A 57,230-nucleotide genomic window follows, 5' to 3' on the forward strand; every position below is an offset into this window, starting at 1 on the left:
TCCAGCGAACCGAGGTTGGTCCCGGCTGAGGCGGAAACGGTACCGATTTTATGCTGACCCGCCGGCGTTGACTGGACTTCGACAGCGGCAAAGCTGGCGAATGAGAGTGAGCTAAGAACCGCGGCGATGGCAAGTGTTTTAACGTTTTTCATGATTGTTATACCTGTGCAGATGAATGTTATTGTAGGGGCGAACGCATTTAATTAACGATCGATAGGGAAATGATAGTGTGATCCACATCACACGTCAAACGATTTTTATAACGACCGTTTAACTATTTATAAACAGCATAAAATTCATACATATATGAATTATTTATTTTTAGACCGACATCGCTGGCAGCACGTAAGGTTTATTTTTATAATGGCCTTTCAACAAACCAACATAGGTACAGCGGCACCATGACAACTGACGTTCAAAGTTGCACGAAAAAAAGCCGTGGCCGACCTAAAGTGTTCGACAGGGAAGCGGCGCTGGATAAGGCCATGACACTCTTCTGGCAGCACGGCTATGAAGCCACCTCTCTCGCCGATTTAGTGGAAGCAACGGGCGCCAAAGCGCCTACGCTCTACGCAGAATTTGTGAATAAAGAGGGGTTGTTTCGCGCGGTGCTGGATCGCTATATCTCCCGCTTTGCCGCCAAACACGAAGCGCTTCTTTTTGACGAGGAAAAAAGCGTCGATCGGGCGTTACGCGATTATTTCACCGCCGTCGCGACCTGCTTCACCAGTAAAGAGACGCCGGCAGGCTGTTTTATGATCAATACCTCCGCGGCGCTGGCGGCGGCGTCAACCGACATCGCCAATACCGTTAAGTCGCGGCACGCGATGCAGGAACAGACCCTTACGCAGTTTCTGCAACAGCGTCAGCTGCGCGGCGAACTCCCGGCAGAGGGCGATGTGCGTCAGTTGGCCCAGTTCCTTAACTGCATATTACAAGGCATGTCGATCGGCGCGCGCGAAGGCGCCGATTTCACTAAAATCATGCAAATCGCCGAGACCACGCTGCGCCTGTGGCCCCAGGTTCTTCAGCGCTAAGGCCTCGTTCACCGGTGGGCTCCCACCGGTTCCCTCCCCCTTAATCCCTACATAACGTCATGTTTTCAGTGATTTATTTTGTGCATTTCACGAGAATGATATTGATAACAATAATCAATACGGGCAAAATTCAGCTTTAAACATTTCTGTTTATTTCACCGTGTAACAACCGGTACGCCCGTATCGGAAAACTAAAACAACGATATCGTAAGCCCTTAATAATTCGAGTTGCAGGACAAGGCACGTGTGCCTTGAACTGCGCTAGCGCTGGCCCCTTAGGGGCGAGTAACGCGCCTGCGACTTGGAGAATGACGGGTATAAACTCATAAAAGGAATGAGCATGAACAAGCGTCTCTGGGTACTAAACCCACTGCTGCTGGCAACCGCCCTGCCCGCCTGGGCGGCTGATGACAACATGATCGTCAGCGCTAACCGAACGCACCGTACCGTCGCAGAAATGGCCCAGACCACCTGGGTTATTGAAGGCCAGGAAATTGAACAGCAGGTTCAGGGCGGTAAAGAATTCAAAGACGTGCTGGCGCAGCTGATCCCCGGCATCGACGTCAGCAGCCAGGGACGCACCAACTACGGCATGAATATGCGCGGCCGCGCGATCGTCGTCCTGATCGACGGCGTTCGCCTTAACTCCTCCCGTACCGACAGCCGCCAGTTAGACTCTATCGATCCGTTTAACATTGAACACATCGAGGTGATCTCCGGCGCAACATCCCTGTACGGCGGCGGCAGTACCGGCGGCCTGATTAATATCGTCACCAAAAAGGGCCAACAGGAGCGCCAGGTCGATCTGGAGCTGGGGGGTAAATCCGGTTTTGCCAACAGCAACGACCATGATGAACGCGTGGCGGCCGCGGTAAGCGGCGGCACAGACCACGCATCCGGTCGTTTATCGATCGCTTATCAGCGTTTTGGCGGCTGGTATGACGGTAACCACGATGCGCTGCTCCTGGATAATACCCAAACCGGGCTTCAGCATTCCGATCGTCTGGATGTGATGGGAACGGGAACCATTGAGATTGACGAGAACCGCCAGCTGCAGCTGGTGACGCAGTACTATAAAAGCCAGGGCGACGATTACGGCCTGTACCTGGGGAAAAATATGTCGGCGGTGACCGGCGATGGCAAAGCTTTTACCACCGACGGTCTGAACTCCGACCGCGTCCCCGGTACCGAACGCCACCTGATTAGCCTGCAGTACTCCGATGCCGATTTCCTCGGGCAGAACCTGGTCAGTCAGGTCTATTATCGCGATGAATCCCTGACCTTTTATCCTTTCCCGACGCTCAGCAAAGGCCAGGTCAGCAGCTTCTCGTCTTCAAAGCAGGATACCGATCAGTACGGCGCGAAAATCACCCTGAATAGCCAGCCGCTGGACGGCTGGGACCTGACCTGGGGAGTCGACGCCGACCATGAAACCTTCAACGCCAATCAGATGTTCTTCGATTTGGGCCAGTCGATGTCTTCCGGCGGCCTGAACAATCAGGCCATCTTCACCACCGGCCGTTACCCGGGCTACAGCATCACCAACCTGGCGCCGTTCCTGCAGTCCAGCTATGACCTGAACGATATCTTCACTATCAGCGGCGGCGTGCGTTATCAGTGGACGGAAAACCGGGTCGATGATTTTGTCGGTTATGCCCAGCAGCAGGATGTCGCCAGCGGCAAGGTTAGCTCGGCGGATGCCATTCCGGGCGGAAAAACCGATTACGATAACTTCCTGTTTAATGCCGGGATTGTGGCGCATCTCACCGACCGTCAGCAGACCTGGTTTAACTTCTCACAGGGCGTTGAGCTGCCGGATCCGGGCAAATACTACGGCATCGGTAAATACGGCGCGGCGGTCAACGGCCATCTTCCGCTTCTCTCAAGCGTCAACGTTGGCGATTCGCCGCTGCAGGGGATTAAAGTTAACTCCTACGAACTGGGCTGGCGCTACACCGGCGATAATTTGCGTACCCAGCTGGCGGCTTACTACTCGACCTCCGATAAAACCATCGTCGTTAACCGTACCGATATGACCATCGATGTGCAGTCCGATAAGCGCCGTATTTATGGCGTAGAGGGCGCGGTGGATTACTACTTCCCGAACAGCGACTGGAGCGCCGGGGCTAACTTTAACGTTTTGAAATCACAGGTGAAGAGCGATGGCAGCTGGCAGAAGTGGGACGTCACTCTCGCCTCGCCGTCAAAGGCCACCGCCTGGGTTGGCTGGGCGCCGGAACCGTGGTCGCTGCGGGTGCAGAGCCAGCAGGTGTTTGATATAAGCGATGCCAGCGGCAATAAGCTCGATGGCTACAATACCGTCGACTTTATCGGCAGCTACGCGCTCCCTGTCGGCAAGCTGACCTTCAGCATCGAGAACCTGCTCAATGAAGATTACGTCACCGTATGGGGCCAGCGCGCGCCGCTGCTTTACAGCCCGACCTACGGCAGCAGTTCTCTATACGAGTACAAAGGTCGCGGCCGTACCTTCGGCCTGAACTACGCTCTGAGCTTCTGATAAAAAAAGCCCCTCGGCCAGAGAGCCTGAGGGGCTAATAAAGATAAACATCTTTTTTAGGCTTTGTTAGTCAGAATCAGCTGGCCATTGCTGTCCAGCGGGATTTGCGTACCGGGGTCGCGATCCATACGGATTTTGCCCTGCTGATCGCCGATTTTGTAAGTGACGTCATAGCCGAGCATTTTCTCTGATTTGTCGTACACCGTTTTACAGCGCTGCTGCGTCGTGGTGTAGGTATCCCCTTCCTGCATAGAGCCCTGAATCTGGTTACCGGCATAGCCGCCGCCCAGCGCGCCCACGACGGTGGCAACGTCGCGGCCGCGTCCGCCGCCGAACTGATGACCAATAACCCCACCGGCCACCGCGCCTAAGACGGAACCGGCGATGCGGTTTTCATCCTGCACAGGTCGACGATGGGTTACGGTGACGTTACGGCACTCCTGACGCGGGGTTTTGACGCTCTCTTTTATCGGCGTACTGGACACTACCTGGGCATACTGCGGGCCGCGGTCTAACACGTTAAGACCGGCAACGGCTGCGACGCCCAGCGCGGCAGCCACGCCAATTCCTATACCCGCCAACATTGATTTATTCACGGGACTTCCTCCTTCGTTGCTATTGCCTGTAATTTTGCAACCCAGCCATCAGGCTTGCAAATAAGAAAGCGGATGAAAAGTGCGTGAACGTACGGCAAATCAATGGGATTCGGAGGAATCTGAGAGGGTTTTCCGGGAAGGGCAGGAGGATATTCTGTCAATTGTTCTCATCATTCGACAGGAAAACGGGCGGTCAAAACCTTCTGGCTTTACCGCCCATAGACATTAATGCAGCTTCAGGCGCGGACGAATAATGCGGTTGATACGTCCAACCAGCATCATCAGGCCGGTTTTAAAGTAACCGTGCAGCGCAATCTGGTGCATGCGATACAGAGAGATATAGACGAAACGCGCAATACGCCCTTCGATCATCATTGAACCGCGCATCAGGTTGCCCATCAGGCTGCCAACGGTGGAATAGTTAGAGAGCGACACCAGCGAGCCGTGATCTTTATAGGTATAAGCTTTCAGCGGTTTACCTTTCATCTGCGCCACAATATTGTACAGAGCGCAGGTCGCCATCTGGTGCGCGGCCTGAGCGCGCGGCGGGACAAAACCGCCTTCCGGGCGGGCGCAGGACGCGCAGTCGCCGATAGCGTAGATATCCGCGTCGCGAGTCGTTTGCAGGGTCGGCTCAACCACCAGCTGGTTGATACGGTTGGTTTCCAGACCGCCAATCTCTTTCATAAAGTCCGGCGCTTTAATCCCCGCCGCCCAGACCATCAGGTCAGCGTGGATAAATTCGCCTTCTTTCGTATGCAGGCCGTTAGCATCGGCGCTGGTGACCATGGTTTTGGTCAGTACGCGAACGCCAAGCTTGGTCAGCTCGCTGTGCGCGGCGCCGGAAATGCGCGGCGGCAGCGCGGGCAGAATGCGCTCACCGGCTTCAACCAACGTGACGTTCAGGGCTTCATTGGTCAGCCCTTTATAGCCGTAGCTGTGCAGCTGCTTCACCGCGTTATGCAGTTCGGCCGACAGCTCGACACCGGTCGCGCCACCGCCAACGATAGCGATATTCACCTTGCCGTTCGCCCCGAGATTCGCCGAATACTTGAGGAACAGGTCCAGCATTTCCTGGTGGAAACGACGCGCCTGATGCGGATTGTCGAGGAAAATGCAGTTCTCTTTCACGCCTGGCGTGTTGAAGTCGTTCGAGGTACTTCCCAGCGCCATCACCAGCGTGTCGTAAGGCAGCTTACGCTCGGGCACCAGCAGCTCGCCCTTCTCGTTATGCAGCTCGGCAAGGGTGATCGTTTTGGTTTCGCGGTTAATATCCACCACCGACCCCAGCTGGAACTGGAAGTCGTGGTTACGGGCGTGAGCAAGGTAGCTCAGCGCGTCTACACCTTCATCAAGTGAACCGGTCGCCACTTCATGCAGCAGCGGTTTCCACAGGTGGCTGTGGTTACGATCGACCAGCGTAATTTTGGCCTTTTTATTACGGCCCAGCTTTTTCCCCAACTGGGTAGCCAGCTCCAGCCCACCGGCACCACCACCCACAATCACTATTTTTTTCAATGGTGTAGTCACGCGACCCCCTAAAATTATTAACCAATTGTTAATTAAAAGTTATACATATAACCTTTAATTAACAACAGGTTACGGCAGTGAAACCATTCAGCGGGATCGAGAATAACATGAACGGTGCATTGGTCATACCAAAATTGATATGCATCAAGTTTTACTGCATATTTTTTGAGCGTGAAATCGCAAAATCGATAAAAAAAGCCCGCGATGTTGGCACATCGCGGGCCGGGAGGAGATCAGCCGAGGGTTTTAAAGGCCTTTATTCGCTGCAGATGCGGGGAGATGTTTTTAAATTTGTGGGTCTGCTCTTCATCCCAGATTATCTCATAGTAATGGTGCAGCAGCTCCGCCGAACGCTGGCTATTCAGCGCTTCGTCCTGGCGTGACAGCACCACCAGGCAACGGTCGCGGTTTTTTTCGCGGAAATTGTTAACGCACTTGGTAGCGATATCCGCATACTCTTCCGGCCGATCAATCCTCCCTTCCATGTTTTCATTGGGAAACAGGTTTGGATTAAAAATGGCCTGGCGGATATCGCAAAGAAAGCCAATTCGCTCCGCCCAGAAACCGCCGAGACCCACGCCGCAAATCAGCGGCCGATCGTCGGCGCTCAGCTGCAGCATCTTATCGACCTCTTTTAATAAGTGCTGCATATCATGTTTGGGATGCCGCGTGCTGTAGCTAATCAACCGAACATCGGGGTCAATAAACTGAAGCTGAAGCACCTTCTCATGGTTACCGGGGCTGTTTGAGTCAAAACCATGTAAATAGATAATCATCGCATCCTCACCAGACAACAACGCCTTTCAGGTTTATTACGCGGATTTCGCCTCTTGCCAGCGCGCGTGAAGCTGCTCAAGCTGCGCGCTGATCGTCTTCCAGCGGGCGGAATCCCTTAACGCCTGACGGCTAAAGGAACCTTTATGATACAATTTCGTAACACGCTCTGCTTTGATCGGCGACAGGTTATCCAGCACGCTGACCGCACCCTTACGATTATTGCAGACGAGGATCATATCGCAACCCGCATCCAGCGATGCCTGGCCGCGCTCGGCGTAGCTGCCCATAATCGCCGCCCCTTCCATCGAGAGATCGTCAGAGAAGATGACCCCATCGAAGCCCAGCTCGCCGCGCAGGACCGTTTTTAACCAATGCGCGGAGCCGCTGGCCGGGCGCGGGTCGACGTCGCTGTAGATAACGTGGGCGGGCATAATGGCGTCCAGCCGCTGCTCGCCGATCAGCGTACGGAAGATGGACATATCTCTGGCGCGAATTTCCGCTTCCGCGCGCGGATCGCGCGGCGTCTCTTTATGGGAATCGGCCGTCACCGCTCCGTGTCCCGGAAAGTGCTTACCGGTGGTTTTCATGCCCGCAGCGTGCATGCCGTCAATAAAATGACGAGCTATCGCCAGGGCTTTGTCAGGATCGTCGTGATAAGAACGCTCGCCAATAGCGGCGCTGATATGCCCAACGTCCAGCACCGGCGCAAAGCTGATATCAATATCCATGGCGATCATTTCGCTGGCCATCAGCCAGCCGGCCTCTGCGGCCAGCTTACCGCCCTCCTCCATGCCGAGCAGCGCAGCGAAGGACTGCGCTGCGGGAAGACGGGTAAAACCCTCACGGAAACGCTGCACGCGCCCGCCTTCCTGGTCTACCGCCACCACCAGATGGTTGCGCGAAGCCTCGCGGATCTGGCGAACCAACTCGCGCAGCTGCGCCGGATCGTGATAGTTGCGGGTAAACAAGATCAGCCCGCCAACCAAAGGATGCGCCAGAATCTCACGCTCTTCCGCATCCAGTTCAAAACCTTCGACATCCAACATTACCGGACCCACACCCACCTCTCTTATCCTTTTACTTTTTGTCTAACTGGCGCCATATCTCATCCGCCAGCGCAATAAACTGCCGGTCGCCGGTTTGCTGCCAGCGCCGCTCGTACCAGCCCGCCATCAGCAGCCGCACCCACGGACGCCAGCGCTGAATTTGCCGCCAGAGCTGATGCTCATCGATGCTCGCCTGTCTCGCGTATTCTGCGGCTAGCCGACGATGCGCGGCGGGATCGATCCACACCGCCGCCAGCTCCAGCGCGATATCGCCATCGCCCGCATATTCCCAGTCAATCAGCCGCAGCCCCGCCTCGCCGTGAACGATGTTGCCCGCATGGACATCCATATGTAACGGGGCGAGGCGCAGCGGCCGAGGCTCGCCGCGACGCAGCAGGCGTTTATGCCAGCGCAGCCACCTTGGCGTACGCCGCGCGGGGCTGCACTGTTGCCAGTACAGCTCAAGCAGCGGCCGCAGCGCGATACGCCAGCCAAAGCGCGGCTGCCGGTGCAGATGATACAGTAACCCTGCGAGCGCCGGACACTCCGGTAACGCGTTGACCACGTCGCCAGCGCAGTATTCCACCACCATCCAGGCGGGAGAATAAAAAACCGGCGCGGGCGCTAAGGAATCGGGAAGGCGTGACAGGACATGATACTGACGGCGAAAATCGCAGGCTGGCGCATGCGGATCGTGCGGCTGGCGCAGCACCCGCCTTTGCAGACCATCGCTGAGAATGCAGCTGCCGCCGCTCAGCCCGTTTTGGGACAGCGCGGCGACAGGCCTATAGCGCGGGAAAAAGCGCGACAGCACCTCGTCGCGCGTAAGCTTATTGTTGCTGAACTGCACCTTTACCTGACCAGATAATTTCGCCGGTCTGTACCAGCATCAGCTGCATTTTCAGCTCAGGTGAATTGACGTTGCCGGTCGCGTTGGAATAGAGCACATATTGTGCGCCAACGGTACGCGCAATGCCCATCGCTTTGCTGCGGCTGCCAAGGCTATCCTGCGGCGACAGGCCGAGCTGCTGTTTGGCTACGCCCAGCTGCTGCTGAGAGACCAGGGTGAATTTTCCGTTGCCTTCCAGCGCGTTGCGCAGCGCCGTGGTGGCCTCACCGGCATTCAGGGTGCCGTTGGTGCGGTTATTGACGCTGTCGACCAGCAAAATACTCCCCGCATTCACGCCGCTGGCCTGCAGCATCTGCCCGATCATCGGCTGCACCGCGGAACTCCAGTCAAAGTGACGTACGCGCGGCGCGGGCTGAGCTGGCTGCTCGCCGTGTTCAATCGGCCCCGGCTGCGTAGGGATCGCGGGAATAGTCGGCACAGTCGGCTGCGGCTGAACCGGCTGCTGCGGCTTCGGCTGCGCTTCCTCAACGGGAGCGGGTTCCTGACGTTGCCCCACGCATCCGGCAAGGAATATCGCCAGTGCGGTAACTAATGCATAGCGACATAGTTTAATCATTACGATTACCTCTTACAGATAAAGATAAAGTCGGGCTTTGTGCGCCCCCAGAATATTGGCGCTGCCATACAGCGTAACGGAAGAGTGCGCCGGAACCGTTATACTGCGCGCCGGATCCAGCGGATGCATTTCCAGCCCCCTGGCGTCATACCAGAAAAAGCGATAATGCACGGTCACCGGCACCTGGCGTTCATTGAACAATCTGGTGGTCGCCGTCGCTTGAATCTCGGATGCGGTCACCGTCGGTACTTCAGCGCTAATTCCCGCCGCCAGTACGTTTGATTCCATCACCAGACTTTGCCGATCGCTGACCGGAATTTCCGGATGCGAACCGCACCCGGCCAGTAACGTCACGGCCAGAAGTGCGCCGAAATGGGCTGCGCGCATGGATGTTAACCTTTATGAGCCAGCATCGGGCCTAATGGACGACCGCCCAGCAGGTGCATATGGATATGGTAGACCTCCTGGCCCCCGTGGCGATTGCAGTTGACGATCAGGCGATAGCCATCGTCGGCAAGCCCCTCGTCGCGGGCGATTTTCGCCGCAACGGTCATCATGCGTCCCAGGGCAAGCTCATGCTCTGCGGTCACATCGTTGACGGTGGGAATCAGGATATTGGGAACGATTAGAATATGGGTTGGCGCCTGCGGAGAGATGTCGCGAAAAGCGGTAACGAGCTCATCCTGATAAACCACATCCGACGGGATCTCCCGGCGAATGATTTTGCTGAAAATCGTTTCTTCTGCCATGACTGATTCCTTAATAATTTTTATACCGTGCTCTGGCCTGCCTCTGCAGGTAAACGCGGATGCACAGGATTCCCCTAAGAGTATGAGCGAGTTACTCCCCCTCTTTCAACCTGAATGCGTTTTTTCTTACGCGACTAAGCGCTTAGCTGCTGACGGATTAAGCGTTTCTCAGCGGCATGCGGTGCCGCGCTCGCGAAAGCGGCCTGCGCACCGCTATTTTTACCCTTGTTTACACATTAAATATTAATGCGTATATTTCTCATTTGTATTCACAATAAAAGCAGTGCGCTGACAATCGACCGCGGCCATAGCGCCGCAGCGAATAACAACTATTGAATGATCAAGGGTTTATGATGTCTCTCTCCACCAATTCCCGGGATGGGCGAACCGCGCCGTCCCTGCTTGCTGTAGGCATAGCGCTGGCGCTGTTTCCAAACCTTAGCCAGGCAGCCGGCGCCGCCGAAGACACTATCATTGTAGAAGGTTCCTCAGATAGCGCGTCGGATACACAAGAACAGGACTACAGCGTCAGAACCACCTCAGCCGGGACCAAAATGGAGATGGCCCAGCGCGATATTCCGCAGTCGGTCAGCATCATCACCGGGCAGCGGATGCAGGATCAACAGCTACAAACCCTGGGCGATGTGATGGAGCATACCATGGGGATCAGCGGCAGCCAGGCGGATTCCGACCGCACCAGTTACTACTCCCGCGGTTTTGAGATAGACAACTATATGGTCGATGGCATTCCGACCTGGTTTGAATCCCGCTGGAATCTGGGCGACGCGCTTTCCGATATGGCTCTCTTCGAACGGGTTGAGGTCGTGCGCGGCGCTAACGGCCTGCTGACCGGTACCGGCAATCCTGCTGCGTCGATCAATATGATCCGCAAGCACGCGACCAGCCGGGAGTTCAAGGGAGAGGTCTCGGCGGAGTATGGCAGCTGGGATAAGCAGCGCTACGTTGCGGATATGCAAAGCCCGCTGACTGACGATGGCAGCGTAAGGGCGCGCATTATCGCGGGTTATCAAAACAATGACTCGTGGCTGGATCGCTACAACAGCGAAAAAACGTTCTTCTCCGGCATTCTTGATGCCGATCTCGGTACATCGACCGCTTTATCCGCCGGCTACGAGTATCAGCGTATCGACGTGAATAGCCCGACATGGGGTGGTCTGCCGCGCTGGAATACCGATGGCAGTAGCAACCGCTATGACCGCGCCCGCAGCACCGCCCCGGATTGGGCCTATAACGATAAAGAGATCAACAAAATCTTCGTCACGCTGAAACAGCGCTTTGCCGAGACCTGGCAGGCGACGATGAATGCCACCCATTCCGAGGTCAAATTCGACAGCAAAATGATGTACGTGGACGCGTACGTCAATAAAGCGACCGGAATGCTGGTGGGTCCTTATAGCAGCTACGGTCCGGGCTATGATTACGTCGGCGGTACCGGCTGGAACAGCGGCAAGCGTAAGGTCGACGCCGTTGACCTGTTCGCCGACGGCGGCTACGACCTGTTTGGTCGCCAGCACAACCTGATGATCGGCGCCAGCTACAGCAAGCAAAATAACCGCTATTTCAGCGCCTGGGCCAACGTGTTCCCCGATGAGATTGGCATCTTCAATAACTTTAATAGCAGTAGTTTCCCTGAGACCAGTTGGGGCCCGCAGAGCCTGGCACAGGACGATACCACGCGAATGAAATCGGTATATGCCGCGACGCGTTTTTCCCTGCTTGACACGCTGCATCTGATCGTTGGCGTCCGCTATAACAACTGGAGTATCGAGACGCTGACCTACAACATGGAGAAAAACCATACCACCCCCTACGCCGGGCTGGTTTACGACATCAACGACAACTGGTCGGCCTACACCAGCTATACCTCCGTGTTCCAGCCGCAGAACAAGCGCGATAGTTCCGGTAAATACCTGACCCCGATTACCGGAAACAACTATGAAGTGGGCCTGAAGTCCGACTGGATGGACAGCCGTTTAACGACGACTCTCGCCCTCTTCCGTATTGAGCAGGATAATCTTGGCCAGGCGACCGGCGGGCAAATCCCGGGCAGCAACGGCGAAGCCGCCTATAAAACCGTCGACGGTACCGTGAGCAAAGGGGTGGAGTTTGAAATCAACGGCGCGCTCACCGATAACTGGCAGATGACCTTCGGGGCGACGCGTTTTGTCGCTGAAGACAATGAAGGCAATGCGGTGAACCCTAACCTGCCGCGTACCAGCGTCAAGCTGTTTACCCGCTACCGTCTGCCGGTAATGCCTGAGCTGACCATCGGCGGCGGCGTAAACTGGCAGAACCGGGTATATAAAGACACTGCTACGCCGTACGGCACCTTCCGTGCGGAACAGGGCAGCTATGCGCTGGTTGATTTGTTCACTCGCTACCAGGTCACTAAAAATTTTGCTGTGCAGGGTAACGTCAATAACCTGTTCGACAAAACCTACGACACCAACATCGATGGTTCAATTGTCTACGGCGAACCGCGCAACTTCAGCATAACGGCCAGCTATCAATTCTGATAAGCAGTCAACGTCACGGGAGCCGCCGGGCTCCCTTTTTGATGCCGGATGCCCATTAAAAAAGGCAGCCAGTTGGCTGCCTTAGTCTCCCCATATCACAACTTAGTTGCTGCGGATGTATTCATCCATTTCAGTTTTCAGGTTATCGGATTTGGTACCGAAAATAGCCTGAACGCCTGAACCTGCAACAACCACGCCTGCGGCACCCAGTTTTTTCAGGCCAGCCTGATCAACTTTCGCCACATCCGCCACGCTGACGCGCAGACGGGTGATACATGCGTCAAGGTTAGTAATGTTCTCTTTACCGCCGAAAGCGGCAATCAGTGCCGGGGCCATTTCGCTGGTGGCGCCAGCTTTGCTGTCTTCGGTTGCATCTTCACGACCCGGGGTTTTCAGATCCAGCGCTTTGATCAGCACGCGGAACACCACGTAGTAAACGATCGCATAGCAGATGCCGACTATCGGGAACAGCCACAGTTTGCTGCTGTTGCCGGACAGAACGATAAAGTCGATCAGACCGTGAGAGAACGAAGTACCGTCACGCATACCCAGCAGGATACAGATCGGGAAGGCCAGGCCTGCCAGAATCGCATGGATAATGTACAGGATCGGCGCAACGAACATGAAGGAGAACTCGATCGGCTCGGTGATACCGGTCAGGAACGAGGTCAGCGCTGCGGAGATCATGATACCGCCCACTTTCGCGCGGTTTTCTGGTTTAGCAGAGTGCCAGATAGCGATAGCAGCGGCCGGCAGACCGTACATTTTGAACAGGAAGCCGCCGGACAGTTTGCCCGCGGTCGGGTCGCCTGCCATGTAGCGCGGAATATCGCCGTGGAAGACCTGACCGGCTGCGTTGGTGTATTCACCAATCTGCATCTGGAAAGGAACGTTCCAGATGTGGTGCAGACCAAACGGCACCAGGCAGCGTTCAATGAAGCCGTAGATACCGAACGCCACAACCGGGTTCTGGTAAGCAGCCCACTGGGAGAAAGTCTGGATTGCGGTACCGATCGGCGGCCAGATAAAGGACAGGATCACGCCAGTGAAGATCGCTGCCAGGCCGGAGATGATTGGCACAAAACGCTTGCCCGCAAAGAAGCCCAGATACTCAGGCAGCTTGATGCGGTAGAAGCGGTTGAACATGTACGCTGCGATGGCACCGGAGATAATACCGCCGAGTACGCCGGTATCCGCCAGGTGTTTAGCCGCAATCTCTTCAGCAGGTAAATGCAGGACCAGAGGTGCAACCACGGACATGGTTTTTACCATGATGCCGTAAGCGACGACCGATGCCAGAGCGGATACGCCGTCGTTGTTGGTGAAGCCAAGTGCGACACCGATAGCAAAGATCAGCGGCATGTTAGCGAAGACCGAACCGCCCGCTTCCGCCATGACGTGGGAAACTACGGCTGGCAGCCAGCTGAAGTTTGCGGAACCGACGCCCAGCAGGATACCTGCGATAGGCAGTACGGATACCGGCAGCATCAGCGATTTACCGACCTTCTGCAGGTTAGCAAATGCATTCTTAAACATAATTGAGAGTGCTCCTGAGTATTTGGTGCTTTTTTACGTTTTCACGCATTGGCTCGGGGGGAGAACCGCGCCGTGGACAGGACATCTAAGCGCCCTTTATTTATTACACAGAGTAAAATAATTACCGGGATGATTGTTTGACGGCTATCACGTTTCAATCAGACATCCATTAAAAACTTACATTGGTTTACATAACTCGTGTCTGAATGTTGCCAAAAAACCTTCACCGCCCCATTTGTGGCGGTGAACTTTACTCGCTTTGGCTATTAATTACGAGCCTTAAAATAATAAGCAATATCAGAGAGGTTGCAGCCGGGAGGGGTCGATATGAAAAAGCGTAGCGAAATTTTCCGTGGTCTGTTGCGCCAGCTGCTCCAGCGATACGCCCTTAAGCACCGCCATATACTCGGCGACGTCCCTGACCATGGCCGGCTGGTTCTCTTTACCGCGATGCGGTACCGGCGCCAGATACGGCGAATCGGTCTCTACCAGCAGGCGATCGAGAGGGACATAGCGCGCAGCATCGCGAAGCTGCTCCGCATTTCGGAACGTCACAATGCCGGAAAACGAGATGTAGAACCCCATATCCAGCAGCTTACCCGCGGTCTCCCTATCCTCAGTGAAACAGTGTAGTACGCCACCGCAATCCGTCACTTTTTCTTCGCGTAAAATTTCCAGCGTATCGGCGCGGGCATCGCGGGTATGCACGATAACCGGTTTATTCAGCTCCCGACCTATACGGATATGGTCGCGAAAGGACGCCTGCTGACGCGCTTTCGTTTCCGGCGTGTAGAAATAATCGAGCCCGGTTTCGCCCATCGCGACCACGCCGTCCTCTGCGGCGAGCTGGCGCAGCTCTTCAACGTCATACTCTTCATCCTGGTTTAACGGATGCACGCCGCAGGAGAAAACGACGTCGCGACGCTGGCCCACCAGTTCGCGCATACCGCGGTATCCCGGCAGCGTCGTGGCAACCGCCAGGCAAAATTTCACATCGCGCGCGGCGGCCTTTGCCAGCACATCGTCCACATCTTTATGCAGCGCTTGATAATCCAGGCCATCGAGATGGCAATGGGAGTCGACTAAAAACATGATGTCTCTCTCAGAGATGGGATACGGGAAGGACCGCCCCAGGTTGCAGGTAATGTTCCCAGCGCAGAAGGCGCTCGGTTAGCAGCAGTTCGCGATTAATGCCGACCACGCTCAGCAGCTGCTCGCGGCAGGCGCTGACGTCGCGCGCGATCGCCTGCAGGCGCGCCGCCGGCAGCGCAGCGGCCAGCTGATTGACCAGAGGCCAGACATCAGGATTGCTGATAAGGGTAATCCCCTGCTGCCTTTTTTGCGCGTCGACCAGCAGCGATGCCAGCCAGTGCAGGCGAATCGCGGCCTGTTCATGGTTTAACATCGGCAACAGCGTCAGCCAGTCGCCGTGGGTTAAAATATTTCCGAGAATCTGGCAAAGCTGCTGCCGCGGTGCCCAGTGAGCTTCCTGAAGCAGATCCAGCGCCGCCGCTGGCGCGTTGGCGCTCAGCCGCAGCGCCGCGAGCAGCGCGTCTTGTGACATTGTCACTTCTCGCTCTAACCACGCCAGCGCGTAGCGTTCTGAAGGCGGAGCGAGGTGAAATAACCGACAGCGGCTGCGCAGCGTCGCCAGCAGGCGCGCGGGTTCCTGACAGGCCAGGAAGAACCAGGTATTCTCCGGCGGCTCCTCCAGCGTTTTTAGCAGCGCGTTTGCCGCCGCGTCGGTCAGCATGGCGGCATCGCCGATCCACACCACCTTCGCGCCGCCCAGCCGGGCGTGTTCATAGAGCTTTTCGCTCACTTCGCGCACGGCATCGATGCCGAGCGAGCTCTTCCCCTTTTCCGGGGTCAACGCATAATAATCTGGATGGGTGCCGGCCTGCATCAGCTGGCAGCTATGGCAATGACCGCAGCTTTTATGCCCTTCCGGCTGGCGGCACATCAGAAAGCGACAAAGCGCATAAATCAGCGCATCGCTACCCATGCCCGGCAGGGCCTGAACCATTAGCGCATGGTGGCCGCGCCCCGCCTGATAGCTGGCAACCAGCTGTTCAAAGGGCGGGCGTAACCACGGATACCATTTCATGCGCCTTGCTCCGCGACCCACTGATTCACTACCGCCCGAATGTCGCGCTTCACGGCCTCCAGCGGCTGGGTAGCGTCAACGGTGCGTATAGTGGGATCCTGCGCCGCCAGTTCAAGGTAGCGCGCGCGGGTACGATTAAAGAAATCCAGCGACTCCTGCTCGATTCGGTCAAGTTCACCGCGGGCGCGGGCGCGCTTCAGGCCGACTTCCGGAGTCACGTCAAGGTAAAGCGTCAGATGGGGACGAAAGTCTCCCAGTACCGCGTCACGCAGGGTCGCCAGCATCGTCTGATCAATTCCGCGACCGCCGCCCTGATAAGCCTGGGTTGAGAGATCGTGACGATCGCCGATGACCCACTGACCGCGCGCCAGAGCGGGTTTGATAACCGTCTCCACCAGCTGTACGCGCGCCGCGTAAAACATCAGCACTTCCGCTTTATCATTAATCACTTCATCGCCGGTGGACTGAATATCCAGCACCAGGCTGCGCAGCTTCTCGGCCAGAATGGTGCCGCCCGGTTCGCGGGTAAACACCATATCGCTAACGCCCAGCTGTTTTAGCGTCTCTACCACACAATCACGCGCGGTGGTTTTCCCTGCGCCTTCCAGGCCCTCGATGACGATATAGTTACTGCGCATTTTTTTCCTTAAGTACTTTCAAATAGTCCTGGACCGAGCGGTTATGGCTGGCCAGGTTAGTGTTAAACGTATGTCCGCCCTTCCCGTCCGCGACAAAATAAAGGTACGGCGTTTTCGCCGGATGCGCGGCGGCGTTTAGCGAGGCCTCGCCCGGTGCGGCGATCGGTCCCGGCGGCATGCCGTTTATGACGTAGGTATTGTAAGCGGTTGGGGTTTCCAGGTCTTTACGCGTCAACTTGCCATTATAACTCTCACCCATCCCGTAAATCACGGTCGGATCGGTTTGCAGGCGCATACCGATCCGTAAACGGTTGATAAATACCGATGCGACGCGGTCGCGCTCGTCCGATACCGCCGTCTCTTTTTCGATAATCGAGGCCATTGTCAGCAGCTGGTTCTTATCGTGATACGGCAGATTCTCCATCCGCCCTTCCCAGGCTTTATCGACCGCGGCAACCATCTTCTGATGCGCCCGCTTAAGGATCGCCACATCGCTGGTATTGGCGGTATACATCCAGGTATCCGGCCAGAACCAGCCTTCGACCCAGTCAGGATGCTCGAGATCAAGGGCCTTCGCGACGGTTTCATAGCTATCATCCGCCAGCGTATGCTTGACGTAAGGCGCATCGCGCAGCTGGCGCAGGTAATCGCTCACCCGCATCCCTTCAACGAAGCGCAGCGGAAACTGCGCCTCTTTGCCGCTGGCCAGCAGCTGCAGCATCTGGCGGACCGTCATATCAGGCGTGAAGCGATAGGTTCCGGCTTTAAAATGGGAGAGCTCAGGCTCTATGCGCAGCAGCCACTGGAAAACCCGCGGTCGGTTAATGACTTTATCGCTATACAGCTGTTGCCCAAGCGCCAGGCGCCCCGTTCCGGTGGCAAGAGTAAAGATAGTCTCTTCTTTAATCAGCAACTTGCTGTCCGCCAGCTGGCGAACTTTCCACATACCGATGCCCGCGGCAATGCCCAGCACCACCACCAACAGCAGGATGAAACGTAACATTTTCTTCATGACTAATCAGACAGCTCACACAAAGGGGCTAAAAAATGGTAAAGCTCGCGGGCGGACCAACATTTATCGTTCCAGCGGCGAACAGGCACCAGCGGCATTAAGGCGTTACAGACCACGACCTCATCGGCTTCGCGTAACGCCTCGGGACGCATGGTGGCTTCGACAACGCGAAACGGCGATGGTGCCAGCTTAGCGAGAATGTACTGGCGCATAATACCGTTGACCCCCGCCTGATCGAGGCGCGGGGTAAAGACGTCGGATCCTTTACGCCAGAATACGTTCGCGGCACAGCATTCCGTAAGCCACCCGTCGCTGTCAAGGACCAGCGCCTCATCGGCGTCCGTCTGCTCAAGATGAGAACGAATCAGCACCTGCTCCAGCCGGTTAAGGTGCTTGAGTCCGGCGAGTGAAGGGTTGCGTCCCAGCCTGACAGGGCTCAGCGACAGGGAAATCCCCTCCTCGCACCAGCGCAGATAGTGGGCCGGCCTGGGCGACACGCTGAGAATTCTCGTGGGATTGACGCAGCCCGCGGCGCTATAGCCGCGGCCGCCCGCTCCGCGAGTGATGATGACCTTCAGCACGCCATCCTGATGAGGCTGCGCCAGACGCGCCATCTCCTGCGCTAATAGCGCCCAGTCGTCATAGGGGATAAAGAGCTTTTCACAAGTCGTCTGCAGGCGGACCAGATGGGCTGACAGCAGTTGAACCTGGCCTCTGAGGATGCGCGCAGTGGTAAAGCAGCCATCGCCGAACTGCACGCCGCGATCGTTCACCGCGAGCGTTTCACTTTCAGCGCCATTGATTAAAAACATAAAAGACTCCTTATCGCTGGCCGGTTAGTTTCGCAGGAGGAGAGACATTGAACAAGCGGAGAAAACCGAATAAAAAAAGGCCCGACAAGCGGGCCAATTTTCGATGGGCATTGACGTCAACCGAGATGTTACGTCAGGCGCGCATCACACCTTTTTAAAGATTAACGAGCCGTTAGTGCCGCCGAAGCCGAAGGAGTTACACAGGGTATACTCCAGACCGCTTACCTGGCGCGCTTCGTGCGGGACGAAGTCCAGATCGCAACCTTCATCCGGGTTATCCAGGTTGATGGTTGGCGGAACGGCGCTATCGCGCAGCGCGAGGATGGAGTAGATAGACTCTACTGCGCCCGCTGCACCGAGCAGGTGGCCGGTCATTGACTTAGTCGAGCTCACCATTACGCGGCTGGCAGCGTCGCCGAAGACAGATTTCACCGCCTGCGCTTCTGCTTTATCGCCCGCCGGCGTAGAGGTACCGTGGGCGTTGACGTAGCCAATCTGGCTTGCGTCAATACCCGCGTCGCGAATGGCGTTCACCATCGCCAGCGCTGCTCCAGCGCCATCTTCCGGCGGTGAAGTCATATGGTAGGCATCGCTGCTCATACCAAAACCGACGATTTCAGCATAGATTTTCGCACCGCGTTTCTTCGCGTGCTCGTACTCTTCCAGCACGACCATGCCGGCGCCGTCGCCCAGCACGAAACCATCACGCTCTTTATCCCACGGACGGCTTGCCGCCTGCGGGTTGTCATTGCGAGTGGACAGCGCGCGCGCTGCACCAAAGCCGCCTACGCCCAGCGGGGTACTGGCTTTTTCCGCACCACCGGCGACCATTGCGTCAGCATCGCCATAGGCGATAACGCGCGCGGCGTGACCAATGTTGTGTACGCCAGAAGTACATGCGGTTGCGATGGAAATGCTTGGTCCACGCAGACCAAACATGATGGTCAGATGCCCGGCCACCATGTTAACGATTGTGGAAGGAACAAAGAATGGGCTGATCTTACGCGGTCCGCCTTTTACCAGCGAACTGTGGTTTTCTTCGATCAGGCCAAGCCCGCCAATACCGGAACCAATAGCGGCGCCGATGCGGGTAGCATTCTCTTCCGTCACTTCAAGGCCAGAATCCTGCATGGCCTGAATGCCAGCGACAATTCCATATTGAATGAAGGCATCCATCTTGCGCTGCTCTTTGCGCGAGATGAAGTCATCACAGTTAAAATCCTTTACTAAGCCAGCAAATTTCGTTGCATAGGCGCTAGTATCGAAATGGTCGATCAGGCTGATGCCACTCTGACCGGCAAGGAGAGCTTTCCAGGTAGACTCTACGGTATTGCCGACAGGAGACAACATGCCCAGTCCGGTCACAACTACACGACGCTTAGACACGGTTGTCCTCCAGGGAGGGAAAATAGATTCTTGTGGGACAAAATGTAGATAAAACTCAGGCGGTCGAATGACCGCCTGGAGATGTTCACTTACGCCTGGTGGCCGTTGATGTAATCAATGGCAGCCTGAACAGTAGTGATTTTCTCAGCTTCTTCGTCCGGAATCTCAGTATCAAACTCTTCTTCCAGAGCCATTACCAGCTCAACGGTGTCAAGAGAATCAGCGCCCAGGTCTTCAACGAAGGAAGCATTGTTGGTAACTTCTTCCTGCTTAACGCCCAGCTGTTCGCCGATAATTTTCTTAACGCGTTCTTCGATAGTGCTCATACTCTTAAATTTCCTATCAAAACTCGCTTTCGCGATGGTTTTCGTAGTGTATAAAATGTTGAAAAATTTGCAACTAAATCCCGGCAGGTCTTACCACGATTTTACGCTATTTTGCGGCTGTTTGCCCTCATAACGCAAATCATTTTGTACAAAACATTACAGTGAACCGCACAGACTGCGCGGTTCCTGAGCGTTTTGCGCAAATCTCGGTCAGACCATATACATTCCGCCGTTGACGTGCAGAGTTTCACCGGTGATGTAACTCGCTTCGTCAGAGGCTAAAAATGCCACCGCACTGGCGATTTCATTTGGAGAGCCGAGGCGCCCCGCAGGAACTGCCGCCAGCGTACCCGCACGCTGCTCATCGGTCAGCGCACGCGTCATGTCCGTTTCAATAAAGCCCGGAGCAACAACGTTTACAGTAATACCGCGGGACGCAACTTCGCGAGCCAGTGATTTACTGAAGCCAATCAGACCCGCTTTCGCCGCAGCGTAGTTGGCCTGACCCGCATTTCCCATGGTACCAACCACAGAACCGATAGTGATAATACGTCCATGACGCTTTTTCATCATAGCGCGCATTACCGCTTTTGACAGACGGAAAACAGATGACAGGTTGGTTTCGATAATATCGTTCCACTCATCATCTTTCATGCGCATTAACAGGTTATCACGAGTGATCCCGGCATTGTTCACCAGGATATCAACTTCACCAAATTCTGCGCGAATATTTCCCAGAACAGATTCAATAGATGCAGGATCGGTCACATTCAGCAGCAGACCTTTACCGTTAGCACCTAAATAATCGCTGATCGCCTGCGCGCCGCTTTCGCTGGTCGCAGTCCCGATAACTTTCGCGCCACGGGCAACGAGCGTTTCAGCGATTGCGCGGCCAATCCCGCGACTTGCACCGGTAACCAGCGCGATTTTTCCTTCAAAACTCATGGTTTTCCTCTTTTATTGCTCAAGCGCCGCAGACATCGCCGCCGGCTCGTTAAGCGCGGAAGCGGTCAGGGTGTCAACAATACGTTTAGTCAGGCCGGTGAGGACTTTACCCGGGCCAACTTCATACAGATGCTCTACGCCCTGTGAAGCCATAAACTCAACGGTTTTGGTCCACTGAACTGGGCTATACAGCTGGCGGATCAGGGCATCACGAATAGCATCAGGCGCCGTTTCACTTTGCACGTCGACGTTATTCACTACCGGAATCGTCGGCGCGTTAAAGGTGATTTTCTGCAGCTCAACGGCCAGTTTTTCCGCCGCAGGCTTCATCAGCGCGCAGTGGGACGGTACGCTGACCGGCAGCGGCAGCGCACGTTTAGCGCCCGCAGCCTTACAGGCTGCGCCAGCGCGCTCTACGGCTTCTTTGTTACCGGCAATAACAACCTGCCCTGGCGAGTTAAAGTTCACCGGAGAGACGACCTGCCCTTCGGCAGACTCTTCGCAGGCTTTCGCAATCGCCGCGTCGTCAAGCCCGATGATCGCGGACATCGCGCCGGTACCTTCCGGTACCGCTTCCTGCATAAACTTGCCGCGCATCTCAACCAGGCGTACGGCATCGGCAAAATCGATAACGCCTGCGCATACCAGCGCAGAATATTCGCCGAGGCTGTGGCCCGCCAGCAGAACAGGCGTTTTACCGCCCTGCTGCTGCCAGACGCGATACAGCGCAACGGAAGCGGTCAGCAGCGCCGGCTGAGTCTGCCAGGTTTTGTTCAATTCTTCCGCCGGGCCTTGCTGCGCAAGCGCCCACAGATCGTAACCCAACGCCGCAGAGGCTTCACGGAACGTCTCTTCAATTACCGGGTAAGCGGCCGCCATATCTGACAGCATCCCGACACTCTGAGAGCCCTGTCCCGGGAACACAAAAGCAAATTGCGTCATGTTTAAATCCTTATCCTAAAAACGAACCAGCGCGGAACCCCAGGTGAACCCGCCACCAAAGGCTTCCAGCAGAATAAGCTGACCACGTTGAATGCGGCCATCGCGAACGGCTTCATCCAGCGCACAAGGAACGGAAGCCGCCGAGGTATTGCCGTGTCGGTCGAGCGTGACGACGACATTATCCATCGACATTCCCAGCTTCTTCGCCGTGGCGCTGATAATGCGCAGGTTGGCCTGATGCGGCACCAGCCAGTCCAGCGCCGAACGCTCGAGATTATTCGCGGCTAAAGTCTCGTCCACGATATGCGCCAGTTCGGTCACCGCAACCTTAAAGACTTCATTACCCGCCATCGTCAGATAGATCGGGTTTTCCGGTTCGACGCGATCGGCATTCGGCAGCGTCAGCAGTTCGCCGTAGCTCCCATCCGCATGCAGATGCGTAGAGATAATGCCCGGCTCTTCAGAAGCGCCCAGCACAACGGCGCCAGCGCCATCGCCAAAAATAATGATGGTTCCGCGATCGGCAGGATCGCAGGTGCGCGCCAGCACGTCAGCGCCAATCACCAAAGCGTAATCAACCGCGCCGTTTTTCACGTATTGATCGGCAACGCTGAGCGCGTAGGTGAAACCCGCGCAGGCCGCAGCAACGTCAAACGCCGGGCAGCCTTTGATACCCAGCATTGATTGAATCTGGCAAGCCGAGCTAGGAAACGCATGGGTACCGGAGGTAGTCGCAACAATAATCAGACCAATTTGCTCCGGCTTGACGCCCGCCATATCCAGCGCATTCTTAGCGGCTTCAAGGCCCATCGTAGCAACTGTTTCATTCGGTGCGGCAATACGACGCTCGCGGATACCGGTACGAGTAACAATCCACTCGTCAGACGTATCAACCATATTTTCCAGTTCAGCGTTCGTACGCACGTGCTCAGGCAGATAGCTGCCGGTACCAATAATCTTCGTATACATGTACGCTCAGTCACTCTTGGGTAATATACCGGGTTAACTCAAACTGCGAGGCGTCAGTCGTTTCCGGTCATCCGGGTTTGAGGCCTGGAACTTCCGCTTCTGCCGCCTTCAGGCAATTCGAAACCTGCAGGGTATAAAGATTCCAGGCGAGCGGCAATTCGCTGAGGAACCTGCCGCTGCACAGCCTGCACTGCCTGCTCTATCGCGACGCAAAAAGCGCGCTGATTGGCAGCCCCATGACTTTTAATCACGGAACCGCGTAATCCTAACAGACAGGCACCATTATACTGGTCGGGGTTGAGGTGACTGAATCGCCTCGACAGGCTTTTTTGTAACCAACGCTTTAATAAAAGCAGCCACCACGACCTTTTTTTCCCCTCTCCCTGTGATTTCAACAGTGAAAGGAACATTCTGACAACACCTTCCATCGTTTTTAATGTGACGTTGCCCGTGAATCCATCACAAACTAAAACATCCGTTTTGCCCGTCAACAATTCGTTGGCTTCCAGATACCCAATATAGTTGAGGGTTGGCAGGGTTTTCAAAACTGCCGCCGCGTCACGAATGCTGCTGAGACCTTTCATCTCTTCTTCGCCGATATTCAGAAGCGCAACCCGGGGATCCTTAATACCGATAACTTCTTCGGCAAGAACCGCCCCCATAACGGCAAACTGCACCAGCATCGTGCTATCGCAATCGACGTTAGCGCCTAAATCCAGCACCACCGTTTTGCCCTTCAACTGATGCGGTAGCATGGTGACCAGCGCGGGGCGCTCAATTCCCTCAATGGGCTTAAGCAGCAGCTTCGCCAACCCCATCAGCGCGCCGGTGTTACCCGCGCTGACGCAGGCCTGCGCCCGCCCTTCTTTTACTAACTCCAGCGCGATGCGCATTGAGCTGCCGCGACTGGCGCGAATGGCCTGCGCGGGTCGAGCATCACTGGCAATAACCGACTGCGCAGGGATAACCTGCAGACGTGAACGTTGTTCAAAATCAGCTTTGGCAAGTAATGGCGCGATAGCGTCGGGATCGCCGACTAAAAGAAGTGTGAGTTGTGAATTAGAGTTCAGTGCCTGCAATGCTGCAGGCACTGTCACGGAAGGGCCAAAATCCCCGCCCATGACATCTAACGCCAGGGTTAGACGTGTCAAGGTATCGTCGCTGCCCGGTTCGGTTATTCCCCAGTTACCCGGGGAAATCCTCACTAAGCTTCATCACGCTTTCGCGTGATTACTTAGCGATAACCTTGCGACCGCGGTAGAAACCGTCGGCAGTGATGTGGTGACGCAGGTGTTTTTCACCAGAAGCTTTGTCTACAGACAGGCTGGTGACTGCGGTCAGCGCGTCATGGGAACGACGCATGCCACGTTTGGAACGGGTTGGTTTATTCTGTTGTACGGCCATGGACCTTACTCCTCAATTACTTATGCTTTAAGCTGGCTAATACGGCAAATGGATTTGGTTTTTGTGCCTCTTCAGGCAGTTCACCAAAGACCATGTCCGCGTCGGACACTTCACAGTGTTCAGAATCATGCACCGGAACTACGGGCAAGGCGAGGATGATTTCATCTTCAACCAGCGCCAGCAGATCGATTTCACCGAATTCGTTAACCTCAATCGGCTCATACGCTTCCGGCAGTGCCTCGGCCTGTTCGTCATTTCTGACGGGGCTGAAACAATACGTTGTGTGGACATGATGGGGGAACGGTTTCCCGCAACGCTGACATTCGAGGGTTACCGACACCGTCGCATCGCCGTTTAACACGGCAAGACGTTGGTTATCGATAGCGAACGACATGCTGCATTCCACATCGCTGTCCACGCTGACAACAGAATCAGCGACACGCACAGCCTGATCACGGGTATAGATACCTTGGTAATCTAAGCGTTTTTGAGCCGTGCGAACCGGATCGAGAGTCAGGGGTAATTTTACCTTTTGCATAGGGCGCGCATATTAACTTTGTAACGTCATAGAGTCAAAGAAAAAGGCAGCCTCAGGTTGCCTTTTGCCATTTATTCGCACACATTGCGGCGCATAGTTTAAAATGATGCTCTGCGAAGCGCTATATGTGGATGAAAAAATATGTCTGAACTAATCCTCGCGTCAACCTCGCCCTGGCGGCGAATGCTGCTGGAAAAACTGTCGGTGCCTTTTGAATGCGCGGCGCCGGAAGTTGATGAGACCCCGCTGCCCGGCGAACCCGCCCGCCAGCTGGTGCTGCGTCTGGCGCAGGCGAAGGCGCAGGCCCTTGCCGCGCGCTACCCTCAGCACCTCATTATAGGCTCCGATCAGGTTTGCGTCCTGGACGGTGAAATTACCGGCAAACCGCACACGGAAGAAAACGCCCATCGCCAGTTGAGAAAGGCCAGCGGCACCATCGTCACGTTCTATACCGGCCTGGCGCTGTACAATTCCGCCAACGGTCACCTGCAAACCGAATGCGAACCTTTCGACGTTCATTTCCGCCGTTTAAGCGACCAGGAAATTGAGAGCTATATCCGCAAGGAAAACCCGCTGCAGTGCGCCGGAAGCTTTAAAAGCGAAGGGTTAGGCATCACGCTGTTCGACCGCCTCGAGGGACGCGATCCCAACGCGCTGGTCGGTTTGCCGCTCATTGCCCTCTGCCAGATGCTGCGCCGGGAGGAGTGTAACCCTCTGCTCACCTGACCGCGATTTCATGTGGCCTCTTTATGAGGCCGTCAGCCGCCTTTAAGCAACGTTTTAGCCGCTGACCGGCGGCCGGAGCCTGTTTTACTCCAACTTAATTAATGCATCGCCTGTCACAGTTTATTTTTCCAGCGCCACTACAATCCAATTAAATAATGAAACGATGTTTTATTTTTAAATGGAGCTATTATGCCTACCCGCGCTACGGTTTTGTCCCTCGCCCTGCTGGCCGCCGCCAGCGCCAACGCCAATGACTGGCAACGCCAGGGCATCGTAGAGGGCAATCTACCCGCCTCGTGGCAGCAGTTGAAAGCGCAGATGACCTACCCGGACTCGTGGCTCTCTGGCCACTCTCATAATTTTAATCAATGGCGACAGCAGGCTCGTATGCTGCTTCGGCAGTCTCTGCTGACCCCGGCGTCGACAATCCCCTTCGCGCCGCAAACGCTCATGAGAGAAGACCGGGGAACCTATATCGCCGAGAAGCTGGCCTTCAACGTAACCGACGATAACAGGATTGCCGCGCTGATGTTGACGCCAAAATCACCCGGCCCTCACCCGGCTATTGTCCTGTTACACGATCATGGCTCAAAGTTTGACATTGGTAAGGAGAAGCTGATCCGCCCCTGGAGTGACGCCGCGCGGCTAGCCAGCGCCCAGGCGTGGGCGGATAAATTTTTCAGCGGCCGGTTCATCGGCGATGAACTGGCGCAGCGTGGTTACGTCGTGATAGCCATCGATAGCCCAGGCTGGGGAGATCGAGGGCCTATGGTCTACGAGCAGCAGCAGGCCCTGGCCAGTAACTACTTTAACCTTGGACGTTCGCTGGCAGGTGAAGTCGCCTATGAAGATCTGCGTACCGTTGATTTCGTCAGTACTTTAACAGCGGTGGATAATACACGCATCGGGGTATTGGGTTTCTCAATGGGGGGCTTTCGCGCCTGGCAACTGGCCGCCCTGTCTGACAAAGTGGCCGCGACTGCCGTTATCTCCTGGTTTGGTACCTGGCGCGGCCTGATGCAGCCGGGCAACAACGTCCTGCGCGGGCAATCGGCCTTTTATATGCTTCATCCAGGCTTATCCGGCCGTCTCGACATTCCCGATATCGCCAGCATCGCCGCGCCAAAACCGATGCTCATTTACAGCGGCGGCAAGGATAAGCTGTTCCCGGCAGAAGCCGTTAACGATGCCTTCGCAAAATTGCATACAGTGTGGGGGTCGCAAAACGCGCAGGATAAGCTGGAAACGAAGACGTGGCCGGAACTGGGCCACGTCTTTTATAAAGAACAGCAGGATGAGGTTTTCCCCTGGCTTGCCAGGTGGCTCAAGCCCTGAGCCTGATGGCGGTTATTTGGCGCTACGCAAAACCTGCAGGCAGCGCTTAAGCTGATTATCCAGAGGCGCTTCAACGCGCATTATCTCGCCGCTCCCCGGATGGGTAAACTTCAGCGCCGCCGCATGGAGAAACAGTCGGTTAAGGCCGGTGCCTGCCAGCTGCTTATCAAATTCACGGTCGCCGTAACGATCGTCGAAAGCGATGGGATGGCCGGCATATTGCGTATGCACGCGGATTTGATGCGTACGACCGGTTACCGGGCTGCAGCGCACCAGCGTCGCATGAGTAAAACGCTCTTCGACTTTAAAACGCGTCTCAGAAGGTTTCCCCTCCTGGTTAACCCGCACAATACGCTCACCGCTCTGCAGAATATTTTTCAGCAGCGGGGCCTGCACCACTTTAGTATGCGATTGCCACTGCCCGCGTACCAGCGCCAGGTAATCCTTCTGCATGCCTTTGTCGCGCAGCTGCTCATGCAGGGAACGCAGCGCTGAGCGCTTTTTGGCGACCAGCAGAACGCCAGATGTGTCGCGGTCAAGGCGATGCACCAGTTCCAGGAAACGCGCTTCCGGGCGCAGCGCGCGCAAACCTTCGATCACGCCAAAGCTCAGCCCGCTGCCGCCGTGGACCGCAGTGCCTGAAGGCTTGTTAAGCACCAGAATATGATCGTCTTCATATAAAATCACATCGGCCAGCGCGGCCACTTTTTGCAGGTGCGGAGAGACCGCCTCTTCTTCTTTCTCAGATACGCGGACCGGCGGGATGCGCACTTCGTCGCCGGCTTCCAGCTTATATTCCGGCTTCACGCGCTTTTTGTTAACCCGCACCTCGCCTTTACGCAAGATGCGATAAATCATGCTCTTCGGTACGCCCTTCAGCTGCGTACGCAAAAAGTTGTCGATACGTTGCCCGGCTTCATCATCAGCAATGGCAACCATTTTTACGCTTGGGATCTCAGTTTTCATGGTGCGCGATTTTAAATAGCCCGACGCATTAGCGCCACTCATTTTTATATGCTTATATTTATCATCATCCGGATTTCACCGTATGCTTCATCATCGTTTTGTTTGTTATTAGAACAATCTGTATACGCGGGTGAAAAAACTGTGAGTAACCGGGTGATAAAAGGTGAAAGTCAACTTGCTATAACAAGCTTAGCAATGGAATAATGATGCAGTATTCCGTACTGAAACTTGTTAGAACAAGAAATTAGCGGAATGACCAATTTTGTCTGACCGATCATCAACGCAGCAATGGCGTAAGACGTATTGATCTTTCAGACAGTTAGCGGGCTGCGGGTTGCAGTCCTTACCGGTACAGGCTCTATGGATTTCACGGCGCAGGAAGGCGTTCACACTGGGATATCCCGGCGCTCATCTGGATCAAATGATTAAGATGAGCAGGTTAAGCCGCCACGCCGGCTACGTGAAAAACGATGGGTATAAATGGAATCTTCTCTGGTGATACATCCCAGGCAGTTCCCCTGATAATTGCGCTGTGTTTCCGTTTGAAATACAGGCGACCGACACTCTGCGCCTCTTAAGCGCGCGACAACCGTGAGGTTGGCGACGTGAAACAGACACGAGGCCATCGGTTTCCCCCGGTAAGGCGTTACTCTGCCCGTAGCTTAGTCGTCAATGTAAGAATAATGAGTAAGTTACGATGAAAAGAATGTTAATCAACGCAACTCAGCAGGAAGAGTTGCGCGTCGCCCTTGTTGATGGGCAGCGCCTGTACGACCTGGATATCGAAAGCCCCGGGCACGAACAGAAAAAAGCGAACATCTACAAAGGCAAAATCACTCGTATAGAACCTAGCCTCGAAGCCGCGTTTGTTGATTATGGTGCCGAGCGTCATGGTTTCCTCCCTCTTAAAGAAATCGCCCGCGAATACTTCCCTGCCAACTACAATTCTCATGGTCGTCCGAACATCAAGGACGTGCTGCGTGAAGGTCAGGAAGTTATTGTCCAGATTGATAAAGAAGAGCGTGGCAATAAAGGCGCCGCGCTGACGACCTTTATTAGCCTGGCGGGCAGCTATCTGGTGCTGATGCCGAATAACCCACGCGCTGGCGGTATTTCACGCCGCATCGAGGGTGACGATCGCACCGAACTTAAAGAAGCGCTGGCCAGCCTTGAGCTGCCGGACGGCATGGGACTTATCGTTCGCACCGCCGGCGTCGGCAAGTCCGCCGAAGCGCTGCAGTGGGACTTAAGCTTCCGCCTGAAGCATTGGGAAGCCATCCAGAAAGCCGCAGAAAATCGCCCTGCTCCGTTCCTGATCCATCAGGAAAGCAACGTGATTGTGCGCGCGTTCCGCGACTATCTGCGCCAGGATATCGGCGAAATTCTGATTGATAACCCGAAAGTGCTTGAGCTGGCTCGCCAGCACATCGCGGCGCTGGGTCGTCCGGATTTTAGCAGCAAAATTAAGCTGTACACCGGGGAAATCCCGCTGTTCAGCCACTATCAAATCGAATCGCAGATTGAATCCGCTTTCCAGCGTGAAGTGCGTCTGCCTTCCGGCGGTTCTATCGTTATCGACAGCACCGAAGCGCTGACCGCTATCGATATCAACTCCGCACGCGCCACCCGCGGCGGCGACATCGAAGAAACGGCGTTTAACACCAACCTGGAAGCGGCAGATGAAATCGCTCGTCAGCTGCGTCTGCGCGACCTTGGCGGCCTGATCGTTATCGACTTCATCGATATGACCCCGGTTCGCCATCAGCGTGCGGTGGAAAACCGCCTGCGCGAAGCCGTCCGTCAGGACCGAGCGCGGATCCAGATCAGCCATATTTCACGCTTTGGACTGCTGGAGATGTCGCGCCAGCGCCTGAGCCCGTCGCTCGGCGAGTCCAGCCATCATGTCTGCCCGCGCTGTAGCGGAACGGGTACCGTGCGCGATAACGAATCGCTGTCGCTTTCCATTCTGCGTTTGATTGAAGAAGAAGCGCTGAAAGAGAACACCAAAGAAGTTCACGCTATCGTGCCGGTGCCGATTGCCTCTTACCTGCTGAACGAAAAACGTGCTGCGGTAAGCGCGATTGAAACCCGTCAGACCGATGTGCGCGTCATTATCGTGCCAAACGACCAGATGGAAACGCCGCACTACTCCGTTCTGCGCGTGCGTAAAGGCGAAGAAACCTCCACGCTGAGCTATCTGCTGCCGAAACTGCACGAAGAAGAGATGGCCATGCCTTCTGATGAAGAGCCGGCCGAGCGTAAGCTTCCGGAACAACCGGCGCTGGCCGCTTTTGTCATGCCTGAAGCCCCTCCGGCTCCGGCACAGGAAGAGCCGACGAGGGCAACAGCTACCGTTACGCCTGCCGCATCCGCACCGAAGGCCGCAGCGCCGGCCCAGCCTGGTCTGATTGCCCGCTTCTTCAGCGCCCTGAAAAATATGTTCTCCGGCGCGGAAGAGACTAAACCGGCAGAAGTTCAGGTTGAGAAAAAAGCGGAAGAGAAATCCGAACGTCAGCAGGAGCGTCGTAAACCGCGTTCTAACAACCGCCGCGATCGCAATGACCGTCGTGACAACCGGGATAATCGCGATAGTCGTGATAACCGTGATAGTCGTGCCGAGAATAGCGAAGGCCGGGAGTCTCGCGAAGAAAACCGCCGTAACCGTCGTGAGAAGCAGCAGAACGCCGAGCCGCGCGAAATTCGCCAGACCACGGTAGAAGATAGCGAAAAAGGCAAAGCTCGCGACGAGCAGCAGCCGCGCCGCGAACGTAATCGTCGTCGTAACGATGATAAACGTCAGGTTCCGCAGGAAGCCAAAACGCAAACCCGTGAAGAGCCAATCGTACAGGATAGCGAGCAGGAAGAACGCGTCCAGACTATGCCGCGTCGTAAACCGCGTCAGCTGGCGCAGAAGGTTCGTTTCGAATCGGCTGCCGCTGAGCAGGTTGTCGAGCCGGTAGCCGCAGCGCAGGTAACCGAAGCGCCTGTCGTCCAGCCGGAAACCGTTGCTCCACGTACTGAACTGGCAAAAGTCGATCTGCCGGCGGTCGTTGAGGCAGCTGCGGAACATGACGACAACGGTGAAGCCCGCGAATCTAACGGCATGCCGCGCCGTTCGCGTCGCTCGCCTCGTCACCTGCGCGTAAGCGGCCAGCGCCGTCGTCGCTACCGTGATGAGCGTTACCCGACGCAATCCCCGATGCCGCTGACCGTTGCCTGCGCATCGCCGGAAATGGCGTCTGGCAAAGTGTGGATCCGCTATCCGGTGGTTCGTCCGCAGGACCAGCAGCAGGAAGACGCTCCGGTTCAGGAGTTCTCCGTCGCTGCGGCTGAGCCGATCATTACGCCAGCGGCTGCCGCCGAGCCGGTTGTTTCTGAAGTCATTGCGCCAGCAGCAGCCGAAGATAGCGCAGCCATCTCCGAACCTGTGGCGGTGATTAACGAACCGGAAGTCCCGGTCGTTGAAACTACCCATCCGGAAGCTATCGCCACCCCGGTTGATGAACAGCCGCAGCTGATTGCAAAAGCCGATGAAGCCGTAGTCGAAGACGTTGTCGCAGAAGCCGTCGAAGTTGATGCGAAAGACGCCGTCGAGCCGGAAGCAACGGCCCCTGTGTCTGAACCCGTTGTAGCCGAACCTGCTGCAGCCGAAGAAGCGCCTGAGGTTGTTGAAGAAGCGCCTGTCGTTTCCGCGCCAGCGCCAGTAGCGGAGCCGGTGGTTGAGGCTAAGCCAGCTGTCGAAGCCGCGCCGGTAGTTAAGGTCGCCAATCGTCACGCGACGGCGCCGATGACGCGTGCGCCTGCACCAGACTACGTGCCCGAAGCGCCGCGTCAAAGCGATTGGGTTCGCCCGAACTTTGATTTTGACGGTAAAGGCTCTGCTGGCGGCCATAGCGCCACGCATAAAGCCACTGCCGGACCTACCCGTCCGCAGTCCGTAGAGTAACCTCTACAAGACCGGCCCTGGCGGCCGGTCTTTTTTTATTCCCCTTCCGGCCGCTGCATCCCCGCTACCTGAGGCATGACCTCGCGCATCAGATCGAGAAACTTACGCAACCGCGTCGGATAGTAGCGCGCCCAGGGATAGACGAGGTGGACCGGCAGCGGCGAGGCTCGCCACTGCGGGAACAGCTCCACCAAACGCCCGGCGGCGATATCCTCCACGACCGCCCAGCTCGATACGATCGCCGCGCCCAGCCCCGCCAGCGCGGTATTACGCGCGACATGCACGCTATCGGTACTCAGGCACGGCGCGATACCGAAGGTGGCGATCTGTTCATCCGTCTGAGACCGCAGCGTCACCTCGTGCTGATAAAACGTGCTGATGGCTATCCACGGCAGCATCGACATCTCCTGCGGCGCGCTTAACGGCGGCGAGTTCGCCAGCAGCGTCGGAGACGCGACTACGCTGCGTGGAACCTCGGCCAGCAATACCGATACCGTAGCCGGATCCACCTCCGCTCCCACGCGAATCGCGCAGTCGATACCCTCGCTCAGGAAATCAACCGTCTTATCGTTCAGCATCCATTCCACCGACAGCTGGGGATAGCGCTGCAAAAAATCCACCAGCGGCCCCAGCAGCTGCTGCTGACCGAACGCATGCGGCGCCCGCACTCGTAATATTCCCACGGGCCGATCATCGGTGATCCGCAGGTCGTCCTCGAGCGCCAGCCAGGCATCGACGACCTGGCGGGCGTGCTGATAGCAGCGCTCACCATCATCGGTCAGCTTCATCGCGTGGGTGGTACGCAGAATCAGCTTTGCGCCAAGCAACGCCTCCAGTGACTGAAGCCGTCGGCTTACCGTCGCCTGGGTTGTATTCATCTGCGCCGCTGCGGCGGAGAGAGAACCGGCCTCGACAATACGAATAAAGGTACGCATCAGTTCGATACGATCTATACGCTCTTGCCTCTTCATTTTTATTTTGCCTATACGTTTAACGTATAACCGTTTTACCACCGGGCTATCTACCGCGCCAGCGCGATTAGGGGAAAAATAGCGCCATCGCTTCTAAGAGGAATCCATCATGACACCAGTTCCACTCACCACCCGCGCCGCCGGGTGGGTTATTTTCATCCTTGCGCTGGGCGCGGGCTTCAGCGTCGCCTCAATCTATTACGCGCAACCGCTGTTACCCCTGATGGGGGCTAACCTGCATTTGAGCGTTGAGGGCATGGGTCTGGTTCCGACTCTGACCCAGGCCGGCTACGCGCTGGGCATACTGTTTCTTCTCCCGCTTGGCGACCGTCACGACCGCAGGAAACTGATCCTGATGAAAAGCGCCGCGCTGGCCGTCCTTCTGCTACTTTGCAGCCTCACCGGTCAGCTGACCTCCCTGCTGATTGTCAGCCTGCTTATCGGTATGGCCGCGACCATGGCGCAGGATATCGTACCGGCAGCCGCGATTCTGGCTCCTGCGGGCAAGCAAGGGAAAATGGTGGGGACGGTGATGACCGGCCTGCTGCTGGGGATCCTGCTGTCGCGTACCGTCAGCGGACTGGTGGGCGCCCTATTCGGCTGGAGGGTGATGTATCAGGCGGCGGCGGTCAGCATCGCGCTGATTGGGCTGGTGATGTGGCGCGTCCTGCCGCGCTTTGAGATTCACTCAACCCTGAGCTATCCGCAGCTGATGAAATCGATGGCCCATCTGTGGAAACGCTATCCGGCCCTGCGTCGCGCCGCATTCGCTCAGGGATTCCTCTCTATCGCCTTCAGCGCTTTCTGGTCAACGCTTGCGGTCATGTTGCTGGCGCACTATCAGATGGGCAGCGCGGTAGCCGGCGGTTTTGGTATAGCGGGTGCCGCCGGGGCGCTCGCCGCGCCGCTGGCCGGTGGCCTGGCCGACAAGTTCGGCGCGGAAAAAGTCACGCAAATGGGGGCCGCGCTGGTTACCGTTTCGTTTGCCCTGATGTTTCTGCTGCCTGCACTGCCGCCGCATGGTCAGCTGATCCTGATCGCCATTTCGGCCGTCGGTTTTGATCTTGGACTGCAATCCAGCCTCGTGGCTCACCAGAATCTGGTGTATGGCCTGGAACCTCAGGCGCGCGGTCGTCTCAATGCGCTGCTGTTCACCGGCGTCTTTATTGGCATGTCGCTGGGTTCAGTGCTGGGAAGCAAACTGTATGTGGTGGCCGGCTGGAGCGGTGTGGTGACGCTGGCCGTCATCACCGGCGCGATTGCCCTCGGGATCCGCCTGCTGGAAAGCGCCAGGGTCGTATCCGCGCAGCGAACCGTCAGATAAAAAAAGCCGCTCTGCAGCAACTGCAGAGCGGCTTTTACTGCGTTCAGTCAGCTCAGGCCGTACGGCGAGCAAACTCTTTCACGCGAAATCCCAGCAGCAGCAGCGTGGCGAAATAGGCGACAACACCCGCGACTACGACCACCATTAAACGCAGCAGGCGGAACGGCATCGTCCCCTGCGACCACTCCGGCATCAGGTACATCACGCCCAACAGCGCCGCTGACATGATAATCACCGCAATCACCAGGCGCAGCAGGAACAGGAACCAGCCCGGCTGAGGCGTAAAAATTTTCTGTTTCCGCAGCTGCCAGTAGAGCAGCGCGGCGTTCAGGCAGGCCGCCAGACCAATGGACAACGACAGACCAGCGTGCTTCAGTGGACCAATAAAGGCGAGGTTCATCACCTGCGTCATAATCAGCGTGACGATAGCAATTTTCACCGGCGTTTTAATGTCCTGGCGCGAATAGAATCCGGGTGCCAGCACTTTCACCACAATAAGCCCCATCAGCCCGACAGAATACGCCACCAGCGCACGCTGGGTCATCGCGGCATCAAAAGCGGTAAATTTCCCGTACTGGAATAGCGCGACCGTCAGCGGTTTGGCCAGGATCCCTAACGCCACCGCGCTCGGTAGCGCAAGCAGGAAGCACAGGCGCAATCCCCAGTCCATCAAACGGCAGTATTCATCGTGATTGCCGCTGGCGAAGCTTTTTGATAGCGACGGCAGCAGAATGGTCCCCAGCGCCACGCCCAGCACGCCGGACGGAAACTCCATCAGACGATCGGCGTAGTACATCCACGACACGGAGCCGGAAACGAGGAATGAGGCAAAGATAGTGTTAATGATCAGTGATATCTGGCTGACTGAGACGCCGAGAATCGCTGGCCCCATCTGTTTCACCACCCGCACCGCGCCAGCATCTTTAAGGTTGACCCGCGGCAGCACCAGCATGCCGATTTTTTTCAGATGCGGCAGTTGCCAGGCAAGCTGCAAAATACCACCAACCGTTACCGCCCACGCCATTGCCAGCATCGGCGGATTAAAATAGGGGGCCGCAAACAGCGCAAAGCCAATCATGCTGACGTTAAGGAAGGTCGGGGCAAAAGCGGGAACCGAAAAGCGGTTCCAGGTATTCAGGATAGCGCCAACTAACGACGCCAGGGAGATCAGCAGAATATAGGGAAAAGTGATGCGCAAGAGCTGAGTGGTCAGGGCGAACTTTTCCGGCGTATCGGCAAACCCCGGCGCGGTGACGGTAATCACCCACGGCGCCGCCAGCATACCGGCAACGGTGACCAGCGCCAGAACCAGCGTCAGCAATCCGGATACATAAGCGACGAAAACGCGGGTCGCATCCTCGCCCTGCTTGCTTTTATATTCAGCAAGAATCGGCACAAAAGCCTGAGAAAATGCGCCCTCAGCAAAAATACGTCGTAAAAGGTTCGGGAGTTTGAAAGCAACGAAGAAGGCGTCGGTGGCCATCCCCGCGCCAAAAATACGTGCGACAATCGCATCGCGCGCAAAGCCCAGCACGCGCGAAAACATGGTCATCGAACTGACGGCCGCCAGTGATTTTAATAGATTCATTAACGTGTTATTCCACAACCCTGAAGTAGAACGCCCGCAAATGCGGGCGCGGGAAAGTGGCGATAGTCTACCGGGTTCATACTGAATTACTACTGCCAGTTGTTACAACGGATTATTCGCTCATCGCTTCGCGCCAGAGTTTATCCACCACCCGCTGAGCCAGCAGCGCCTGCTCCCCGGACGTTTCAGGAACCGTCTGATTTTGCACGCATTCGATAAAATGCCGCGCGCAGCCGGTGAAGCCTCGCTGCTCAAGGGTGGTCTGCCAGCCGGGAATTGGGCGCTGTATCACTCCGCGTCCCCGCTCCTCCTGCCACTCTCGCATATCGCGGACTTCATATAAGCCGCCGTCGGTCACCGCCTGAACCCACTCCCGCTGGCTTCCGGCGCGGCGGTGCATACTGGTTGTGATCTGTATCATCCCGGACGTGAAATGATGTTCGGCATACAGCATCTCACCTTGAGCCGTGGTGTGCAGCGCTCCTCCGCTTAAACGCGCCTTATCGCCCGCCAGCCATAAGGCCGTATCCACCACGTGCAGATAGTCATCCAGCAGCGTGAAGCGCAGATCGTGGCCGACGCTGTCGCTGCGGTGTTTGTCCATCCGCAGCGAGGCTGCGTTTCCGAGCTGCGCCTTCAACTCGCGATAGAGCGGAGCAAAACGGCGATTAAACCCGACCATGAGCGTGAGATGACGGCGGGCGGCCAGCTCAACCAGCGTCTCCGCATCGCTGAGCTTATCCGCCAGCGGTTTATCAACGCAGACATGAACGCCGGCATTCAGCAACCGACAAACCACTTCATAATGTGAAGCCGTGGAAGTATGCACGAACACGGCGTCACACTGCGCCGCCAGTTGCTCCAGAGAATCCGCATAGGGAATCCGCCAGGTTTCGCAGATACGCAGCGCTTTCTCTTTGCCCGGCGACCACGCCGCCTGTAGCGTCCAGCCATCGGCGGCCCCCAGCACCGGTAACCACGCCTTTTGCGCAATACCGCCCAGGCCAACCACTCCTATACGTAGTTTTGCCGACATGCTTAATCTCCCAGGTGAGCCAGCAGTGAATCCAGGCGCGCTTTAAGCTCGGCGACTTCCGCTTCCAGCGCCTCTACGCGCATCTGCAGATCGTCGCCAGCGGGCGACACGGCCTCAACGACGGTTATCAGTGAATCCATATCATCGCAGAACAGATGCATATAGCGGCTTTCACGCTTGCCAGGCTCCCGCGGCAGACGCGCGACATAGGGGCCATCTTCCCGCGTCGCCAGGTTTTCGAGGACGCTTTCAACCTCCGCCATATCGCTGAATTCATGCATCCGCTGCGCGCGACCGCGCAGTTCACCGGGCGTCTGCGCCCCGCGCAGCAGCAAGGTGGTAATAATAGCGACTTCCGCCGGGGATAATTTCAGATCGCCAAATTCAGAGTTGCAGAAGCGCTGTTCATATTTGGTCACCCGATTGCCGAAACCGCTGACCGTTCGCAAATAATGGCGCTTCACTAAGGTATCGAGCAGATCCTGGACATCGCTTTCGCTGAGCGACATCACCGGTTCACGGTTCGTTTTCTGGTTACAGGCGGTGACCACCGCGTTAACCGATAGAGGGTACTGCTCCGGCGTGGTGACCTGCTTTTCCAGCAGGCAGCCAATGACCCGCGCTTCATGCGCGGTTAACTGATATTTCATGATGTCTCCTTAGCGACCCGGAGTCCAGTCCGGTGTCGTCAACGCCGTCAGTACGTGATCGCGCCACTGCCCATCAATAAGCAGGTAATCTTTGGCGTAACCCTCTTTTTCAAAGCCCAGACGCGCCAGCAAATCGCCGCTGCGCTGATTATGCGGCATATAGTTTGCCATTATGCGATGGATATGCTGCGTGCGCTGCATATAGCGAATCGCCGAGGTCAGCGCTTCATACATTAGCCCCTGCCCCTGCCATTTCTCACCGATGGAGTAGCCGAGATAGCAGGCATGAAACGAACCGCGCACCACGTTCGAAAAATTCGCCACGCCGATGATCTCTTTTTCCTCCGGGTCAAGCAGGGCAAAATAGAACGCCGAGCCCTGCTTATGGAACTCAGAAATCATCGATAAACGCGCCTGCCAGCCGGAAGGATAACAGTGGCTGTCGTCGCGCACCGGCTCCCAGGGTTTTAAGAACCCTTTATTTTCCGCGTAATAATCGGCCAGACGCCAGGCGTCACGATCGTGCACCAGCCGTACCACCAGCCGGTCCGTCGTCAAACGCACCTTCGGTACGTTACTGCGATAGCCAAACATTCCCCTCTCCTGTTCCCCAGACGCAATACTTGCTGACTTTACTATACCTGTCCTGCGCGGTTGAGTGAAAACAGCAACATACCATTTTCTGCACCACCTCTGCTTTTCGATGAATAGGCTCTATCGTTCTTGCATTTTGATAAAAAAATATTGTCGCAAGTTAGCTGGGAAAATAGCCATTATCCCCGCAGAATATCAGCGCTTATCCTTATTTTTCCCGGGAGGGGAAATGTCCCGCGTATCGCAGGCAAGGAGCCTGGGTAAATATTTCCTGTTAGTCGATAACATGCTGGTCGTACTTGGCTTTTTCGTCGTATTCCCGCTTATCTCGATTCGCTTTGTCGACCAGATGGGCTGGGCTGCGCTGATGGTCGGGATTGCGCTCGGACTGCGTCAGCTGGTGCAGCAAGGTTTAGGGATATTTGGCGGCGCCATTGCCGACCGTTTTGGCGCCAAACCGATGATCGTCACCGGTATGCTGATGCGTGCGGCCGGTTTCGCGGCGATGGCCGTCGCCCATGAGCCATGGGTGCTGTGGCTCTCCTGCATTCTCTCAGGTCTTGGCGGCACGCTGTTCGATCCGCCGCGGGCGGCGCTGGTGGTCAAGCTGGTACGCCCGCACCAGCGCGGACGTTTCTTTTCTATCCTGATGATGCAGGACAGCGCAGGGGCGGTGATCGGCGCGCTGCTGGGTAGCTGGCTGCTGCAATATGATTTTCGTCTGGTGTGCAGCGCCGGGGCGGCCCTGTTTATCGCCTGCGCGGCATTCAACGCCTGGTATCTCCCGGACTGGAAGCTGTCGACGGTCAAAACGCCGGTTCGTGAAGGGCTGGGACGCGTGCTGCGCGACAAACGCTTTGTCACCTACGTATTGACGCTAACCGGATATTACATGCTGGCGGTGCAGGTGATGCTAATGCTGCCGATCATGGTTAACGATATTGCGGGTTCTCCGGCGGCGGTAAAATGGATGTACGCCATTGAAGCGACCATTTCGCTGACGCTGCTGTACCCGATTGCCCGCTGGAGCGAAAAGCGCTTCCGCCTTGAGCATCGCCTGATGGCCGGCCTGCTGATCATGACCTTCGCGATGATGCCGATTGGCCTGAGCAGCAATCTGCAGCAGCTGTTTACGCTGATCTGCGTGTTTTATATAGGTTCAATTATCGCTGAACCCGCACGCGAGACGCTGGGCGCTTCGCTGGCGGATGCCAGAGCGCGCGGCAGCTATATGGGCTTTAGCCGTTTAGGATTAGCCTTCGGCGGCGCTTTCGGCTACGCAGGCGGCGGCTGGCTGTTCGACGCCGGTAAGGCCGCAGGTCAGCCGGAGCTGCCATGGCTGATGCTGGGCGTTATCGGCCTCGCGACATTTATCGCGCTGTGGTGGCAGTTCAGTCCAAAACGTTCGGCCTCCGGAATGCTGGAGCCGCGTACCTGATTTGCCGGGCCTTCGTTTCTCCTCCATACTGAATTGAGGATGTTCAGTAACAATGGAGGAGAAACGTGAAGTTATATATCTACGATCACTGCCCGTTCTGCCTTAAAGCCCGCATGATTTTCGGCCTGAAAAATATCCCCGTCGAACTGATCGCGCTCCTGAACGATGATGAAGTAACCCCAACCCGAATGATCGGCCAGAAGATGGCGCCAATCCTGCAAAAAGACGATAGCCGCTATATGCCGGAAAGCATGGATATCGTGCACTACGTCGATAAGCTGGACGGCAAACCGCTGCTTACCGGCGCGCGTAATCCGGCGATTGAAACCTGGCTCAGGAAGGTCAACGGCTACGCTAACCGCTTGCTCATCCCTCGCTTTGCCAAATCCGCGTTTGATGAATTCGCAACGCCAGAGGCGCGCGCCTATTTCGTAAAAAAGAAAGAGGCGGCTATCGGCAGCTTTGCCGACCATCTCGCCCATTCCCCCGGTCTGGTTAAGAACATCAGCGACGATCTGCGGGCGCTGGATAAATCGATCGTCCAGCCTAACGCCGTTAACGGAGAGCTCTCTGAAGATGATATTCATCTCTTCCCTCTGCTGAGGAATCTGACGCTGGTTGCCGGAGTGAACTGGCCGAGCCGGGTGGCCGCCTATCGTGACAACATGGCCAAACAGACGCAGATCAACCTGCTTTCCTCAATGGCTATTTAACCTGAAGGCAGCGGAAGGGTTGGCCCTTCGCTGCCATACGCCTCTTTTTCAGTCTTTTCCGCTAGCACCTCCTGCGCTGGCGAGCCATGCTGCTTTGTGTCAGGATGAACCCATGGCATGACATTAAGGAATCCAATGAAAAAGATGTTTATCGCGGCCGTGCTTATTGTTAGCGGCCTGCTCAGCGCCTGTAACCAGCTCACGCAATATTCCGTGAGCGAGCAGGAAATTAATCAGGCGCTGCAGAAACGTAATCACTTCGCTAAGGATATTGGCCTGCCAGGCGTAGCGGATGCCCATATTGAGCTGCAAAATCTTACCAGCGCTATTGGCCGTGAAGAACCAAACAAAGTGACGTTAAGCGGCGTGGCTAATTTAGATCTGAATTCACTCTTCGGGAACCAGAAAGCGACCATCGATCTGAAGCTCAAAGCGCTGCCGGCGTTTAATAAAGAAAAGGGAGCCATTTTCCTGCAGGAGATGGAGGTCGTCGATGCCAAAGTTCAGCCGGAAAAACTCCAGTCTGTGGTACAGACGCTGATCCCTTATCTGAATCAATCCCTGCGTAGCTACTTCAATCAGCAGCCTGCCTACGTGCTGCGCGAAGATGCCAGCACCGGTGAAGCGCTGGCGAAAAAGTATGCTAAAGGTATTGAGGTGAAGCCCGGAGAGATTATTATCCCGTTCACAAACTAATATCTCGGGCGCTGAAGCGCCCGTTTTTTTACGGAAGTTGATGCAAAGGAAAACGTTTACGCTTATCCTTAGTGCCCGGCAAAAACAGCCCTGATGACTGAACCTATTAGCCGGAGCCTTCCATGACAGCACAATCCCAGGTATTGAAAATCCGCCGCCCTGACGACTGGCATATCCATCTACGCGATGATGATATGTTAAAAACCGTCGTGCCTTATACCAGTGAATTTTATGGCCGGGCGATCGTGATGCCAAACCTGGTCCCCCCTGTCACCACCGTCGACGCCGCCCTCGCCTATCGCCAGCGTATCGTTGACGCAATCCCTGCGGGCCATGATTTTACGCCGCTGATGACCTGCTATCTGACGGATACGCTCGACCCGGCGGAGCTGGAGCGCGGATTTAACGAAGGCGTATTCACCGCCGCCAAACTCTACCCGGCCAATGCCACAACCAACTCGAGCCACGGCGTCACCAGCACGGATGCCATCATGCCGGTGCTTGCGCGCATGGAAAAGCTGGGTATGCCCCTGCTGGTTCACGGTGAAGTCACCCATCCTGATATCGATATTTTTGACCGGGAAGCGCGATTTATCGAAACGGTCATGGAGCCGCTGCGCCAGCGCCTGCCTGGCCTGAAGGTGGTCTTCGAACACATCACGACTAAAGATGCCGCTGAATACGTGCGCGACGGTAACGATCTGCTGGCGGCCACCATCACCCCGCAGCACCTGATGTTCAACCGCAATCATATGCTGGTTGGCGGCGTGCGCCCCCACCTTTACTGTCTGCCGATTCTGAAACGCAATATTCACCAGCAGGCGCTGCGCGAACTGGTGGCCAGCGGTTTTGAGCGCGCTTTCCTCGGCACGGATTCCGCTCCCCATGCCCGCCATCGTAAGGAAGCCAGCTGCGGATGCGCAGGGTGTTTTAACGCGCCGACCGCGCTGGGCAGCTACGCAACGGTGTTTGAGGAGATGAATGCCCTACAGCACTTTGAAGCCTTCTGCTCGCTGAACGGCCCGCGCTTCTATGGCCTGCCGGTCAATGAGGGCTACGTTGAGCTGGTGCGCGAAGAGAGCCAGGTGGTCGAGAGTATCGCCCTGCCCGGCGACGCGCTGGTGCCGTTCCTTGCCGGGGAAACCGTGCGCTGGACGATGAAAAAATAAATCGCACGCCCCCTGTTGAAAACGATCGCCAAAGACTGTATAAATAAACAGTACATTATCCAGGGGGCAATTATGCGTATTGAAGTCTCTATCGCCAAATCAACAGCCTTACCCAACGGCGCCTTAGATGCGCTGAACAATGAACTCTCTCGTCGTATTGAACAGCAGTTTCCCTCTACATCAAGCCAGGTAACGGTTCGATACGCGGCTAATAACAATCTGTCGGTTATCGGCGGCCTGAAAGAAGACAAAGACCGGATTAGCGAAATCCTGCAAGAAACCTGGGAAAGCGCTGACGACTGGTTTGTCCGCGACTAGTCAATTAAATTTGCTCCCTCATTGTGCTTTTTTTGCCGGGTCGCCCCGGCTTTTTTATTTTTTTCACACTCAGACTGTCCCCTATTGCTTTTACTTAGCACCTTCATAAATAACAAATAACCCACTCTCTCCTGCCTAAAAAACCAGCAAACGCGCGCGTATGTATCTCTATTTCATTTAATTTCTCGAGTTTATTCTTGACTACTGATATAATTAACTTGCTTCAAAAAACATGCATTAAACCTCGAGAACTGTTGTCTTTTAACATATGAATAAGGGGTTATGATGGAAAAGAATAATGAAGTCATCCAGACCCATCCCCTCGTCGGATGGGACATCAGCACCGTTGATAGTTACGATGCGCTGATGTTGCGCCTGCACTACCAAAACCCCGCTCAAGAAAGCAGTAAAGACGCAGAAATTGGCCAGACGCTATGGCTAACGACGGACGTCGCACGTCAGTTTATTTCTATTCTGGAAGCAGGTATTGCGAAGATTGAATCTGGCGAATACCAGGCAAATGAGTATCGAAGGCATTAATATTTAGCGCTAATGTCTGAATATTCACCTAACAGGCACCTCCGGGTGCCTGAATTATTTTCGGGCTTGTATAACAGCAGGTTGTTATTTACCCTGCTAACAAAGCAATAACCTGGAACCCACCATGCAATACGATCTTATCATTATCGGTAGCGGCTCGGTCGGCGCTGCCGCAGGCTATTATGCGCGGCAGGCAGGGCTTAACGTGCTGATGATTGATGCTCATCAGCCGCCGCATCAGGAAGGCAGCCATCACGGCAGCACTCGCCTGATTCGTCACGCCTACGGCGAAGGCGAAAGATATGTTCCCCTGGTACTGCGCGCGCAACAGCTGTGGGATGAGTTTGCCGCCGCCAGCGGTGAAGCCGTCTTTGAACGTACCGGGGTAATTAACCTCGGGCCTGCCGATTCCGACTTTCTGCGCAATGTTGCCAGCAGCGCGCGCGAGTTCCGGCTGAATATTGAAGAGATGGACGCGCAGACGGTAATGACTCGCTGGCCGGAAATTCGTGTACCTGATGATTATCGGGCGATATTTGAACCCGCATCCGGCATACTGCGCAGCGAGCTGGCCGTTGAAACCTGGATCCGTCTGGCGCGCGAAGCGGGCGCCGCCCAGCTGTTCAACTGTCCGGTGTCAGCCATTCACCACCAGCCGGACGGCGTCACCGTCGAGACCCTGGATGGCGAGTACAGCGGTAAAAAACTCCTGATCAGCGCCGGAACCTGGGTCACACGCCTGTTGCCAGAACTTCCGGTCCAGCCGATACGGAAGATTTTTGCCTGGTTTCAGGCTGATGGTCGCTACAGCAGCAAAAATAACTTCCCGGCGTTTACCGGCGAGTTACCGAATGGCGATCAGTTTTACGGTTTTCCCGCAGAAGATAATGAATTGAAAATCGGTAAGCACAACGGCGGGCAGCTCATTTCCACCCCGGAGGAGCGCAAACCGTTCGGTGCGGTGGCAACGGACGGCGCCGAGTCTTTCAGCTTCCTGCGTAACGTGTTGCCCGGTATTGGCGGCTGTCTGCATGGCGCTTCCTGCACCTATGACAACACCGCGGACGAGGACTTTATCATTGATACGCTACCCGGCCACCCTGATACGCTGTTGATTACCGGCCTGAGTGGGCACGGCTTTAAGTTTGCTCCGGTATTAGGCGAACTGGCCACACGATTCGCGCTTGCAAAGCCGTTTGAGTTTGATCTGTCGCCTTTTTCGCTGGCGCGGTTTAAACCATAATAGCCCGCCGTACGGTTTACAGCCGAGCTAAAAAAACGGCCTCGCTTGAGGCCGTTATTGATTGAGAGAGATTATGCGTCGCCTGTTCGAATTACTGGTCAACAACGTCCGCGAACATTTTATGATTTATCTGGCGCTGTGGCTTCTGCTGGCGTTCATCGATCTTATCTGGTTATGGTTTTTCTGAAGGTTCAGGATCCGGGATCCCCAGCTTCGTATTCAGACGACCGCGAGATTTATTAAAGATCTTATTGCCATTTTCGCGTCCTGCGCGCAGTTTTCTCTGCTCCTCTTCCGGCAGCTTATGCTCTTCCATGCAGGCTTCGCTACAGCAGCCGGCGAATTTCTCCGCGCAGGAAGGGCACTGAATAAACAGCAGGTGGCAACCATCGTTCAGGCAATTGGTATGGCTGTCACAGGGTGCGCCGCACTGATGGCAATGGGCGATAACATCATCAGAGATACGCTCTCCCATACGCTCATCGAAAACAAAGTTCTTTCCGACAAAGCGAACCGGCAGTCCCTGTTCGCGCGCGCGCCGCGCGTACTCGATAATCCCACCCTCAATATGCGAGACTTTAGTGAAACCATTATGCTTCATCCAGGCGCTGGCTTTTTCACAGCGGATACCGCCGGTGCAGTACATGACGATATTTTTATCTTTATGTTCCTGCATCATCTCAACGGCCTTCGGCAACTGATCGCGAAAAGTATCTGCCGGGATCTCCAGCGCGTTCTCGAAATGGCCGACCTCATACTCGTAATGGTTGCGCATATCAATAAAGACCGCGTCCGGGTCGTCCAGCATCGCGTTAACTTCAGCGGCCTTCAGATAATCCCCCACGTCTGACGCATCGAACGTCGGATCGTCAATCCCATCCGCGACGATACGATCGCGCACCTTGAGACGCAGAACCCAGAAGGATTTCCCGTCATCATCCAGGGCGATATTCAGGCGCAGCCCGTTCAGAGCGGGGTCAAAACCGTATAAGAATTCGCGCAGCGCATCGACCCGGCTTTGCGGGACGCTAATTTGCGCGTTAATTCCTTCGTGAGCCAGATAAATTCGGCCAAAGACGTTCAGCTTAGTCAACGCAATCCACAGCGCATCGCGCGTGGCTTTTGGGTCGATAATAGTGAAATATTTGTAAAACGAGATCGTCGTGCGCGGCTCGGTCTCAGCCAACATTTGCGCCTTTAACGTCTCATTTGAAATGCGGTTATGTAACACTGGCATGGTGTACCTGCTCGGCATAGTCAATGAGTAAAATAAACGGCGGGCATCATATAGCAAACAGGCTTAATTTACATCCCCACATTTTACGCTACATTTTTCTCACCCAAATTTGCTCGCATTAACATTAAATGCCATCGACAGCCGGTATTTTGGCTGAAGCATAAAAAAATGCGATAATAGAACACGTTGCTTAATTAAACAGGTATGAGATGACCCATTTACCTAAATTTTCCGCAGCGTTGCTGCACCCGCGTTATTGGTTGCTTTGGTTCGGAATCGGTCTGCTCTGGTTAGTTGTACAGCTTCCTTATCCGGTGATTTACCGGCTCGGAACCGGTCTTGGCCACCTTGCAAGACGGCTGATGAAGCGGCGGGCAAAAATAGCTTATCGTAATCTGGAACTCTGTTTTCCTGATAAGAGCGAGCAAGAGCGTCACCGGATGGTGGTGGCAAACTTTGAATCCGTCGGCATGGGGTTGTTGGAAACCGGTATGGCCTGGTTCTGGCCAACAAAGCGTATTGCACGCTGGACTGACTCTATTGGCGTCGAGCATATCCGGGACGTACAGGCGCAAAAGCGCGGTATTTTACTGATTGGCATTCATTTCCTGACGCTGGAGATGGGCGCGCGCATGTTCGGTATCAATGAACCGGGCATTGGCGTCTATCGCCCAAACGATAACCCGGTTATCGACTGGCTGCAGACCTGGGGACGCCTGCGCTCCAACAAAGACATGATCGATCGTAAGGATCTCAAAGGCATGATCCGCGCGCTGAAAAAGGGCGAAGTGATCTGGTACGCGCCGGACCATGACTATGGCCCCTCCGCCAGCGTATTTGTGCCGTTTTTCGCCGTTGACCAGGCCGCGACAACTTCGGGCACCTGGATGCTGGCAAAGATGTCTAAAGCCTGCGTTGTGCCGTTCGTGCCCCGCCGTAAACCCGACGGAAAAGGCTATGAGCTGATTATCCTGCCGCCGGAGTGCGATCCGCCGCTGGACGATGCGGAGACGACCGCCGTCTGGATGAATAAAGTGGTCGAGAAGTGCATATTAATGGCGCCGGAACAGTATATGTGGATGCATCGCCGCTTTAAAACGCGTCCTGAAGGCATTCCTTCTCGTTACTAGCGCTCTCTCCGCGCTCAGTCGCGCGGCGATCCCGCATTCGAATACGGATGCGGGGTCAATTCCCTTCCTTTAGCTTTAAAAGCTCCCCTGCATTGCGGCAATCATTTCTCAGGCGCATAATTAGTGTGCTCATATTTTCAATTATTTGACCTGCGCTGCAGGCCAGTGGAATCCTATGCCGTCTGCTGATACCCCCATTAACTGGAAACGCAATCTTACCGTCACCTGGCTCGGCTGTTTTTTAACCGGCGCCGCCTTTAGCCTGGTGATGCCGTTTCTCCCGCTTTACGTCGAACAACTCGGCGTAACCGGCCATAGCGCCCTCAATATGTGGTCAGGTCTGGTTTTCAGCGTCACTTTTTTATTTTCAGCCGTCGCCTCCCCCTTCTGGGGCGGCCTTGCCGATCGTAAAGGGCGTAAAATTATGCTATTGCGCTCGGCCCTTGGTATGGCAATCGTCATGCTGCTAATGGGCCTGGCGCAGAATATCTGGCAATTTCTGATCCTGCGCGCGCTGTTAGGCCTGCTCGGCGGATTTATTCCCAACGCCAATGCCCTGATAGCGACGCAAATCCCCCGCCATAAGAGCGGCTGGGCGCTGGGGACGCTGTCTACGGGGGCCGTCAGCGGCGCGCTGCTGGGGCCGCTGGCCGGCGGCTTCCTGGCCGATCACTGGGGATTGCGTACCGTCTTCTTTATGACCGCAAGCGTCCTGTTTATTTGTTTCTTATTTACCCTTTTTCTCATCCGCGAGAATTTTGTCGCGGTCAGTAAAAAAGAGATGCTCAGCGCGAAAGACGTTTTCTCGTCGCTTAAAAATCCGAAGCTGGTGCTGAGCCTGTTTGTCACTTCATTGATTATCCAGGTTGCGACCGGCTCGATTGCTCCAATTCTGACGCTATACGTGCGCGATCTGGCAGGCAACGTGAGTGATATTGCGTTCATCAGCGGCATGATCGCTTCAGTCCCTGGTATTGCCGCTCTGCTTAGCGCGCCTCGTCTCGGGAAACTCGGCGACCGCATCGGCCCGGAAAAAATCCTCATCGTCGCGCTGGTGATTTCCGTCTTGCTTCTGATACCGATGTCGTTCGTCCAGACGCCGCTGCAGCTGGGGATCCTGCGCTTCCTGTTAGGCGCCGCCGACGGCGCGCTGCTGCCCGCCGTACAAACCCTGTTGGTGTATAACTCCACCAGCCAAATCTCGGGCAGAATCTTCAGCTATAACCAGTCGTTCCGCGATATCGGCAACGTTACGGGACCGCTTATCGGCGCGTCGGTTTCCGCCAATTACGGCTTCCGGGCGGTCTTTCTAGTCACCGCCGGTGTGGTCCTGTTCAACGCGGTCTACTCGACCTTGACCCTTGGCCGTTCTCGCCGCCCTCAAGCAACCGACAATACGGGTTCCGGCACGCATTCGGTAAATTAATGCCCCATCCTTGACGCATCGCCAACCGCCTTCTATAGATTGAATCGTATTCATTTCTATTCATCTTAGGAGGTTAGCCATGCCAAAGGATTCGATGTTCTATGCCACGCTTGAAGAAGCAATCGATGCCGCCCGCGAGGAGTTTCTGGCTAATAATCCCGATAGCGACGAAGAGAGCGCCAGCATCGAGCAATTAAATATTCAGAAGTATGTACTCCAGGACGGCGATATTGCCTGGCAGGCAGAATTTTTTGCCGACGAGGATGAACAGGGCGAATGCCTGCCTGTCCTCAGCGGTCAGGCAGCGCAAAGCGTCTTTGATGGCGATTATGATGAGATTGAGCTTCGCCAGGAGTGGCTGGAAGAAAATACGCTGCACGAATGGGATGAAGGCGAATTTCAGCTTGAACCCTCGCTTGATACCGAAGAGGGCCAGGCCGCAGCCGATGAATGGGATGAACGCTAATTAGTTATAAGGGCCATGACTGGCGTCAAGCGGCAGCAGTAGCGTATCAAACACCAGTGAAAAGGGCAGGTCGAGAATGGTGATATAGCGCCATGAGGAATCGCGGACATCCCACTGAACGCCGGGATAGTACTGGTTTCCATGCCCCTGCCCAGGCACCGTGCGACTGATAATACTACCGCAGCCGCTGATAAGCAGCGTCATTGCGATAACCAGTAAAACTCTCATCAACAACCTCGATTCTCAGATAAAAAAATACCGGCGCCATTGCCGGTATTTTCCTTTACCTACGGCTTACTTCGTTTTTAACGCCAGCGGATTCAGCGTCAACTGCTGATAGGCGCCTACCCACGAAGAGTATTTCTCCGGCGCGGCCCACACGCGATAGTGCAACCGTGACATGGTGACCGGGTCGCTCAGCAATACCAGACGACGGTCGCGGTTGAGCTTATCCGGCGTCTCGTTCAGCGCCTGTTCAACGTGGCGCTCGCGTGCGATATCCAGAATATGCCCATGGCGGTGACGCGCGGTAGCCATCGCCGTTGCCAGCGCGTTAAACGACGGATTAAATACCGCATGCATAAAACCGTCTTCCAGAGAACGCTGACGGTTGAGCGTCAGGTAAGCATCGGTATCTTTAAGCACCTGCGGCGGCGAATACTCTTCCGGGATCAGGAACAGCTTCCAGCGCTTGGTGCGCAGGCCAATGGTCGCGCGGCTGGAAATGGCCGACACGAACGGAGACAGAATCAGCGAGACCACGATCGGCGCCAGCCAGAACAGGAAACGCAGATCCAGCCACGCCATGCCCACCGCCCAAACCAGCCCCAACAGCATCTGCGAGCCGTGACGCATGAACGCTTCGCCCCACGGCGTAGAGTCGTCATCACGCTGCGGCGAGTTCCACACCACTTCCCAGCCGAGGAACGCGCTGACCACAAATACGGTGTGGAACAGCATGCGTACCGGCGCCAGCAGCACCGAAAAGAGCACCTCCAGCAGCAGAGAAAGGGTCACACGGATAAAGCCGCCGTACTCTTTTGGCCCTTTACACCACACCAGAATAATACTCAGCAGCTTCGGCAGGAACAGCAGCACCATGGTTGAAGCGAACAGGGCGATAGCCAGCTCCGGGCGCCACTGCGGCCAGACCGGGAACAGCTGACGCGGCTGCAAAAAGTACTGCGGCTCGGTCAACGCATGCACCACCTGCAGGGCAGTTGAGAGCGCCAGGAACATGAACCACAGCGGCGCCGACAGGTATGACATCACGCCGGTCAGGAATACCGCGCGGTGAACCGGGTGCATCCCTTTGACCAGGAACAGGCGGAAGTTCATCAGGTTCCCCTGACACCAGCGACGATCGCGCTTCAGCTCGTCAAGCAGGTTCGGCGGCAGCTCTTCATAAGAACCAGGGAGATCGTAAGCAATCCACACCCCCCATCCGGCGCGGCGCATCAATGCCGCTTCCACGAAGTCATGCGACAGGATGGAACCTGCGAAGTTACCCTCACCCGGCAGCGGCGCGAGAGCACAGTGCTCAATAAACGGTTTGACCCGGATAATGGCGTTGTGTCCCCAGTAGTGCGACTCGCCCAGCTGCCAGAAATGCAGACCGGCGGTAAACAGCGGACCATAGACGCGGGTGGCAAACTGCTGACAGCGCGCATAAAGCGTATCCATGCCCGATGCGCGCGGCGATGACTGGATGATGCCGGCATTCGGGTTCGCTTCCATCAGGCGCACCAGGCCGCTCAGGCACTCACCGCTCATCACGGAGTCGGCATCCAGCACCACCATATAGCTATACTGGCTACCCCAACGACGGCAGAAGTCATCAATGTTGCCGCTTTTGCGCTTCACGCGGCGGCGGCGCCGGCGATAGAAGATCTGCCCTTCGCCCTGAACTTCGGCAATCAGCTCCATCCACGCTTTTTGCTCCGCCACGCAGATGTCCGGGTTGTAGCTATCGCTCAGGATATAGACATCAAAGTGCTCGGCGTTGCCGCTGGCCTTTACCGATTCCCAGGTCGCACGCAGACCCGCGAATACGCGGTCAACGTCTTCGTTGCAGATCGGCATAATCAGCGCCGTGCGATGCTCCGGATTCAACGGCTCATCACCGACGGTCGAGGCTGAGATACTGTACTTGTCGCGCCCGATCAGCAGCTGCAGGAAGCCCATCAGCGCGGTCCAGAATCCCGCGGAAACCCAGCAAAAAAGTACGGCGAACAGAATCAGGATCCCCGACTGCAGCACATACGGCAGCAGTTGCATAAAGGATACCCATAGATTCTGCCCCACCATATCGGCAGGGTTAATCAGCGCCCAGCCCTGGTAGGGCAAAATGGTTTTCATGTACCAGGTCGCCACAACGGTCTGCGCCAGCGTCAGCAGCAGCAGAATATAGCGGCGGATAGAGCCGACGGTACGCCATTTTTGCTCACTCTCCTGCTCTTCTTTGCTCAGGCGAGAAAGATAGCGCGGAGTCACATCGCGTCCGCGCAGCCGATCCCAGAAACGACCGACAGGGTTGGTACGCCAGGGGTCAGGAAACATAGAGGAGCGTTTTGCTTTCGGCATGGCGTTCAGCTGAGTGCGCCCTTCGTCATCCTTAACCAGTTGGTTACCGGCCAGTGAATCAGGCCAGCTATGCTCCAGCCGCGATTTCACCGACCCCAGCGGGGCGTCGTCTTCGCGTTTAAAAACGTGATGTTCAGCGTCCAGTGCTTCATGTACGGCCTGCAGGCTTGCGTCAGGTAACGCGCTTTTTTCTGCATCCGACAGCGGCAATGCGTCGATGTACTTCGTTATCTTATTCATTGGCAGGCAGCTGATAGCTCCAGGTTTCGCTCAGCGTCTGGTCGGTGTTGACCAGCGCAGCGCGCATATCCGTGGTTTTCTTAGGATCTTTCACTTTGACGCGCAGGATCATACGCCAGCCCTTAGTTACCGGGTTGTAGCGCACGGTATTTTCGACGATTTCAGCGTTATCACCGATGCTTGCCTGCGCGGTTACCGGAGTATCTGCGGGCAGCTTTTTCATCTCAGCGCCGGTGAAATCAACAATAAAGGCAATGGTGCCATCAGGCTGGCGAATCAGGTTCGATTGTTTGACATCGCCGGTAGAGCGGCGGGTCTGCATCACGTAGGCGTTATCCGGCGCATGCAGCTTGTCTTCGTCACGGCTGAAAGTGATGGTGTATTTGAAGTTCATCTCTTTGCCGGGTTCCGGCAGCTGATCCGGCGTCCAGTAGGTCACGATGTTATCGTTGGTTTCATCGTTGGTCGGGATTTCAACCAGTTCGATTTTCCCTTTACCCCAATCCCCTTTCGGCGTAATCCACGCGCTTGGGCGCAGATCGTAGCGGTCGTCGAGATCTTCAAAACGCGAGAACTGGCGGCCGCGCTGCAGCAGGCCAAACCCCTGCGGGTTTTCCATTGCGTAGCTGCTGACGGCGAGGTGTTTCGGGTTATTCAGCGGACGCCAGATCCACTCGCCGTTACCGGCAAGGATCGAAAGCCCGTTGGAATCGTGCAGCGCTGGACGATAGTTGGTGGTCGGAGACGGCTGATGCGGCCCAAACAGGAACATACTGGTCAACGGAGCCACGCCCAGCTTACCGACTTTGTCACGCAGATAGACCTTAGACTGCACGTCCACCACGGTATCGCGGCCGGGCATGATCACAAAACGATAGGCGCCGGTTGCGCGCGGGGAATCAAGCAGCGCATAAATCGTCAGACGTTTATCGGTGGCTTTAGGACGCTCAATCCAGAATTCACGAAAACGCGGGAACTCTTCTCCGGACGGCAGTGCGGTATCAATCGCCAGCCCACGGGCAGAAAGCCCGTATACCTGACCCTGGCCGAGCACGCGGAAGTAGCTGGCTCCGAGCATGCTGACAATCTCATCGTTCTTATCTTTGCTATTGATCGGATACAGGACCTTGAAGCCCGCAAAGCCGAGGTCTTTAACCGTGTCTTTATCGTGCTGCACGTTGCCAAAATTAAAATAGTCCGGGTTGTATTTAATTTTACGTACGCTGGTTGCCGTCACTTCATTAATGGTGACCGGCGTATCGAAATACATCCCCTGGTGATAAAACTCGAGCTTGAACGGGCTTTTCAGATTATTCCAATAAGCTTTGTCGTGATTAAACTGAATTTGCTGATAGTCCGCATACTTCATGTCGCGGAAGGCAGAGGGCAGGTTACTTTTAGGCGCTTCAAAGCCTTTGCCGGCTAACGTTTGTGCCTCTTTTGCGACGTCATCAATGCTGAATGCCCATGCAGATGAAGTACACAGGGACAACATTACGGCTGCGCTTAACCAACGCATTTTCATCATCTGTGGTTTATGTTTCATATAAGTAAGCACTTCCCCCTTTGTGTGCTTAAATCGATCCGATCTATTTTAATGGAAACTCAGGCATTCCGACAACATAATCCCTGCATTGTTCGGCATTGCGGCACAGGGAATACACAGTTCACTGGCCCGATTGCACTTTGCGTGCTTATCCTGGAGACAGTTAACCAGAGTTCATGTAGGGTTGCAGAGAATTTAAACGTTATCACGTTGAGTGATAAGACGAATTGTCTGAGAATGTAGTGATATTGTATGAATAATACTCCGGTACAGCGTGAATATTTTTTCGATAGCATCCGCGCCTGGCTGATGCTATTGGGTATCCCTTTTCACATTTCGCTCATTTACTCCAGCCATAGCTGGCATGTGAACAGCGCCGAGCCCTCCTGGTGGCTGACGTTGTTTAACGACTTCATCCATGCCTTTCGCATGCAGGTCTTCTTTGTGATTTCCGGCTATTTTTCCTACATGCTTTTTCTGCGCTATCCGCTGAAGAAGTGGTGGAAAGTCCGCGTTGAGCGTGTCGGTATTCCCATGTTAACCGCGATCCCCCTCCTGACCCTACCGCAGTTTATTATGCTGCAGTACGTCAACGGTAAGGCGGATAACTGGCACACCCTTTCCGGCTATGACAAATTCAACACCCTCGCCTGGGAGCTGATTTCCCATCTGTGGTTTTTATTAGTGCTGGTGGTTCTGACGTCGCTGGGCGTAGTAATGTTTAAATGGCTGACGCGCCCGCGTTCTGCCGCTGCGCCAACCTTTGGTGACACCGTCACATTAGGCCAGCTGTCGATGATTTTTCTCGCGCTGGGCGTGCTGTATGCGGTTATTCGCCGCACCATTTTTATCCTCTACCCACCCATTCTGAGCAATGGCCTGTTCAACTTTATCGTGATGCAGACGCTGTTCTATCTGCCTTTCTTTATCCTCGGCGCCCAGACGTTTATTAACGCGCGGCTGAAAACGATGTTTACGACCCCATCGCCATGGTGCTTTGCGGCGGCTTTACTCGGATTTATCGCCTACCGGTTGAATCAGCAGTACGGCTCTGGCGACGGCTGGATGTATGAGACGGAGTATGTGATTACCATGGTGTTGGGGCTATGGATGGTCAACGTGGTCTTTTCGCTTGGCCACCGTTTGTTGAATTTCCAGTCAGCGCGGGTGACCTACTTCGTCAACGCATCGCTATTTATCTACCTGGTGCACCACCCGCTGACCCTGCTCTACGGAGCGTGGATAGCACCGGTCATTAAATCGAATACCCTTGGGTTTATAACCGGGCTGGTTTTTGTGGTCGGGATTGCTCTGGTGCTGTATGAAATCCATCTGCGGATACCGCTGTTGCGCTTTCTTTTCTCCGGAAAATTCCAGCAAAAGACGGCTAAGCCGCAAATATCCGCCAGTTAAAACAGCAAGCTGCTGTGTGGAACGCACATAGCAGCGCTATTTTTGTGTAAACAGCAGCTGAAAAACATCGCGGTACAGGTTTTCCATCGCCGCTTTATCTACCGTCGGAGTCGTCGCAAAGTCGCAACGATAGGCCGATCCTTCGGTTAATATAGCGATAAATTCGCAGGCGAGGCTAATTTTCTCTGCGGACATCTCAGGGTGATAGTGCCGGGTTAGTCGCCCGCCCTCCTCTTTCAGGCGGCGATCGGCCTGGTTCATAATTTCACGCAGGCGCGGATTTCGGGACGCCTCGGCGTTAATTTCCATCAGCAGATAATTATCGCTTTTTGTAGAGCCGGTCACTGGGATCGCGCCGGCTAATACGGACGCCATACGGGCTAAATCATGATTCCCGGCAACGATTTCTCCCACTCTGGCATTCACGATCTCACTGACGATGACTTCAACGATCTCTTCTTTGCTGGCGAAGATGCGATATAGCTGGCCTACGCTAAGACCAGCCTGACGCGCAATATCCGCTACGGAGGCGCCGTGCAGGCCCTTTTCCGCAAAACATTTCTGCGCCGCGGCAACGATTTCCATCCGCCGAAGCCGTTGTTTTTGTAGAACCTTCCCTTCAGCCACCGATAACTCTCCCGTTATGATAATTTCCAGCGTTCCCAGGAAACTATCATATCTTATTCTGATGGCCGAGTTGTGCGCGACTTGCCTCAAGTAATCGCGTATAGATGCCGGCGGTTTCGGCATCAAAGCAAACGAAACACACGCGTTCCAGCGGGTTATAGCGCGTGAGGAAGGCATTTACCGTCCGTACGGCTATCTCCGCGGCGGCCTCTTTAGGGTAGCCATAAACACCGGTGCTGATAGCAGGAAATGCAATAGAACGATAATTGTTTGCCGAAGCCAGCAGCAGGCTATTTTTATAGGCGTCAGCCAGCAACTCCGCCTCTTGTCTGTCACCGCCGTGCCAGATGGGTCCAACGGCGTGAATAACCGCGCTGGCGGGCAAATTTCCTGCCGCCGTAATCACTGCATGACCGGGCGGACACTCACCCTGCTGTTGCCGCACCACTTTACAGGCAGCCAGCAGTTCTGGTCCTGCCGCGCGGTGAATCGCGCCGTCCACGCCGCCACCGCCAAGCAGCGACGGGTTTGCCGCATTGACGATAACGTCGACCGCAAGCGTTGTAATATCGCCGAGAACAACCTCAGGTTGAACAGCCATTTCTCCTCCTGTCGGCATACGTCTTCAAATGAATACACGAGGATAATATGGCACGATAGCCCCCGGGACGAAAGTCTGGGGGCAGAGGGTTACCGATACTCAACATCCAGAATAGCGAGGGTCCGTTGCGGGTTAATATATCTTAATTGCGCAGAACGGATATTTTCGTTGTGTATATTCCCTTTCTCAAGCTGTTGAGCAGAAATTTTAATCGCTTCCGCCCTCGGGCAATCCATAATAATCTGGTTATTTATAGTACTAAGCTGACAGGGCGCTTCCACCACCCGCCCGTAAAAATGAATGACGCCGGCCACGGTCTTTTCCGCGAGCACGGGGCTAACAAAACAGGGTAAAATAAACAGAGCGGCAAGTGGCGCATATTTGATTTTTTTCATTATAAAACTCCTCTGCATATCGGTATAGCGACTGAAAAGCACCAGCCATCCATGAGTGCATCGGGTTATATTTTTTTACTTCAAGTTAATTATATTAACAATTTAAAAACAAAATACATCATCCGTTAGAATCTGATAACAAAATCGATTCACTGACTTTCGGTGCAGTTAAAACATTTGATATATAAGGAAAAATAGAATACAGGGGGGGAGATTAACGACGGGGTAAACCTGGCGCCAAAAACGGCAAACGAGCCCGCAGGGCCCTTTTGTGATGTCAACGGGGATACATTAAAAAACGATCAGCTGCTTTGGTTAGCAAGAGGTTTATTTTTCTCAGCCCGGGTCGCCAGCCACAGACCGCTATTTTTCATAGCGTAGCCAAATACCAGACCCAGCGCGAGTGAAGGCACAACCAAACGCCAGTCGCCGCTGCCGGCAAACGTCGCACACGCGCCAATAAAAGTTCCCGGCACAAAAGAGAGCATCAGCTGACGCGCCTGAATGCACATCAAAAACGCCACGATGCCGGTCATGATATAGCTGACAATTTCCAGCTGCGGCGCCAGCGCGCTGCCGTGAATAATCACCAGCGCCCACACAACGCCGCTCATGACCGTACAGGTTGAAATGAACAGCCCTTTTAACCCACCTTGCGGACAGGCAAAGTAAGCCGTACAGCCGAGGAACCCCGCCCAGCTCAGCAGACCCAATGCGACCGCCACCCATCCCCAGATACCGGAGAGAATGCCCGTCGTTAATGCGATTGCGAAGAGTATGTTCATGGCGCGTATCATAACAGAAACGCGCCCGTCAAATGCGACACAGAGCACACTAAATGAAATTAAAAATATTGCGTTGCATTTAAATTGTGATGTAAATCACAAATTATTGTTCATTTTCTTCCTGCAGTTCATCCCACATAGCGGAGACCGCTTCGCGAGTCAGCGGGGCCATCGTACGCCAGAACGGCGTGGTGGCATGCGCTTCAACTTTGCCCAGGAACTCACCGCACCACGGCAGGATATATTCCGCGAATAGGGTTTCCAGAACTTCGCTTTCATCTTCCGCCGCGTGATCTTCCAGCCAGGAAGCGGCCAGCAGCAAGGAGCCGAAATGATCCGCCGTCCCCTCCCCCGTAGGTACGCCGTGTGCGGTGAGGAAACCACGGACTTCAGCTTCCGTAGCGCCGTCAACCCATGCGCTACGGTAAGGCGCGACGCGGCACTCTTCACCGACAAACAGCACGTTGTATTCGGCGGCCAGCGACTGCATATCACAGCTTTTTTGCAGGCGCTCCAACAGTTCATCCTGCTCCAGCGGCCAGCTCGCCGCCAGCTTCCCTTCGCGGATAAGGGTAAAGAGCGGAACCAGCAGCGGGTCCTGCGGCTGACGATAATAGAGAGAGCCCAGCACGCGGCAGAGGATTGAAAACTCGTTCA

At 55.5% G+C, this 57,230-nt stretch carries 58 protein-coding genes (2 of these 58 only partly in view); 20 read left to right on the forward strand and 38 right to left on the reverse strand.

Annotated features, from left to right (window positions below; all coding sequences use genetic code 11):
* On the reverse strand, positions 1-152 hold the 5' portion of the coding sequence (gene bhsA / locus GUC22_RS16095; RefSeq protein ID WP_004131427.1) for a multiple stress resistance protein BhsA. It extends 106 nt beyond the left edge of the window; only the first 152 of its 258 coding nucleotides appear in the window; it begins with the start codon at positions 150-152; the stop codon falls past the left edge of the window.
* Positions 153-276: 124 nt separating this feature from the next.
* Between bhsA and GUC22_RS27300 the strand changes: the two genes are divergently transcribed.
* The 3 genes from GUC22_RS27300 to GUC22_RS16105 all read left to right on the forward strand — a co-directional run bounded on the left by GUC22_RS27300 (position 277) and on the right by GUC22_RS16105 (position 3,555).
* On the forward strand, positions 277-405 hold the full coding sequence (locus tag GUC22_RS27300) for a hypothetical protein (protein ID WP_162685316.1): 129 nt from the start codon (positions 277-279) through the stop codon (positions 403-405).
* Complete coding sequence (locus GUC22_RS16100; protein WP_024359537.1) at positions 402-1,037, forward strand: TetR/AcrR family transcriptional regulator; 636 nt, start codon at positions 402-404, stop codon at positions 1,035-1,037. Before GUC22_RS27300 ends, GUC22_RS16100 begins: the two co-directional genes overlap by 4 nt.
* A gap of 340 nt (positions 1,038-1,377) precedes the next feature.
* Complete coding sequence (locus GUC22_RS16105; protein ID WP_049130239.1) at positions 1,378-3,555, forward strand: TonB-dependent siderophore receptor; 2,178 nt, start codon at positions 1,378-1,380, stop codon at positions 3,553-3,555.
* 56 nt (positions 3,556-3,611) lie between these two features.
* Here the strand turns inward: GUC22_RS16105 and GUC22_RS16110 are convergent, their stop codons facing one another.
* The 8 genes from GUC22_RS16110 to hinT form a co-directional block, all read right to left on the reverse strand.
* Positions 3,612-4,151, reverse strand: a complete 540-nt coding sequence (locus GUC22_RS16110) for a glycine zipper 2TM domain-containing protein (protein WP_004131424.1) — start codon at positions 4,149-4,151, stop codon at positions 3,612-3,614.
* A 225-nt stretch (positions 4,152-4,376) separates the two neighbouring features.
* Positions 4,377-5,681, reverse strand: coding sequence for an NAD(P)/FAD-dependent oxidoreductase (locus GUC22_RS16115; protein ID WP_024359539.1), 1,305 nt, complete (start codon positions 5,679-5,681; stop codon positions 4,377-4,379).
* A gap of 233 nt (positions 5,682-5,914) precedes the next feature.
* Positions 5,915-6,457: an alpha/beta hydrolase YcfP gene (gene ycfP, locus GUC22_RS16120; protein WP_004132365.1), complete on the reverse strand. Its 543-nt coding sequence runs from the start codon at positions 6,455-6,457 to the stop codon at positions 5,915-5,917.
* A gap of 36 nt (positions 6,458-6,493) precedes the next feature.
* On the reverse strand, positions 6,494-7,504 hold the full coding sequence (nagZ, locus tag GUC22_RS16125) for a beta-N-acetylhexosaminidase (RefSeq protein WP_155552354.1): 1,011 nt from the start codon (positions 7,502-7,504) through the stop codon (positions 6,494-6,496).
* A gap of 31 nt (positions 7,505-7,535) precedes the next feature.
* Positions 7,536-8,354 (reverse strand): thiamine kinase, encoded by an 819-nt coding sequence (gene thiK / locus GUC22_RS16130; protein ID WP_101868429.1) that lies wholly within the window; start codon positions 8,352-8,354, stop codon positions 7,536-7,538.
* The gene (lpoB, locus tag GUC22_RS16135; RefSeq protein ID WP_004131417.1) at positions 8,335-8,970 is read right to left on the reverse strand and encodes a penicillin-binding protein activator LpoB; all 636 of its coding nucleotides are present in this window, start codon (positions 8,968-8,970) and stop codon (positions 8,335-8,337) included. The genes thiK and lpoB overlap by 20 nt, the downstream gene beginning before the upstream one ends.
* Before the next feature lie 12 nt (positions 8,971-8,982).
* Positions 8,983-9,357, reverse strand: coding sequence for a YcfL family protein (locus GUC22_RS16140; protein WP_004131416.1), 375 nt, complete (start codon positions 9,355-9,357; stop codon positions 8,983-8,985).
* Positions 9,358-9,362: 5 nt separating this feature from the next.
* Positions 9,363-9,719 (reverse strand): purine nucleoside phosphoramidase, encoded by a 357-nt coding sequence (gene hinT / locus GUC22_RS16145; RefSeq protein WP_004112181.1) that lies wholly within the window; start codon positions 9,717-9,719, stop codon positions 9,363-9,365.
* 353 nt (positions 9,720-10,072) lie between these two features.
* Here hinT and fhuE point away from each other — a divergent pair, with 353 nt between their 5' ends.
* Positions 10,073-12,256, forward strand: coding sequence for a ferric-rhodotorulic acid/ferric-coprogen receptor FhuE (gene fhuE, locus GUC22_RS16150; protein WP_370512574.1), 2,184 nt, complete (start codon positions 10,073-10,075; stop codon positions 12,254-12,256).
* 102 nt (positions 12,257-12,358) lie between these two features.
* Here the strand turns inward: fhuE and ptsG are convergent, their stop codons facing one another.
* The 14 genes from ptsG to yceD all read right to left on the reverse strand — a co-directional run bounded on the left by ptsG (position 12,359) and on the right by yceD (position 24,871).
* Positions 12,359-13,792: a PTS glucose transporter subunit IIBC gene (gene ptsG / locus GUC22_RS16155; RefSeq protein WP_004132359.1), complete on the reverse strand. Its 1,434-nt coding sequence runs from the start codon at positions 13,790-13,792 to the stop codon at positions 12,359-12,361.
* Between the two features lie 297 nt (positions 13,793-14,089).
* The gene (locus tag GUC22_RS16160; RefSeq protein WP_101868396.1) at positions 14,090-14,884 is read right to left on the reverse strand and encodes a metal-dependent hydrolase; all 795 of its coding nucleotides are present in this window, start codon (positions 14,882-14,884) and stop codon (positions 14,090-14,092) included.
* 10 nt (positions 14,885-14,894) lie between these two features.
* Positions 14,895-15,899: a DNA polymerase III subunit delta' gene (holB, locus tag GUC22_RS16165; protein ID WP_064342464.1), complete on the reverse strand. Its 1,005-nt coding sequence runs from the start codon at positions 15,897-15,899 to the stop codon at positions 14,895-14,897.
* On the reverse strand, positions 15,896-16,537 hold the full coding sequence (tmk, locus tag GUC22_RS16170) for a dTMP kinase (protein ID WP_004132353.1): 642 nt from the start codon (positions 16,535-16,537) through the stop codon (positions 15,896-15,898). The genes holB and tmk overlap by 4 nt, the downstream gene beginning before the upstream one ends.
* Positions 16,527-17,549, reverse strand: a complete 1,023-nt coding sequence (gene yceG, locus GUC22_RS16175; RefSeq protein WP_004132351.1) for a cell division protein YceG — start codon at positions 17,547-17,549, stop codon at positions 16,527-16,529. Before yceG ends, tmk begins: the two co-directional genes overlap by 11 nt.
* A 2-nt stretch (positions 17,550-17,551) precedes the next feature.
* Entirely contained in the window at positions 17,552-18,361 is an 810-nt protein-coding gene (pabC, locus tag GUC22_RS16180; RefSeq protein WP_160183643.1) for an aminodeoxychorismate lyase, read from the reverse strand.
* A 144-nt stretch (positions 18,362-18,505) separates the two neighbouring features.
* A complete protein-coding gene (fabF, locus tag GUC22_RS16185; RefSeq protein ID WP_004132347.1) occupies positions 18,506-19,747 on the reverse strand; it encodes a beta-ketoacyl-ACP synthase II in 1,242 nt (413 codons plus the stop codon).
* Between the two features lie 89 nt (positions 19,748-19,836).
* The gene (gene acpP / locus GUC22_RS16190; protein WP_000103754.1) at positions 19,837-20,073 is read right to left on the reverse strand and encodes an acyl carrier protein; all 237 of its coding nucleotides are present in this window, start codon (positions 20,071-20,073) and stop codon (positions 19,837-19,839) included.
* Between the two features lie 210 nt (positions 20,074-20,283).
* Positions 20,284-21,018 carry a 3-oxoacyl-ACP reductase FabG gene (gene fabG / locus GUC22_RS16195; RefSeq protein WP_004131399.1) on the reverse strand — a complete coding sequence of 245 codons (735 nt, stop codon included), beginning with the start codon at positions 21,016-21,018 and terminating at the stop codon, positions 20,284-20,286.
* 12 nt (positions 21,019-21,030) lie between these two features.
* Positions 21,031-21,960, reverse strand: coding sequence for an ACP S-malonyltransferase (gene fabD / locus GUC22_RS16200; RefSeq protein WP_004132345.1), 930 nt, complete (start codon positions 21,958-21,960; stop codon positions 21,031-21,033).
* A 15-nt stretch (positions 21,961-21,975) separates the two neighbouring features.
* Entirely contained in the window at positions 21,976-22,929 is a 954-nt protein-coding gene (locus GUC22_RS16205) for a beta-ketoacyl-ACP synthase III (protein WP_004131395.1), read from the reverse strand.
* 53 nt (positions 22,930-22,982) lie between these two features.
* Complete coding sequence (plsX, locus tag GUC22_RS16210; protein WP_071830712.1) at positions 22,983-24,080, reverse strand: phosphate acyltransferase PlsX; 1,098 nt, start codon at positions 24,078-24,080, stop codon at positions 22,983-22,985.
* 79 nt (positions 24,081-24,159) lie between these two features.
* Entirely contained in the window at positions 24,160-24,333 is a 174-nt protein-coding gene (gene rpmF / locus GUC22_RS16215) for a 50S ribosomal protein L32 (protein ID WP_004101077.1), read from the reverse strand.
* A gap of 16 nt (positions 24,334-24,349) precedes the next feature.
* On the reverse strand, positions 24,350-24,871 hold the full coding sequence (yceD, locus tag GUC22_RS16220) for a 23S rRNA accumulation protein YceD (RefSeq protein WP_004131393.1): 522 nt from the start codon (positions 24,869-24,871) through the stop codon (positions 24,350-24,352).
* A gap of 141 nt (positions 24,872-25,012) precedes the next feature.
* Here yceD and GUC22_RS16225 point away from each other — a divergent pair, with 141 nt between their 5' ends.
* Both GUC22_RS16225 and GUC22_RS16230 read left to right on the forward strand, forming a co-directional pair.
* Positions 25,013-25,597: a Maf family protein gene (locus GUC22_RS16225; protein ID WP_004132337.1), complete on the forward strand. Its 585-nt coding sequence runs from the start codon at positions 25,013-25,015 to the stop codon at positions 25,595-25,597.
* Positions 25,598-25,786: 189 nt separating this feature from the next.
* On the forward strand, positions 25,787-26,932 hold the full coding sequence (locus GUC22_RS16230) for a dienelactone hydrolase family protein (protein ID WP_101868550.1): 1,146 nt from the start codon (positions 25,787-25,789) through the stop codon (positions 26,930-26,932).
* Positions 26,933-26,944: 12 nt separating this feature from the next.
* Here the strand turns inward: GUC22_RS16230 and rluC are convergent, their stop codons facing one another.
* Positions 26,945-27,898, reverse strand: coding sequence for a 23S rRNA pseudouridine(955/2504/2580) synthase RluC (rluC, locus tag GUC22_RS16235; protein ID WP_004132333.1), 954 nt, complete (start codon positions 27,896-27,898; stop codon positions 26,945-26,947).
* Between the two features lie 697 nt (positions 27,899-28,595).
* Here rluC and rne point away from each other — a divergent pair.
* On the forward strand, positions 28,596-31,844 hold the full coding sequence (gene rne, locus GUC22_RS16240; RefSeq protein ID WP_049130248.1) for a ribonuclease E: 3,249 nt from the start codon (positions 28,596-28,598) through the stop codon (positions 31,842-31,844).
* Positions 31,845-31,879: 35 nt separating this feature from the next.
* Here rne and GUC22_RS16245 read toward each other — a convergent pair whose 3' ends face one another.
* Positions 31,880-32,815: a LysR family transcriptional regulator gene (locus GUC22_RS16245; RefSeq protein WP_024359550.1), complete on the reverse strand. Its 936-nt coding sequence runs from the start codon at positions 32,813-32,815 to the stop codon at positions 31,880-31,882.
* 109 nt (positions 32,816-32,924) lie between these two features.
* Here GUC22_RS16245 and GUC22_RS16250 point away from each other — a divergent pair, with 109 nt between their 5' ends.
* On the forward strand, positions 32,925-34,139 hold the full coding sequence (locus GUC22_RS16250; RefSeq protein WP_024359551.1) for an MFS transporter: 1,215 nt from the start codon (positions 32,925-32,927) through the stop codon (positions 34,137-34,139).
* A gap of 52 nt (positions 34,140-34,191) precedes the next feature.
* On the opposite strand, the gene murJ is transcribed toward GUC22_RS16250, so the two are convergent.
* From murJ to rimJ, 4 genes are all read right to left on the reverse strand, one after another.
* Positions 34,192-35,727: a murein biosynthesis integral membrane protein MurJ gene (gene murJ, locus GUC22_RS16255; RefSeq protein WP_004137225.1), complete on the reverse strand. Its 1,536-nt coding sequence runs from the start codon at positions 35,725-35,727 to the stop codon at positions 34,192-34,194.
* A gap of 112 nt (positions 35,728-35,839) precedes the next feature.
* Positions 35,840-36,763 carry a Gfo/Idh/MocA family protein gene (locus tag GUC22_RS16260; RefSeq protein WP_049085076.1) on the reverse strand — a complete coding sequence of 308 codons (924 nt, stop codon included), beginning with the start codon at positions 36,761-36,763 and terminating at the stop codon, positions 35,840-35,842.
* Between the two features lie 2 nt (positions 36,764-36,765).
* On the reverse strand, positions 36,766-37,413 hold the full coding sequence (locus GUC22_RS16265) for a YceH family protein (protein WP_049089972.1): 648 nt from the start codon (positions 37,411-37,413) through the stop codon (positions 36,766-36,768).
* Between the two features lie 9 nt (positions 37,414-37,422).
* Positions 37,423-38,007, reverse strand: a complete 585-nt coding sequence (gene rimJ / locus GUC22_RS16270) for a ribosomal protein S5-alanine N-acetyltransferase (protein ID WP_004131378.1) — start codon at positions 38,005-38,007, stop codon at positions 37,423-37,425.
* Positions 38,008-38,236: 229 nt separating this feature from the next.
* Here rimJ and mdtH point away from each other — a divergent pair, with 229 nt between their 5' ends.
* The 8 genes from mdtH to GUC22_RS16310 all read left to right on the forward strand — a co-directional run bounded on the left by mdtH (position 38,237) and on the right by GUC22_RS16310 (position 44,311).
* The gene (gene mdtH, locus GUC22_RS16275; RefSeq protein WP_160183644.1) at positions 38,237-39,445 is read left to right on the forward strand and encodes a multidrug efflux MFS transporter MdtH; all 1,209 of its coding nucleotides are present in this window, start codon (positions 38,237-38,239) and stop codon (positions 39,443-39,445) included.
* 65 nt (positions 39,446-39,510) lie between these two features.
* The gene (grxB, locus tag GUC22_RS16280; RefSeq protein ID WP_004131367.1) at positions 39,511-40,158 is read left to right on the forward strand and encodes a glutaredoxin 2; all 648 of its coding nucleotides are present in this window, start codon (positions 39,511-39,513) and stop codon (positions 40,156-40,158) included.
* Between the two features lie 135 nt (positions 40,159-40,293).
* Positions 40,294-40,854 carry a lipoprotein gene (locus tag GUC22_RS16285; protein WP_004131365.1) on the forward strand — a complete coding sequence of 187 codons (561 nt, stop codon included), beginning with the start codon at positions 40,294-40,296 and terminating at the stop codon, positions 40,852-40,854.
* A gap of 122 nt (positions 40,855-40,976) precedes the next feature.
* Entirely contained in the window at positions 40,977-42,023 is a 1,047-nt protein-coding gene (pyrC, locus tag GUC22_RS16290; RefSeq protein ID WP_024359556.1) for a dihydroorotase, read from the forward strand.
* Between the two features lie 72 nt (positions 42,024-42,095).
* Positions 42,096-42,341: a DNA damage-inducible protein I gene (gene dinI / locus GUC22_RS16295; RefSeq protein WP_004101040.1), complete on the forward strand. Its 246-nt coding sequence runs from the start codon at positions 42,096-42,098 to the stop codon at positions 42,339-42,341.
* Positions 42,342-42,626: 285 nt separating this feature from the next.
* Entirely contained in the window at positions 42,627-42,881 is a 255-nt protein-coding gene (bssS, locus tag GUC22_RS16300; RefSeq protein WP_004137231.1) for a biofilm formation regulator BssS, read from the forward strand.
* A 124-nt stretch (positions 42,882-43,005) separates the two neighbouring features.
* Positions 43,006-44,124, forward strand: coding sequence for an N-methyl-L-tryptophan oxidase (solA, locus tag GUC22_RS16305; protein WP_004137232.1), 1,119 nt, complete (start codon positions 43,006-43,008; stop codon positions 44,122-44,124).
* 73 nt (positions 44,125-44,197) lie between these two features.
* Positions 44,198-44,311, forward strand: coding sequence for a YceO family protein (locus tag GUC22_RS16310; RefSeq protein WP_004101037.1), 114 nt, complete (start codon positions 44,198-44,200; stop codon positions 44,309-44,311).
* Here GUC22_RS16310 and GUC22_RS16315 read toward each other — a convergent pair.
* Entirely contained in the window at positions 44,297-45,361 is a 1,065-nt protein-coding gene (locus GUC22_RS16315) for a rhodanese-related sulfurtransferase (protein WP_004137233.1), read from the reverse strand. The genes GUC22_RS16310 and GUC22_RS16315 overlap by 15 nt on opposite strands.
* A gap of 209 nt (positions 45,362-45,570) precedes the next feature.
* Here GUC22_RS16315 and GUC22_RS16320 point away from each other — a divergent pair, with 209 nt between their 5' ends.
* From GUC22_RS16320 to GUC22_RS16330, 3 genes are all read left to right on the forward strand, one after another.
* Positions 45,571-46,491, forward strand: coding sequence for a Kdo(2)-lipid IV(A) acyltransferase (locus GUC22_RS16320; RefSeq protein WP_004137234.1), 921 nt, complete (start codon positions 45,571-45,573; stop codon positions 46,489-46,491).
* Positions 46,492-46,666: 175 nt separating this feature from the next.
* Complete coding sequence (gene mdtG / locus GUC22_RS16325) at positions 46,667-47,917, forward strand: multidrug efflux MFS transporter MdtG (protein WP_004137235.1); 1,251 nt, start codon at positions 46,667-46,669, stop codon at positions 47,915-47,917.
* A 79-nt stretch (positions 47,918-47,996) separates the two neighbouring features.
* A complete protein-coding gene (locus tag GUC22_RS16330; RefSeq protein ID WP_004137236.1) occupies positions 47,997-48,383 on the forward strand; it encodes a MysB family protein in 387 nt (128 codons plus the stop codon).
* Here GUC22_RS16330 and GUC22_RS16335 read toward each other — a convergent pair whose 3' ends face one another.
* The 3 genes from GUC22_RS16335 to mdoG form a co-directional block, all read right to left on the reverse strand.
* On the reverse strand, positions 48,384-48,611 hold the full coding sequence (locus GUC22_RS16335) for a YceK/YidQ family lipoprotein (protein ID WP_004131344.1): 228 nt from the start codon (positions 48,609-48,611) through the stop codon (positions 48,384-48,386).
* A gap of 66 nt (positions 48,612-48,677) precedes the next feature.
* The gene (mdoH, locus tag GUC22_RS16340; protein WP_024359557.1) at positions 48,678-51,206 is read right to left on the reverse strand and encodes a glucans biosynthesis glucosyltransferase MdoH; all 2,529 of its coding nucleotides are present in this window, start codon (positions 51,204-51,206) and stop codon (positions 48,678-48,680) included.
* The gene (gene mdoG, locus GUC22_RS16345) at positions 51,199-52,752 is read right to left on the reverse strand and encodes a glucans biosynthesis protein MdoG (protein ID WP_024359558.1); all 1,554 of its coding nucleotides are present in this window, start codon (positions 52,750-52,752) and stop codon (positions 51,199-51,201) included. Before mdoG ends, mdoH begins: the two co-directional genes overlap by 8 nt.
* 252 nt (positions 52,753-53,004) lie before the next feature.
* On the opposite strand from mdoG, the gene mdoC reads away from it, so the two are divergent.
* Entirely contained in the window at positions 53,005-54,165 is a 1,161-nt protein-coding gene (mdoC, locus tag GUC22_RS16350; protein WP_004137241.1) for a glucans biosynthesis protein MdoC, read from the forward strand.
* 36 nt (positions 54,166-54,201) lie between these two features.
* Here the strand turns inward: mdoC and GUC22_RS16355 are convergent, their stop codons facing one another.
* The 5 genes from GUC22_RS16355 to GUC22_RS16375 form a co-directional block, all read right to left on the reverse strand.
* The gene (locus GUC22_RS16355; RefSeq protein WP_024359559.1) at positions 54,202-54,792 is read right to left on the reverse strand and encodes a TetR/AcrR family transcriptional regulator; all 591 of its coding nucleotides are present in this window, start codon (positions 54,790-54,792) and stop codon (positions 54,202-54,204) included.
* A 46-nt stretch (positions 54,793-54,838) separates the two neighbouring features.
* Complete coding sequence (gene ymdB, locus GUC22_RS16360) at positions 54,839-55,393, reverse strand: O-acetyl-ADP-ribose deacetylase (protein WP_024359560.1); 555 nt, start codon at positions 55,391-55,393, stop codon at positions 54,839-54,841.
* A gap of 89 nt (positions 55,394-55,482) precedes the next feature.
* Positions 55,483-55,788, reverse strand: coding sequence for a type 1 fimbrial protein (locus GUC22_RS16365; protein WP_004871239.1), 306 nt, complete (start codon positions 55,786-55,788; stop codon positions 55,483-55,485).
* Between the two features lie 302 nt (positions 55,789-56,090).
* Entirely contained in the window at positions 56,091-56,573 is a 483-nt protein-coding gene (locus GUC22_RS16370) for a DUF1097 domain-containing protein (protein WP_004871242.1), read from the reverse strand.
* A gap of 103 nt (positions 56,574-56,676) precedes the next feature.
* On the reverse strand, positions 56,677-57,230 hold the 3' portion of the coding sequence (locus GUC22_RS16375; protein WP_024359562.1) for a molecular chaperone. 1 nt of this gene lie beyond the right edge of the window; 554 of the gene's 555 nt are visible here — the last part of the coding sequence; its start codon straddles the right edge of the window (only 2 of its three bases are visible, at positions 57,229-57,230); the stop codon is at positions 56,677-56,679.

This window comes from Klebsiella sp. MPUS7 (genome assembly GCF_009905335.1).
Lineage (GTDB): Bacteria > Pseudomonadota > Gammaproteobacteria > Enterobacterales > Enterobacteriaceae > Klebsiella > Klebsiella grimontii.

Bases quoted from the DNA above. Each gene is read 5' to 3' on its own strand.
- GUC22_RS16100 (WP_024359537.1), top strand. From the start codon at position 402: ATGACAACTGACGTTCAAAGTTGCACGAAAAAAAGCCGTGGCCGACCT.
- GUC22_RS16105 (WP_049130239.1), top strand. From the start codon at position 1,378: ATGAACAAGCGTCTCTGGGTACTAAACCCACTGCTGCTGGCAACCGCC.
- ycfP (WP_004132365.1), bottom strand. From the start codon at position 6,457: ATGATTATCTATTTACATGGTTTTGACTCAAACAGCCCCGGTAACCAT.
- nagZ (WP_155552354.1), bottom strand. From the start codon at position 7,504: ATGTTGGATGTCGAAGGTTTTGAACTGGATGCGGAAGAGCGTGAGATT.
- lpoB (WP_004131417.1), bottom strand. From the start codon at position 8,970: ATGATTAAACTATGTCGCTATGCATTAGTTACCGCACTGGCGATATTC.
- GUC22_RS16140 (WP_004131416.1), bottom strand. From the start codon at position 9,357: ATGCGCGCAGCCCATTTCGGCGCACTTCTGGCCGTGACGTTACTGGCC.
- hinT (WP_004112181.1), bottom strand. From the start codon at position 9,719: ATGGCAGAAGAAACGATTTTCAGCAAAATCATTCGCCGGGAGATCCCG.
- fhuE (WP_370512574.1), top strand. From the start codon at position 10,073: ATGTCTCTCTCCACCAATTCCCGGGATGGGCGAACCGCGCCGTCCCTG.
- ptsG (WP_004132359.1), bottom strand. From the start codon at position 13,792: ATGTTTAAGAATGCATTTGCTAACCTGCAGAAGGTCGGTAAATCGCTG.
- GUC22_RS16160 (WP_101868396.1), bottom strand. From the start codon at position 14,884: ATGTTTTTAGTCGACTCCCATTGCCATCTCGATGGCCTGGATTATCAA.
- holB (WP_064342464.1), bottom strand. From the start codon at position 15,899: ATGAAATGGTATCCGTGGTTACGCCCGCCCTTTGAACAGCTGGTTGCC.
- tmk (WP_004132353.1), bottom strand. From the start codon at position 16,537: ATGCGCAGTAACTATATCGTCATCGAGGGCCTGGAAGGCGCAGGGAAA.
- yceG (WP_004132351.1), bottom strand. From the start codon at position 17,549: ATGAAGAAAATGTTACGTTTCATCCTGCTGTTGGTGGTGGTGCTGGGC.
- pabC (WP_160183643.1), bottom strand. From the start codon at position 18,361: ATGTTTTTAATCAATGGCGCTGAAAGTGAAACGCTCGCGGTGAACGAT.
- acpP (WP_000103754.1), bottom strand. From the start codon at position 20,073: ATGAGCACTATCGAAGAACGCGTTAAGAAAATTATCGGCGAACAGCTG.
- fabG (WP_004131399.1), bottom strand. From the start codon at position 21,018: ATGAGTTTTGAAGGAAAAATCGCGCTGGTTACCGGTGCAAGTCGCGGG.
- fabD (WP_004132345.1), bottom strand. From the start codon at position 21,960: ATGACGCAATTTGCTTTTGTGTTCCCGGGACAGGGCTCTCAGAGTGTC.
- GUC22_RS16205 (WP_004131395.1), bottom strand. From the start codon at position 22,929: ATGTATACGAAGATTATTGGTACCGGCAGCTATCTGCCTGAGCACGTG.
- rpmF (WP_004101077.1), bottom strand. From the start codon at position 24,333: ATGGCCGTACAACAGAATAAACCAACCCGTTCCAAACGTGGCATGCGT.
- yceD (WP_004131393.1), bottom strand. From the start codon at position 24,871: ATGCAAAAGGTAAAATTACCCCTGACTCTCGATCCGGTTCGCACGGCT.
- GUC22_RS16225 (WP_004132337.1), top strand. From the start codon at position 25,013: ATGTCTGAACTAATCCTCGCGTCAACCTCGCCCTGGCGGCGAATGCTG.
- GUC22_RS16230 (WP_101868550.1), top strand. From the start codon at position 25,787: ATGCCTACCCGCGCTACGGTTTTGTCCCTCGCCCTGCTGGCCGCCGCC.
- rluC (WP_004132333.1), bottom strand. From the start codon at position 27,898: ATGAAAACTGAGATCCCAAGCGTAAAAATGGTTGCCATTGCTGATGAT.
- rne (WP_049130248.1), top strand. From the start codon at position 28,596: ATGAAAAGAATGTTAATCAACGCAACTCAGCAGGAAGAGTTGCGCGTC.
- GUC22_RS16245 (WP_024359550.1), bottom strand. From the start codon at position 32,815: ATGAAGAGGCAAGAGCGTATAGATCGTATCGAACTGATGCGTACCTTT.
- GUC22_RS16250 (WP_024359551.1), top strand. From the start codon at position 32,925: ATGACACCAGTTCCACTCACCACCCGCGCCGCCGGGTGGGTTATTTTC.
- murJ (WP_004137225.1), bottom strand. From the start codon at position 35,727: ATGAATCTATTAAAATCACTGGCGGCCGTCAGTTCGATGACCATGTTT.
- GUC22_RS16260 (WP_049085076.1), bottom strand. From the start codon at position 36,763: ATGTCGGCAAAACTACGTATAGGAGTGGTTGGCCTGGGCGGTATTGCG.
- GUC22_RS16265 (WP_049089972.1), bottom strand. From the start codon at position 37,413: ATGAAATATCAGTTAACCGCGCATGAAGCGCGGGTCATTGGCTGCCTG.
- rimJ (WP_004131378.1), bottom strand. From the start codon at position 38,007: ATGTTTGGCTATCGCAGTAACGTACCGAAGGTGCGTTTGACGACGGAC.
- mdtH (WP_160183644.1), top strand. From the start codon at position 38,237: ATGTCCCGCGTATCGCAGGCAAGGAGCCTGGGTAAATATTTCCTGTTA.
- GUC22_RS16285 (WP_004131365.1), top strand. From the start codon at position 40,294: ATGAAAAAGATGTTTATCGCGGCCGTGCTTATTGTTAGCGGCCTGCTC.
- pyrC (WP_024359556.1), top strand. From the start codon at position 40,977: ATGACAGCACAATCCCAGGTATTGAAAATCCGCCGCCCTGACGACTGG.
- dinI (WP_004101040.1), top strand. From the start codon at position 42,096: ATGCGTATTGAAGTCTCTATCGCCAAATCAACAGCCTTACCCAACGGC.
- bssS (WP_004137231.1), top strand. From the start codon at position 42,627: ATGGAAAAGAATAATGAAGTCATCCAGACCCATCCCCTCGTCGGATGG.
- solA (WP_004137232.1), top strand. From the start codon at position 43,006: ATGCAATACGATCTTATCATTATCGGTAGCGGCTCGGTCGGCGCTGCC.
- GUC22_RS16310 (WP_004101037.1), top strand. From the start codon at position 44,198: ATGCGTCGCCTGTTCGAATTACTGGTCAACAACGTCCGCGAACATTTT.
- GUC22_RS16315 (WP_004137233.1), bottom strand. From the start codon at position 45,361: ATGCCAGTGTTACATAACCGCATTTCAAATGAGACGTTAAAGGCGCAA.
- GUC22_RS16320 (WP_004137234.1), top strand. From the start codon at position 45,571: ATGACCCATTTACCTAAATTTTCCGCAGCGTTGCTGCACCCGCGTTAT.
- mdtG (WP_004137235.1), top strand. From the start codon at position 46,667: ATGCCGTCTGCTGATACCCCCATTAACTGGAAACGCAATCTTACCGTC.
- GUC22_RS16330 (WP_004137236.1), top strand. From the start codon at position 47,997: ATGCCAAAGGATTCGATGTTCTATGCCACGCTTGAAGAAGCAATCGAT.
- GUC22_RS16335 (WP_004131344.1), bottom strand. From the start codon at position 48,611: ATGAGAGTTTTACTGGTTATCGCAATGACGCTGCTTATCAGCGGCTGC.
- mdoH (WP_024359557.1), bottom strand. From the start codon at position 51,206: ATGAATAAGATAACGAAGTACATCGACGCATTGCCGCTGTCGGATGCA.
- mdoG (WP_024359558.1), bottom strand. From the start codon at position 52,752: ATGAAACATAAACCACAGATGATGAAAATGCGTTGGTTAAGCGCAGCC.
- mdoC (WP_004137241.1), top strand. From the start codon at position 53,005: ATGAATAATACTCCGGTACAGCGTGAATATTTTTTCGATAGCATCCGC.
- ymdB (WP_024359560.1), bottom strand. From the start codon at position 55,393: ATGGCTGTTCAACCTGAGGTTGTTCTCGGCGATATTACAACGCTTGCG.
- GUC22_RS16365 (WP_004871239.1), bottom strand. From the start codon at position 55,788: ATGAAAAAAATCAAATATGCGCCACTTGCCGCTCTGTTTATTTTACCC.
- GUC22_RS16370 (WP_004871242.1), bottom strand. From the start codon at position 56,573: ATGAACATACTCTTCGCAATCGCATTAACGACGGGCATTCTCTCCGGT.